Genomic DNA, 57,671 nt, shown 5'->3' with positions numbered 1-57,671 from the left:
TCCCTCCATAGACAAGCTATGGATAGCAATCTCTCCGGGAAAAGATTCCGGACAATCCAGCCGAGGCGGGATTTCGCTATCGCTCAACAATCTATCTCTAACTAACGTAAGAGCTTGTAAGTAATCCAGCGTAGCTGGAAAGAGCCTGACTATAATTCGCCAGAGGCGAAAAGGGCTTGCTATAACTTATTAGTAATTAAGAAGTAATTCATTGTAATCTGCTTGAGTTTTACCTAAGAAAAATATATTGACAATAGCAATACTCTGCTTATAATTTCAAACAATGGTATTATTGTATTTCTTGTTATTGCAAATCCCTAAAAGTTCATCTATAGTGGGGCAGGTGGAATCTCCTGCGGCAAAGTATTATTTGTATGTTGGCGAAGAAGGAGATTTACAGCTTAAGGTCTCGATATGGGGAGAAATAGGTATGCCCGGACTCTATTCTATAACGGAAGATGTAGATATGGCAACTTTGATATCGTTAGCGGGGGGCCCGACGAAAAATGCGAACTTATCAAATATAAAAATAATGCGTTCTTTCCCGCGTCCCGAAGTAATAAATGTGAATATGAAGGGATACTTTAAGACAGGGAACAGGGCAAAAATACCATTTCTAAAACCGGGGGATATGGTTAAAGTAGATGGAACTCCATGGTATAAAGTTCAGGAAGTAGCTAAATTTATAACCGAAGCGACAATAACGATAGGTGTATATTACCAACTGTACAATTTACTAAAAAACAAGTAACCTGCTATCCCAAAGTAACGGGTAGACATATAAACAAATGCATTCAGAAATAGATTTAAGGAAATATTTAAGGGTATTTTTACGACAGAAGTGGGTATTTATTGGGGTTTTTCTGGGAATAGTTGCACTTACATATGTGAAAACAATAATAACTACAAAGATATATGTAGGTACAACGAAGGTATTAATAAAAAGGACATCAACACTACTTGGAGAAAGTCAAATTCTTGAAGAAGCATTTGGAATAGATACAAACTGTGAGATATTGCGGTCTCGTGGGTTTATGGAAAAAGTAGCTTTCGCAATGAGAGACCAAAAACTGGATTTTGCTTTTCTTAAGGGAAATACAGCCCCGGATATTTTGCTTCAAAGAACTATGGTTACACCGCTGAGGGAATCTGATATAATCCAGATAGTCGTGCATTCGTTTACTCCGGCAGAAGTGGCAGGTATGGCGAATAATATTGCGGAGACATTTAAGAATTATTCCGTAGAAATAGCAAGAGCAAAAATAACAGAAACAAGAAAGTTTATAGAAGCAGAAATGCCGGCAGCAGTACAAAAATTAAAGGACGCGGAAGATAGTCTGAGAATATTTAAAGAAAACGAAAAACTTGTATCAATTTCAGCCGGCGGGTCAGTTTTGCAAGAGCAAGTTCTTAAATTAAAAGACAAAAATTCAGAATTAGTTGCGGAAATAGAAACAAGGAAAAAAGAATTAGTATATACGGAGGAAAAGTTAAAAGAGGAAAATGATAAGTTGGCAAGTTATATAATAAAAGTAGATAACCCATCTATAACAAGTCTAAGAAGTCAATTGGTGAGATTGGAAAGCGAATATTCTTCTTATGTATTAGCCGGGTTAGAAAAAGGAAATCCTAAACTAAAATCTTTGGAAACGAAGTTAGACGAATTAAAAAGTGCATTAGTGAATAAAGTACAAACGCGTTCAGAAGAAGAGATTTTAATGATTGACCCGCTTTTATATCCGCAGGAATTGTCAAAAAAGATATTGGATATAAGGTCAAACATTTTTATTTTGGAGGCCGAAAAAGAAGCATTGGATGAGAGAATCAATAAAGTAGGAGATGATGTAAAAAAATTCCCAAGTAAGGAATATGAAATTGCAGCACTTGAAAGAATATATAAATTTAATGGAGCGATATATGAAAAATTAGTTGATAGATACGAAGAAGCTAAATTAGCGGAAGTAGGGGAAATAGGAAATGTAGTAATAGTAGAATATGCTACCCCGCCGGTAATACCTGAAACACCAAATCCCAAAATGAATATGTTGCTGGGATTGATATTTGGATTTGGACTTGCGGTAGCCGGGTTATTTGTGAAGGAATATTTGGACCCTTCAATAAAAGAGATAGAAGATGTAGAGAGAGCAAAAATACCAATAATAGGCGCGGTGCCGTTTTCCTCAAGTCCAATAGTGAAAGATTCTATATCTCCGCTTGCAGAAGCATATAATAAACTAAGAGTAAATTTGAAGTTTTCAAAGGCTGGAACGAAATTAAGAAGCGTAGTAATTTCAAGTTGTAATGCCGGTGAAGGTAAATCAACGGTAAGTTCAAATATAGGTATAATATATGCAAAAATGGATGTAAAAACTATAATAATAGAAGCAGATTTGAGAAAACCAAGCTTGCATAAAATTTTTAAAATACATTCCAAAATAGGGTTATCAAATTATTTGGTGAGTGAAGTAGAAGAGAAGGAAATAATACAAAGTACACACGAAGAAAATTTAAGTATAATACCTGCGGGACATATACCACCAAATCCCGGCGAATTAATAGATTCGGAGAGGATGAGAACGTTAGTTTCCGGCTTAAAAGAGAGGTATGATATTGTTATAATAGACTCGCCGCCATTGGTTAGTTGCGCAGATGGGTTCTTGTTGGGAACAATAGCAGATGGAGTCATAGTGGTTATAGAATTAGGAAAAACTCAAAGAGCCGCATTGTCACAAATGGTATCGTCTTTCAAGTCAACGGGAGCGTCGTTTTTAGGTGTAATTCCTAATAGAGTAAGGCAATCAGTGTATTATAGATACCCGTATTATTATAAATATTACACGGCAAAGAGCTAATAGAATGAATGAAAGCAAGCAAAATATATGGAACATCCCGCCCCGGCGGAGATAGTTTGTTAATTAAAAAAATTTCCCGGATAATAATAATTCTAATAATTTTTGTAACTTATCCCTGTAGAGGAGAATTTAATAGTGAATCACATTTAATAGATATACCTACGGCATATTTAGGATTGGCAACTTTTAGTGCCGGAATAAATATGTCGTTTACTACCTCGAAAGACCCATACCCACAGGATTATAATAGTTATTTAAGATTGCAAGTGTTTGACAGAGTACAACTGGGGTTATCAATATATACGGCACAATTACAGGTATTGGATATAGAAGGAAAGATATTAAACGAGGGGCCATATTTGCCTGCAATAGGCATAGGGAGCACGTATTTAACTCCAAATAAATTTGCAAGTCCGGTAAGTATAGGCCCGGGTATTGGCTGGAAAGACGATCAAACGTATGAACAGAGGAACAGTGAAAAATTCTCATGGTTTACGGTATTAACGAAAGATTTCGGCCCATACGGGGTTTATACTTTAGGAATAGGCCGGGGCGACTTCGTAGGATATGGCTCACGGTCATATATGTTTAATTCGGATTTATATTCTGATACAAAAAATAACAATGCAATAGGTATATTTTGGGGAGGAGAAGTATTGCTAAGCGAACCTGTATTTGGAGTAATGGATTTCGACGGAAGAGATTTTAACGTAGGAATAAAATTGAAATCGGAGTTCTGGCAAATGGGTTTTGCGGTAGCAAAGTTAGAACACAGACTGAAAGGTGCACCCAATTTATATCCAAGATTTGCTTGCGGCGGGAGTGTAAATTCTTTATTAGCGCGACATATATTAAGACCTGATATGGGGACTTTAACCGTGACGGTAAATAATGCAGGAACCGGAGCGCCTGTATATGCAGTAGTGTCGTTTCCCGGCAAAACGGTAGCGTCATTACACACATCTCGAGAAACGGGAAGCTGTACAATATATTTACAGCCCGGAACATATTGGGTAAGAGTTGGAGCATTAGGAAGTTTGTGGACAGAGCGTAGAGTATATGTAGATAAAGGAACAACAACGGTAGCTTATTTTAATATCAGACCGCTGGTATCATTCTAATCATTAAACAGATAGAAAGGGAAATATGTATAATTTTAGAGAGATAGAGAAAAAGTGGCAGGAAATTTGGGAAGACAAAACAAATTCCCTTCATAATCAAGCCCCAAAACCGAAGTATTATGTTCTTGAAATGTTTGCGTATCCTTCGGGCGACCTTCATATGGGTCATTTTAGAAATTATGTATTGGGAGATACAATTGCCAGATATAGAAGAATGCAGGGATATGAAGTTTTACATCCATTTGGATGGGATGCCTTTGGTTTACCAGCCGAAGAAGCTGCCATAAAAAAACACTTGGCTCCTCGTGACTGGACAATGAATAATATAAAGCAATCGAAAGAAACTATCAATCTTATGGGAATATCCTACGATTGGGATAAAGAAGTTTGTACTTGTGAGCCGGATTATTATAGATGGACACAATGGATTTTTATAAAATTATATGAAAAAGGGCTTGCCTATAGAAAAGCATCGTATGTTAATTGGTGCCCACAATGCCAGACAACTCTCGCAAACGAACAGGTGATCAATGGTTTGTGCTGGAGATGTAAAAAAGAAGTAACTAAAAAAGAATTGACCCAGTGGTTTTTTAAAATTACCGAATATGCCGAAAGATTACTTAAGGGAATAGATACACTGTCACAATGGTCCGAAGAAGTAAGAACGTTACAAAGATACTGGATAGGTAAAAGCGAGGGATTAGAAATAGATTTCCAATGGCAAAATGAAAAAATTCCGGTTTTCACTACAAGACCGGACACAATTTATGGAGTAACATTTTTAGCGGCTGCCCCGGAATCTGAACTGGCAAAAAAATTGGCTAAAACTAAAGAATTACAGAGTTATATAGAAAATTCATTAAAAACGTCCGAAATCGAACGTGCCCAGAAAACCAAATCGGGCGTGTTTACCGGGGAATATGGAATCAATCCTTTAACCGGAGAAAAAATACCGATATGGATTGCGGATTATATACTCGGTGGTTATGGAACAGGACTGATAATGGGGGTTCCTGCTCACGATGAAAGAGATTATGAGTTTGCAATCTCAAAATCATTACCAATAAAAAATGTAATAAAACCAATTGAAGCTACGGAAGACAAGTTGTTTACCGGTGAAGGAATTATGATAAATTCCGATATATTTGACGGGATGAATTCAAAAGAAGGAATTACATGTATAGTTAAATTAGCTGAAGAAAAAGGTATAGGAAGAAGGAAAACAAATTATAAAATAAAAGACTGGTTAGTATCAAGACAGCGGTACTGGGGCGCTCCCATACCGGTGATTCATTGTGAAAAATGCGGAATAATTCCTGTCCCGGAAAAAGATTTACCTGTATTGCTTCCGGAGTGTATGGATTTTACACCAAAAGGAAAATCACCGTTAGCCAGTGTGCCAGAATTTGTAAATACAAAATGCCCGGTTTGTAATGGGAATGCTTTAAGAGATACGGATACGATGGATACTTTTGTTGATTCATCCTGGTATTGGGCAAGATATATAGATTCGAGAAATGAGAAAGAAGCATTTAATAAAGAATTGGTAAAAGAATGGTTGCCGATAGATGAGTATATAGGCGGAATAGAACACGCCTGCGGACACTTGATATTTTTCAGGTTTATGAATAAAGTTCTTTATGATTTGGGTTATGTGCCTTTTGACGAACCCTGTAAAAGGATGTTTACACAGGGTATGATAACGGATGAAAAAGGAATGGTAATGTCAAAATCCAAAGGCAATGCAGTAGCAGTAAGACCATTTGTAGAAGATTGGGGCGCAGATGCCGGCAGAGTAACCATATTGTTTTTAGGTCCGCCCAATCAAAGCGCTGCGTGGAGTATGGAAGGAGTTAAAGGAGTAAGCAGATTTCTGGAAAGAATATATAAATTGGTAGAAGAAAAAATTCCGTTGGCAAACGATATCCCGGAAAACGAAACTCCATTGTACCGTAGAATAAACTTCTCCATCAAAAAAGTAGGCGAAGACATAGAAAATTATGGACATAATACGGCTGTTTCGGAACTTATGACGCTTGTTAATGAATTATACAAAAACAAAGAAGACAAATGGTTGCCCTATGGAATAAAAATTTTAATACAACTCTTATCGCCTTTTGCTCCACATTTGAGTGAAGAATTGTGGCAAAAAATCGGAAATTCGGAGTCAGTATTCAAATCAAAATGGCCCGCTTACAAAGAAATAAAAGAAGAAATGGTAAACATAATAGTAGAAATAAATGGTAAAGTAAGGGAAAACGTAAAGATGAAACGTGATATAAGTAACGAAGAAGCAGAAAAAGAAATAAGAAACATAATAAAGATACAGGAATTATTAAAAGATAAGAATATAATTAAAGTAATATGGGTGCCGAATAAACTAATAAACTTTGTAGTTAAATAACTGCCGGAAGGCAAGTAATGATATTTGAAATAAATAGCAAAGAAGAATTAAAAAAGGAAATACCTTCAAACACCAGAAGAGTAAAGATAAATTTTGAAGTGTCAACTCCCAGGGAAATGGTGGAAATCGTCTCGAAATACAAAGATACTGCGGACGTATGGGTGCGGACAAGTATGTTCAAAAGACTGTTGGTTGACAACTGGCTCATATTCAAAAAACAAAGAAAGGGAACCTACAAGTTAAAAAGAACATTAGATGTATGTATAGCAGCAATAGTTTTGATATTGGTATCGCCATTATTATTAATAGTAAGCATAATAGTAAAATTCAGCGCAAGTACTTCTCGGGAACCTGTATTTTTCAGACAAAATAGGATTAGTAATAATGGGAGACCATTTCTATTCTATAAATTCAGGACAATGGAACATTCTAACAACGATGAGATTCATTATGAATATATGAAAAAATCCATACAGGGAAAAGCGCACGGCAAAGTTTATAAATTAGTAAACGATCCGCGCGTGACCAAAATCGGTAAATGGTTAAGAAGATTATCCATAGACGAAATTCCTCAATTCATAAATGTATTGAAGGGAGATATGAGCATAATAGGCCCACGCCCACCAATCCTTTACGAAGTCGAATTATATGAAGATTGGCAAAAAGTTAGGTTGCAGGCAAAACCTGGGATGACAGGATTATGGCAGGTTGCAGGAAGAAGCCTCCTGTCTTTTAATGAGATGGTTGTGCTGGATTTCTTTTATGCGTTAAACCAGTCACTTAAATTGGATTTGTATATACTTTTTCATACAATCCCGGCAGTGCTTTTCTTGAAAGGAGCGTATTAAAATGAGTGTAAAAATTGGCAAAGGCGTAAGAATATACCCGAAAGTCAAAATAGGAAAAAACAGTATAATCGGGGATTTTGTTATACTTGGAATCAAAGGAAGAGATAGTATTGATTCCTACAAACTTGATATAGGTGAAAATGCAACCATAAGGGCTTTTACGGTAATATATACGGGAAATAAAATAGGTAATGACTTTCAAACGGGACAGGGCGCAAGCATTCGCGAAAATAATGTAATAAAAGATAACGTAAGCATAGGAACTAATGCAGTTTTAGAATATGAAAACTTCGTAGATTCAGGCTCAAGGATACACTCCAATTGTTTCCTTGAGATGACAACCATAGGAAAAAACGTGTTCGTCGGTCCAGGGGTGGTTTTCCTTGATGACCCTCATCCGATGAAATGCCCAAGATACAAGGAATGCAAAGGCGGAGCAAAAGTAGAAGATTTCGCAAAAATCGGTGGCAGGAGTGTTTTACTGCCGGGTGTTATCGTAGGAAAACATTCATTGATTGGTGCAGGAAGTTGCGTTACGAGAAACATACCTGAGAATAGAGTTGCCGTGGGATATCCCGCGCAAGTAGTAAAAAAAATAAGTGACCTGCAATGTTATATAGGTGCGTTTGATCATCCTTATGAGTGGGAACCGTATGTTTAAAGAGTAATAGCGTTACTGTAATTACTTTTCCCTCCCAAATCCAGCAATACAAAACCTTTCCCCTTTTTTCCTTTTAAATATTGACAAACATACAGAACTATATATTATAAATGGAAATGGGTAATTATATATATATATAATACTATGGGGAGATAAAATGTTAAATGTTGCAGTGATTGGTTGTGGCTACTGGGGAAAAAATATCATAAGGGACTTATACGATAACGCTATGTGTAATCTAAAATATTGTTGCGATACCGATAAAGCAAAACTTGATTTATTAAGCTCTAAAAGCCCGGCAATAAAGCCGATTATGGATAGCGAGGAAATATTTAAGGATAAAAGCATAGACGCCGTTTTTATTATTACGCCTGTCGGCTCTCATTATGCTTTAGCTAAAAGGGCTTTAGAATGTGGAAAAGCGGTTTTTGTCGAAAAACCTTTTGTTGATAAACTTGAGAAAGCAGTCGAACTTACAGAGCTTGCGGAAAAAAATAAATTGGTTCTTATGATAGGACATATCTTTGAATACGCCCCTGCTGTGATAAAAATAAAAGAACTGATAAAAACAAACCAGCTTGGCAAAATTTATTATATTTCTTCTACAAGAGTAAACCTTGGCATTCATCGTAAAGATGAGTCCGTAATCTGGGATTTGGCTGCGCATGATCTATCAACAATATTTAACTGGCTGGACGAAGAACCTCTCTCCGTACAGGGCATAGGGAAAAGTTCAATAATAGAAAATAAACCGGACGTTGCTTTTATAAATCTCAGGTTCCCGTCGGATATCCTTGTTAATATACAAATATCCTGGCTTGCGCCTATAAAAATGCGGAATACCGTAATCGTTGGTTCCGAAAAAATGGTCGTCTTTGACGATACAAGCGTAATTGAAAAAGTTAAAGTTTTTGATAAAGGAATAGATAAACTGGAACATTCAAGCTTTGGAGAGTTCCAACTCTCATATAGAACAGGAGAAATTGCAGTCCCGGTCATATCAAATGCAGAACCTCTTAAAGAAGAAATAAAGCATTTTATTGATTGTGTCAAAAATAAAAAAGAACCAAAAACAAATGGCAAATCAGCAACCCGTGTAGTTAAATATCTGGAAATGATAGAAAAATCAGTTAATGAGGGAGGCAAAGTTTATGTTAATTCTGTTCATCATTAATGCAGGATGCCTTGTAAGTATGCCCAATTCCTATATCCCGGAAAAAAGTACCTACGAAGTAAGCATGACAGTCACTCCGGAAAATGCTTTCATTGCCCAGATTAGCGGAGTATTACTCGAGAATTTTTCCATAGGAACGTCTTACGGCGGGAGTGGAATTATCGGGCATGGAACTCCTACATATCATAAAGCCCCGGGTGTTCAGATAAAAATGGGAATGCAAAAACAACCAATATCGGCGGCTATTGGATTTGATTCCGAAAAATATTATGATGAACCCGTATGGTTATATGGCGTTATAGGGGGAAGCTTGATGGGAAGAATTATTCCCTGTATAGGAGTAAATTATTATAAACATCTAAACTTTTTTTGCGGAGTGGAAGCCGGGCTGTCAAATCTGGCGAGTGTTGCAGGAGAATGGCTCATCAGTAAAGGTGATACTAATAAATATGTTTCAACCGTTAATCTTGGTTTGAGATTAAAAGTTGAAGATAAAGTAACGTTTGAGATTTTCTTCAAAGATATATCAAATAAAGAAATAGGTGCGTCAAGAGGAGTTAGATTCTCCTACTCGGCATTTATATAACTCATTGTTTTTCGAGGTAATATTTTTGTATATTTTTACAAGCTCTTTGGTGATAACCATTAGAGCTTGTTATCCCGCTTCGGCGGGGGATTTTTAATATTTCCAGCAAAGCTGGATAAGTTGGTCTAATCCCGCCAGGGCGGGAAAGTCCAACTAATAATATTTGATTTGGTTAAGGGGGGTATATGAATATTTTATTCTTGAGTTATGCCTTTTTAATAGGGCAAGTTAATTTGGATGTAGCGAGATTTGTTACTCCGGATAATCAGAAAGGTCTTAGAAAAACAAGATGCGAAATATATATCGGATTCCCTTATAATATTCTTTTTTACCGGACAGCGGATAGACTTTCTACCGACAATACAGCTAAATTAAATGCTAAGTTTAAAATAAAAGTAACCGTAAAAACAGATTCAGGTAAAGTAGTTGCAAATGAAGAATGGGAAAAAGTTTCGTTTATTGAGTCACTTGCGAAAGCCTCTTCACATAATGCTAATATTTTAGAACAATTAGAAATTTTGCTTGACCCGGGTAATTATAAAATAGAAACAGCCGTTGTTCAGGATTCTTCTCTGCCTGGTGATAAAGCCGGCAAATGGGAAACTGCCCGCGAAATAGAAATAAGAAAACCCGATACAACCTTGTCCCTTTCGGATATTCAACTCTCAAGCAGTATTGATACTTTTTCATCCGATAGCAGATTTGTGAAAAATGGACTCAATGTTATCCCTTTGCCCCGGAGAATAATTGGCGCTCCTTACAAGAGTCTATATAGTTATGTTGAAATATATAACCTTACCCCAAAAAATAATTACGAAATCAAATATTCTATCCTGAATGATTCCGGAGTATTGGTTGCGGAAATGTCTCCCAAATCTCTTACAGCCGAAATACCCAATCTTACGGAAATAGAATGTATAAATATCGAAAAAATAACTTCAGGAAATTATATACTTATGATGGAGGTCAACCAAAATAATAAAAAAATTGTCCGAAGAAAAGCTTTTATTGTAAGACAACAACCTGAACAACTAAAAGAACAACCTGTTGCGGTTAATGATGATATGGAATATCTGAACTTTATAAATTATATTGCAACTCCTGAGGAATTGGCAACTTATAACAAATTATCAAATACGGGAAAACAAAAATTTGTAATTGAGTTCTGGAAAAAACGCAGTAAAGAAGAAAGACTTGGTTTTATAGAAAGAGTAAAATATGCGGATAAAAATTATAGTTCCTGGAACGAAAAAGGTAGATACTCTGATATGGGAAGAATTTTGATAAAATATGGAAAACAGGACGACCAGGAACGTTTCCCGCCGGATGCGACCTATCACAGTATAGAAAAGTGGAGTTATTATTCAAACGGGGGAATGGTTTTTATTTTCGTAGATATAAGAGATATTGGCAGGTATGAACTTTTTTATTCAAGCATAAAAGAAGTTAACAGTAAACCTACTTATAGACAGTATATACCGGAAGAATTGTTAGAATAGATTTCTTGCTATGTTCGTATAACATTGGAAAAGATTTGAAGAAGTAGGGGGACCTAATTACTATCTGTTCTGTACGTCCTCAGCGGCCCTGCCTGCCGTTCTGTTTGTCAGGTTTGCGGTGAATATTTCTGTTTCCTCTTTTCAACTCTCTCTGTGTTCTCTGTTTTTTTAGTTGGACTTTGCGATCCGCCTGAGGCGGAAGCATTAGACCAACTTATCCAGCTCAGCTGGGCTCTGTGTCTTATATGTTTTTAATCTGTTTTCCCCTGATACCTTTTTTCCTCTGTGCTCGGAGTTTACCCCGTTCTGGCGGGGTGGTTAATCTTTCTATACTTTTTTATTTATCTTTTGACATTTAGGTTTTTTAGCGTATAGTCTTTTCCTAATATTTAATAAATATTTGATTTTTATCCAGCTCTGCTGGAAAATTGGTACCGGGGGGGAAAAATGAAATTTGTAAAATGCTTGATGACGGCAGGAGTCATATTCGGAAGTTCCTATTTATTCGCATCTTCTACGGTGCAGGAAGAAGCATCCCAGTGGTTTGGTATGTATCTCAAAGACCAGAAAGTCGGGTATACTCAAATCGAAACTCAGCCTATTGCGGATGGATATAAAATCTCGGAGTTGACTTACATAGAACTTGATATGATGGGCACCAAAAGAAACCTCAAATCTATTTCTCAATACGAAGTGAACAAAGATTTTGAACTCAAAAACTTTACTTTTAATCTTGAAACCGAAGCACAAAAAATGTTAATTAGAGGCGAAATTAAACAGAATAACTTCAACCTCTCCATTAATACCGGCGGCAAAATAGAGACAAAAACTATCCCAATAACTTCTCCCATTTTCCCTGTTTCAGTCCTACCGATGATTGCAAATAAATTTACTCGCACGTCTCAAAAACTACAAGTGTTTGACCCATCAATACAATCTGTCAGTACCGCGGATTGTGAATTGGTAGAAACAAAAGGTGACTCAATAAATGTCAAAGTTATGATGTTGAACTCTCCATCTACTATGTGGGTAAACAAAAAAGGAGAAATGTTATCCCAGAATCAGCCAATGGGCATTACCGTTAAAAAAGAATCAAAAGAAAAAGCAATAAAAATTGGTAAAGTGTCTCCTGAAATCTTAACCCTGTATAAGGTTCCTACAAATATTGAAATCAAAAATGCAAGAGATATTTCCTTGTTGAAAATGCTTGTTAACGTTAAGGTCGTTGTAAACGAACAGCAAAGATGGTTCGGCGATACTTTATTAATTGAAACGAGAGGTCCCACAAGCGGAGGACCTTTTGAATTGTCAAACAGAAGACCCGATTCCGTTAATAAGTATCTTAAACCAACAACTTTTATTCAAAGCAAAGATAAAAGGATAATCAAACAGGCAAAAGAAATTGTCGGATTTACCAAAACCCCCTGGAAAAAAGTCGTAAAACTTACCAATTGGGTATCCGAAAATGTCAAGGATATGCCAACCGTTACCATCCCGTCTGCGCTGGATGTTCTCAACACAATGGAAGGCGATTGTGGAGAACATTCCATATTATTTGCCGCGCTTGCAAGAGCCAGCAAAATACCCACTGACGTCGTAGTAGGCATTGTATATACGCAAGACGGATTTTATTATCACGCCTGGAATAAAGTATGGGTTGGAAGATGGGTTGAAGTTGATCCAACCTTCAACCAGCCGATTGCAGATGCAGCGCATATTATTCTTGCGGAAGGTGGATTGGAAGAACAGGCAAAAATTATGGAACTCGTGGATAAAATCAAAATCCAAATCCTCGAATATAAATAATCTTCCTCACAAGGAACAATAAGAAATTAGGACGCAGATTAGCGCAGATAAACAGGATATCATTCAAGCCTACAACAGATAAAGAGTTTGTAAAAAATAAATATAAAGAATTAACTGCGACAATCAATTCTGTCGCAAAATTGCGAAACGTTAATATCAAAAGTATGAAAGCAGATAAATATGTAAGATTAGGAAAACTGACAGCAATAATTTCATTTTTGCTTGGGACAGCTATTTTGGGACTGTATTGTCTGACCTTTTCCCTAGTATTTCCTACCATTGGTTGTCTTTTTATAGATTTTGTTGGACTGATAAATGTTGGAATTTTAATTGCACTTGTAATTAAGGCAACAAAAGACAGCGATAATAAAAGAAAATTATACAAGACTTGTGGGTTTATGTTGCTTAACATACCTGTTATGCTATTTTATTGTTGGATTGGGTCGGTTCTACTAGACACAATGAGGATAACTTTTATCAACTCAACACAGACAGAATTGACGGACATTAAAATAATAGCGTGTGAACCGAAACATATTGACAAGTTAAAACTGGGGCAAAGTAAAACGGTTTGGATTCATATAACATGTGATTGTTCAATAAACATAGAATATATACTAAATGGTCAACGAAAAGAAGAAAATTTGGGGTATGCAAGCAGTGGCATGGGATGCAAAATGAAATACAATATTGGCGGACAAAACGAAGAAAAACTTTAGTGGCAATAAGAAAAGAAATAACGAAAAAAACAGACAGAGCTACTAGTTAACATCTTTCCCCATCTTTTTTCCCAAATGTTAATCCGTGGCTATAATTTTTCTTGTTTTTTAACTATCTTTTTATCTCGTGAAAATCGTGTGCAATCTCGTGGTTGCAATTTGTCTTTATTATTTATTTTTTGACATTTCTGTTTCTGTCCTCTAAAGTATCTTTATGTCATACAAAACTCTTTTTAAATTCTCCCCTCTCTTCTTCCTTTACATCCTTTTAGTTCTGGTATTCTCCCAAAATACTTCTCATGGAGACGAAAGTCGTTATCTGATGTTCGCCACCAATTTATTAAACGGTTATTATTCTCCTCGTTCGGACATAAACTTATGGAATGGTCCCGGCTATCCTATTCTTCTTATTCCGTTTCTTGGATTCCACATACCTTTGATTTTTGCCAAACTGCTTAATGCCCTGTTTTTATTCTTATCCGTAATTTATTTTTATCGCACATTATTATTTTTCACGAACAACCGTTTTGGTGTGTGCTTTGCTTATTTATTTGGACTATATTTTCCTTTTTTCAGCAACCTCTATCTCTTGAACACAGAAATCTTTTCGGTATTTTTAATCTGCGGTTTTATGTTTCATTTCATCGGCTATGCAAAAGGCGCCTCCGGGAAAAGAAGCAACTTTTTAGCCTCGTTTTTGTATTTAGGGTATTTAGCGCTTACGAAAGTATTTTTTGGTTGGGTTCTTGTTATTTGTCTGTTCGTTTCTTTATTATTAAGTTTATTCCGCCGCCGTTTTCTAAAGTTATCTGCTCCGGTATATACGGCAGCAATTATTATATGTATCCCTTATTTAATTTACACACATTCGTTAACGGGCAAGTTTTTCTACTGGGGAAATTCAGGCGGGCAGTCTTTATACTGGATGTCCACTCTTGACAAAGAAGAATTTGGCGACTGGTTTGGCACGGAATGGGCAATTACTCAACCCGGCTTTGAAAGTCATAAGGATTTTCTGAGTAAAACTATGAAACTGTCTGCCCTTCAACAGGATACTGAATTCCGCAAACAGGCAATAAAGAATATAAAATCAAACCCTAAAAAATATGTGATAAACTGGAGCGCAAACGTAGGACGTATGTTATTCTCTTATCCCTATAGTTACACGAAGCAAAAACTCTCTACTTATTTTTACGCAATCCCGAATATGTTTTTATTAATTGTCTTTTTGCTCTGCCTTTGCCCTGCTTTTCTCTGCCGCAAATTAATTCCTTTTGAGGTGTATAACTTTTTAATATTCGGCGCAGTTACATTTTTCGGCAGTTCACTCTTAAGCGCTTACCCGCGTCAATTGTTCCCGGTAGTCCCAATAATATTGTTGTTCGTCGCTTATACAATAACGAACATTTTAAAAATCTCTCTGCGTTGCAAACAATAGTTTCAAATCTTCTCCTATGTTTTTATTTATTAACTGAAAACCTAATCCCGCAAAGAGAAATAATTAAAAAAACGTCGAATTCATTAATATCTTGACATTTGTAAGGATAAAAATAAGTTATAGTGATAGGTTTTATAGGAGGTAAAATGAATGCAGTTTTAAAAAAGGCGCTTAGTAATGCAGACGTGGATTATGCTGAAATACATTTGGAAGAACGCGAAGTTACAGAGGTATTTTATCGTGGTAAAGAACTTGAGTCTATTGGTACCCGCAAAGAATATGGCGGGAATGTTCGTGCGTATCATAAAGGCGGATGGGGGTTTGTGTCGTTTAACCAGCTTGCCAATCTTGACGATTATGTTAAATCGGCCTGTAATCATGCGAAGTTAACATCATCCGGAGAGAGTAAATTAAATTTCACTCCTAAAGTTAAAGATAGTATCTCTTTGAAACTAAAAAATGATCCTCGCAATGTTCCATTGGAAGAAAAAGAAATTTTAGCAAGAAATTATAATTCTATCATTATGTCGTCTCCACTAATTCAGTCTACAAGCGTTGTTTATCGTGATACTTATTCAAACCGAACTTTTGTTAATACTCTTGGCTCCGATATTAAAGAAGAACAACTTTATTGCGGAATATTGCTTGGAGCTCTTGCGAAAGACGGAACAAACGTGCAGAGCGCTTCTCACTCCGTCAGCAAAACAACGGGTTACGATACAGTTGTTGGTCTTGAAAAAGAAGCAGAAAGAATAACTAAAGAAGCTTGCGATTTGTTAAAAGCAGAAAAAGTAAATGCCGGGGTTTATACCGTAGTTGCGGATCCACACCTTGCCGGTGTATTCTGTCACGAAGCTTTCGGGCATTTGTCCGAAGCAGATCACGCTTATGGAAATCCCCAGTTAATGGAAGTTATGAAACTTGGAAAAAGATTCGGAAGGGACGAATTATCCATAATAGATGACGGTAGTTTCCCGGGGCAACAAGGTTCTTATAAATATGATGACGAAGGAACGCCTTCCCAAAAAACTTATTTAATAAAAGATGGTATATTATCAGGAAGACTTCATTCCGTTGAAACGGCAGGAAAATTAAACGAACCCGTTACGGGAAATGCCCGCGCAATTACATATAGATTTAAACCGATTGTAAGAATGTCCTGCACCTGCATAGAACCACGAGACAAAACTTTTGAAGAAATGATAAGCGAAATAGATAACGGAATTTATGCAAAAGAATCGTTAGGCGGAATGACCCAACTCGAGATGTTTACTTTCTCCGCGGCAAAAGCTTATTTGATTAAAAATGGAAAAATAGGTCCAATGGTAAGAGACGTCATGCTTTCGGGAAATATATTTAAAACATTACAGGATATAGATGCAATTGGAAACGATATGAAAGTGTTTGGTTCTCTTGGCGGATGCGGGAAAGATGGTCAGGGGCCTTTACCGGTCTCTATGGGAAGCCCGCATATAAGAATTAAAAATGTTGTCATAGGAGGTAAATAATGAAAAAATCAAAAATCAAAAATCAAAAATCTAAAACCTCCGTATCAACGGGAGAAAGTATATCCCGAGGAAGTTGGACGATAGAAAAGTTGTTGGAAAAAGCTGCAAAAGTTACTGATGCGGCAGAAATCTTCTCCACGGAAATGAAAACCGAACAGGTGGATTTCAAGTTTGATAAGTTACATTTGATGGATGAAAAAAATATCCAGGGATTGGGATTGCGAATAATAAAAGATGGTAAAATCGGATTTGCTTCCTGCACGAATCCCTTAGATTATGAAAAAACTCTTGATAATGCCATAGCGAGTTCTAAGTTCGGGCAACAAGCAAAACTTGCTTTCCCAAATAAGAAAAGTCCGAAAAAAGTTAAAACCGTTAGCGAAGAAGTAATAAAATTTAACATATCTTCGGGTGTGGATATGGTAAAAGAGGGTATAGAACTGATAAAACAACGTAATAGCGAAATTAAATGCGATGCGGGTTTATCAAAAGTTGTTTCTACAGTAAGAATTCTAAATTCTTCCGGGCTTGATGACAGTTATTCTCAAACGGGTTTTTCTTACGGTATATCAGGACTTATTATTATAGATAATAGTTTTTTAGATGTGTGGGAAACGGAAAGTAGCTGTAAGTTGAAGGCATCGACGAAAAAGTTTGCGGATAATATAATCAAAAGGGTTGAACTTGCTCGTAAAGTGGCAACTATGCCTACAAAAAAAATGAATGTTATATTTATGCCGAGGGCAATTCCTACTTTGATATCCTCTATAATGATAGGCGTAAACGGGAAACAGATTCAGAAAAAAACTTCTCCCATCACAAGTAAATTAGGAGAGAAAATACTTGACGAAAAGCTCTCGATAACTGATGACGGCACCCTGGATTTTTGTACCAGCAGCGCACCTTTTGATGATGAAGGAATGCCTATTACGGCTAAACATATAATAGAAAAAGGCGTATTGAAAACCTTTTTGTTTGATTTGCAAACAGCCGGAATTTTGAATGTTACTCCTACGGGTAACGCTAGCCGTGGATATAATAGTTTGCCTTCACCTTCCCAAACGAATATCGTTATAGCTCCCGGAACATGGGCTTTACAAGATATGATAAAAGATATGAAGGAAGGATTGATTCTGTATGATACAATTGGTGGCGGACAGAGTAATATGTTAGCCGGAGATTTTTCTTTTAATGTTGGATTTGGATACAAAGTTGAAAATGGAGAAATCGTGGGAAGGGTTAAGGATACAATGCTTTCCGGTAACGTATACGAAGCTTTTAATAATATCATAGGTCTGGAGAATTCTACAGAGGAAGTTTATGGCAGTATGCATATACCGGCTTTCTATTTTAAGGGAATGAGCGTAACAAGTAAAAATTAAAATTTGTAACATATTAGTTTTTATAAAGTAAAACAAAATAGGGGGAGAGATGTTGTGTTTAATGTTTTTATTGATGGCAAGCGGAGATACTACCGATATTTTTGGGCTTAGCAGTAAGTTATGGATGAATACTCCATCGCTAAGTTCCGTAAGTCTGGGATACAGCAATCCTATGCTTTCCAGTGGTTTAACAGGCGCGTTATGTAACCCTGCAGGGCTTTGGGATATTAAGGGAACTGAAGTTTCAGGAGTTTTTGCTATCGGAACTTCATCTAAACTTGAATGGGCGCCGGTAATACCGGCAGGAGGGGGGGAAGGGGATGAGGATACTGTTCAAAAATATATCAGAATTCCTTCTCTTGAGGTATCTTTTGCTTCACCAATGGGAATAAACTTAATAGGTGTCGGTATGAAAAAAGGACGTGTTGCATTTGGGCTTGGATTTATGGATGGATTCGGAATGGGATTAAACGTTCAGGGGACACGTGGTAAAATGACGTATCCGTATAGCGATACTATTATGGATACTTTAACGCACGAAAATGTATCTGAAATTCCTGACAGTATAGAAATCCCTGTGACATGGAATCTAAATAGTTCTTTTACTGCGACCCTTGCTGCAGATGCAAATTTTGGTTATTATGAACGTAATTTATTTATAGGAATGGCAACGGGATTTGGTCCCTTGAAATTAGGGTTCGGGGTGGCTTATAGACCTATTAGCGGTAAACTTATGTATAATGCCGGGTTAGGCATAAGTGCCCCATGTACGTTGACTTGTACACCACAATTTACTACCAGCGAATGGACTATAGATGTTAGCGGGAATAGTACTCTGAATCAGGATTTATTTAGTGGAAACGGAGAGGTTTCTTTAAGCGGAAAAGAATTTTCATATATTACGGGGTTGCAATTTAAGTTCTTGTTTTTTAATATAGGGGCATCGGTTTCTGTAATCCCGGCAACAGTTTTAAAAATAGATGGTAGTTCTGCTTCGATGAACGTAAATCATAGTCCTAAAATAGATTCTATTTATTATAATACGGATGATATTATTGTCAATACTACGGATAGCACCATTTCGGGAACAGTAGGCATTAGACTTTCAAAGATGCAGGATACTACTCAATCGGATAGTATAAAAGAAACTTACAGAATACCTGCGCAGACATCTATTACTTTAGGTTCTTATACTAAGCTTGGACCTATTACTCTCAGCAGTTCAATTGGAGTTGCTTTGGCGTCTTCTTCGGATGGCGTTCCAATCGGAGGAGGGTGGGGAAGTCTTGGCTTTGAATCAAGAATAGGTTTTCCTTTGAGAGTTAGCTTAAATGGAAAAGTATATGCGCTTGAAGCAACTTCTGATTCAGGAGATGCTTTCCGTTTCCCTAAAGGTGGAATATCTACAACTCTTGATGTAGGAACGACGGTTAACATTAAGAAAACGTCTGTGAGTTTTGGCTTAAGAACTAATCCTATAACCATAGCAGGATTTTTTGCCAATTTATTCCCGGCGCCAGGAAGTGGTGGGGATGATGATAATGGGGACGGTTCTGGAGACGAGGATAAAAAGGGTATGAAAGAAGCAGCGAAAGAAAAGGGATATAGTTTCCCGGGATTCTTTAACGCTATAACACCTGTAATTGGTTTCTCTCGACAGTTCTAATTAGAATATAATAAATGAGTAAAGTTTATTTTATAAGTTAGAGTTTGCGACGAAGAAGCATTACTCTAACTTATCCCGCGTTAGCGGGAAATTTTATATGAGTAAAGTTTATTTTATAGATTTTAAAGCTTCGGTTAAGTGTAATATCCTTGAGAAGCTTGTTAAATTGTTTGTTACTGCGGGATTCAATGATTTGCTTGTTCCCGGTGAACTTGTTGCCTGTAAATTGCATTTTGGAGAATACGGTAATACGAATTTCATAAACCCTGTTTTTGTAAAAAAACTTGTTGAAACAATAAAAAAAAGCAAGGCTATTCCTTTCCTTACGGATACGGGTACGCTTTATGCAGGAAGACGCATGCTTGCCCCGACACATATTGAACAGGCTTTATGGGATGGGTTTGGAGGAGCGCCGATTATTATTGCAGATGGGTTAAGAGGGGAGAGTTATGTATCCGTAAAAAGCGAAGGCGCGCACTTTAAGGATTTAAAGATTGCAAGTGGAATTTATTATGCGGATAAGATGATTGTTATATCGCATTTCAAAGGACACTTTGGTACCGGATTCGGAGGAGCTCTGAAAAATCTTGGTATGGGATGCGCCGCAAAACAAGGCAAATTAGAACAACACTCGGGAAAGCCGCCCGTTGTAAATAAAAAATGTACGGGCTGTGGATTATGTATAAAATGGTGTCCTACACAAGCAATTACCGCCATAGCGGGATGTTCCATAGAACTTGATGGAATGGCGAAAATTATACCTCAAAAATGTATTATGTGCACTTCCTGTATTTCGGTTTGTCCTTCTCGAGCTATAGATATAGACTGGGGCGAAGCAACTTCAAGACTTCAGGAAGCAATGGCAGAATATGCAAAAGGGGCGGTTTATGGTAAAAAAGGAGTAGGTTATATTAATTTCTTGATAAACATAGCTCCGTTCTGTGATTGCTGGCCTGCAACCGAGGCTTTTGTAACGCCGGATATAGGAATCCTTGCATCGTTTGACCCTGTAAGTATAGATCGCGCTTCTTATGATATGGTGGAAAAAGCGTCTAATGGGAAGTTTGGTAAATTATGGCATCAAATCAAGCCTGAAATTCAATTGGATTATGCAGAGAAAATCGGACTTGGAACACAAAAATATGAAATAGTAGAAGTGGAATAATTTTAAAAAATGAAAATACTTCTTACAAACGATGATGGATTTAATGCTAAAGGTATAAGAGGTTTATACGAAGCAATTAAAACAACTTATACCGTAACTATTGTTGCGCCTGGCGTAGAAGCAAATGCTACTTCCCGTTCATTGACATTGAAAAGGCCGCTAAAAATAAAAAGATTTGCTTCTGACATAATAGCCGTTTATGGGACACCCACGGATTGCGTTATTTTAGGGGTTCACGAGTTACTTGATTTTAAACCTGACATTGTGATTTCAGGTATAAATAGTTGCGCAAATCTTGGTGAAGATGCGGGATATTCCGGAACGGTTGGCGCTGCAATTGAAGGAGCAATGTCCGGGATACCATCAATCGCACTATCCTTTTTCAATGAAGATGATAAAGGAAGTGTGGATTTTGATGCGGCAGTGGATTTTGTTCATAAAGCTGTAAAATCCTTAGAAAAAGGACAATGGAATAATCCATGTATGGTTCTGAATGTTAATATACCGTATCTACCAAAAGGTATAAGAATAACAAGATTGGGCAGAAGGAATTACGAAGATATTGTATCCAAACATAGAAATTGTTATCTAATCGGGGGAACAAGAAAAGATTTTATTGAAAATGAAACCGATATAGAGGCTTGCAAGGAAGGTTATATCTCAGTAACCCCATTGCTTTTGGATTTGACTAATTATGACGCAATCAATTTACTCAAAAACGTATTTTAGTGATATGCGCAGTAAGATGTTGGAAGAACAAATTGTTGCGAGAGGCGTGGCAGATGAAAAAGTTCTTTGCGCTGTGAATAAAGTAGAAAGACATAAGTTTGTCCCGGAATCATTGCGAGAAGATGCATACAAGGATTATCCCTTGCCTATAGAAAAGGGACAAACAATATCCCAACCCTATATGGTAGCAATTATGACGGAAGAGCTTATGCTTGAATCTTCCGATCGTGTGCTTGAAATCGGAACGGGTTCCGCTTATCAAACGGCAATACTAGCAGAGATTGCAAAAGAAGTTTATTCTGTTGAGAGAGTACAATCGCTTGCTAATGATGCGGTGGTAAGGTTGAAAGAAATGGGATACAATAATATATTAGTAAAAACGGGAGACGGAAGCAGAGGTTGGAAAGAATATTCACCTTTTGATAAGATACTTGTAACCGCAGGAACAAATCATATCCCTGATTCTTTATTTGAGCAATTAAAAGAAGGTGGGAAAATTGTAATCCCGGTTGGAGATAAATATACACAGGAATTGACCGTAGTAACAAAAGTAAATGGTAAAATGCAGGAGAGAAAATTATTTGAGTGCGTATTCGTTCCGTTGATTGAAGACGAAGAGTGGTTAAAAAAATAAACTTGCAAAAACAGATTTTTGCCTTAATAATATTGTTGATTTTTTAAGAAGCCCTTTCCGCCTTGTGCGGATTAGGGATTCTTATCCAGCTATGCTGGAGATTTGAAATACGGGGAGTAGCGCAGCCCGGTTCAGCGCGCATGGTTCGGGACCATGAGGTCGGTGGTTCAAATCCACTCTCCCCGACCACTTTTAGGAAAAAAGATTAAATAAAAAAAGGGGGAAAGATGAAACGTTCCTTTTGTAGCGTCTTGATAATAGTATTGTTGCTACCTATCAGTTTATTTGGTCTAAATAAAACAAATTCTAAAGTGAAAATAGTTCAGCCGACTAAAGAGAAATTAGTTCAATTGCCTGCTTCAAAATCCGGTATTCCGACGGAAATTAATTACCAGGGATGGGTTTGTACTGCAACGGATACGACAGGATTAACAGGAAAATATAATATGATATTTAGATTGTATGATACTCCAACTGGTCTTACTCCATTGTGGAGTGAAGCGCAAGACAGTGTCATAATAAATAAAGGCGTATTTAGTGTTTTGTTGGGTAGCGTAACGACTATTCCCGATACTATTTTTAATGGAACGTATCTTTATCTTGAAACACAGGTTGAAAGCGAAGTTTTATCCCCGAGAAAAAAGATAGTAAGTGTTGGATATGCTATAAAATCAAAGAATGCAGATAATTCCATAAATGCAGATACGGCTAATTATGCGCGTAATGCAAATGTAGATTATGTAGATTCTTCTGGACATAGCCTTTATACGGATTCAACGGCTAAATCGGTATATAGTTGGGATTCTGACAAATTAGATGGTAAACATAGTACAGATTTTTTATCCTCAACAGGAGACACAAAAACAGGAAATTACCTAATAAATGGAGTTTTAACAATTGATAGCACAACAGATACGGGACACATAGTAATAAGGGACTTTGGAACTGGGGGTGGTGCAGGGACAATAGCTCCGAATATTAATAGTTATCTTTTTAGGGCAGATGGGGCAATAAACCTTGGTGTAAATTCTAACTTTAATTTAGCAAGTCAATTATGGAGTAGGGACGATATTACAAAGAGAGCAAGCTTGTTGGAACTCGGCAGTGCCGGAATTTCAATGTATGTTGCAAATTCAGGAACAAATCCAATTAACTGGACAAAGGGATTTCAAATGCAAAAAGAATCTGAAACTGTCATGTATAATAGACTTTATCTCCCTACAATATTTAGGAATGCTCAAGATGACGTAAGTTCAAACAGTAGAATAACTTTAACTGCTCAAGCTACAAGCGGAACAAACACAACTTTTGGTATTGGTAAAATTGTTTATATTCCAGATACAGCAAATAAAAGAGGTTCCATTGCATTTTATAGTTATGATGGTGGGACAGATTATAATGAAGTAATGAGAATAGATAGTTCAAAAAAAGTAGGTATTTTAGATAGTATCCCTTCGAAAACATTAAGTGTAAAAGGGCAAGGAAAATTTACTGATACACTATGGGGGAAGAACATTGTTGATTCTGGCAATATATTTACTTCAGGAAATGCAACAGCAGATACATTTATAGGACATCATAAAGGATTGACAGATAGTTCAAAAAATTCTACTTATGCAGACACAGCGAAATTTGCTATGCCTATAAGAATAGATTTTCGGCCAACCGGTGCAACCTCCTTTACGGATGTCTTTAACCTTGGAGGGTTGCTTTTACAAGCCAGATGTATTTACAGTATGGGGTATGACTTAGAGGTAAATGTAAGGACAACGGTAAATAATTCCACCGTCCACTTTACATATACTTTCGGTTCTTCTTTATGGGGCGGCACTACCCAGGAAGGAGTGCAAGACGAAGATTTTGACACTGCGGATACTCTTAGCCTTTTAAATGTAGGGGCAGCAGGTTATTACGATGTACAGGGAATGCTTGTTTACAGTTCTCCTACGGGTGCGAATATTACAATAATCTTTCAGGCACATGACGAGAGAGGAGGAACATATCCACTTGGCGGAACGGTAAAATGCTTGTTTACGGGGACGGCTTTCTATTCTCCTGCACCATAAAGAAATTAAGAGAATTAAGGAAAAGTAAACTGTTAAAACTTTACTTCTGAAGGTAAAACTAATCGGACTTTGTTCTATCTTCTTTGTATTTATCAACTACGCTTTTGTCCCATAACTTTATGCCTGCAATGTGAGCGGCACGAACAAGAGCATGTGTAGATATGGGAGAAGTTAGCATCAAAATGATACAGCAGAGCAAACACTTTATGACAAATACGGATTGATGGGACATAAAACATATTCCGATGAGTATTCCGCAAGTGCCAAGTGTTACCCCTTTAGTTGCAGCCTGGAGACGATTATAAACATCGGGCAACCTTACTATACCTAGCGAGCCACAAAAATCAAAAAATAACCCGATAACAATTATTACGATTCCAATAGTTATCATATTTATATTTTCACTCCTCTCAAGCTAGAAGCCTGAGCTACACTCCTAAAAGCTTATTCCGACCATAGTATTTAAGTTCCATTGGGAATATGTCCATTCAGTCGTAATTGCCCCACTGTTACTAGTGGCTTCAGACACTAAATAATAGTCAAGAAGCATTCCCAAATTAACTGCTACCTTCGGTAAAATTCCGATTTTAATTCCTGTGCCGATAGTTAACCCAAAATTAGGAACCATATTACCGGTAATAGTTATTGTTTCACCCAATATTGTTGTTGCAACGTTATGTGTATTCAGTCCAATAAATGGACCCAGTCCAATCCACGGTAAAATAATGGGAATTCCCTTGGTATAATATTTACCAAGGCCTGAGAATTTTATTGAATTTACAGTATAAGTAGTAGTGATATCTCCCGCAATTTCCTTAAAATTTTCCGTGTAAAACCCTGCACCTATTTCAACCCCTAACGGTAATAACGGAATCCCAATATCGCAAAATAACTCTCCCCCAAATCCTTTTGGATGTTCCATTTCCGAAGTGCTACTGTAATCTTTACTTGTACTAATCCCTCCAGTTTTAATTGTACATATTTTTGCTTTAAGTCCTCCATACGTATATGCACCTTTTATCCCAAAACTTCCTCCCGCGTATGTATTTACCGTAAAACTTACAATGGCAACCAACATAACAAAATATTTTTTCATTATTTTTTTAATAATACCAACTGCCCATCCAATATTTTATACTGCTAAGTATAAGTTTGAAAATAAGCCCTACTATTGATATCCAGAAGATTACGGCTATTAAACCTACGATTCCACATACTAGTCCTGCCGTTGCCATCCCGGTACCAACAATTTTTCCCTCACTGTGTTTAATTTCATTGCGTGCTACGATACTAAATATGATGGCAAGTACTCCAAGAATAAAGCCAACAAAGGGTAAAATAATGCTTAATATTCCGCATACCATTGAAGTAATGGCTTTGCCGGAAGTCTTATGTTCTATCATTTATATTTTTCTCCTGAAACACCTTTCTAACAAGCCTACTAGTCCAAGTATAATTAATATCATAGGCCATATGATGCTCCAGCTCGGAGTTTGAATTATACCAAGATTGCGCAATAAAAATATTACTCCGATTGTTAGTATAATTAATGCTCCACTTATTCCGCCACCATTACAATTAATCATTTTTATTTTCCTATTTATCTAACTTTTTGTTTTCAAGATATTTTGCCAGAACAACAGTCCCGATGAAATTTAAAAGCGCAAGAACAAGAGAAATATCAAGCAAGAATGGACGATTTGTATAATAAGCAATTAAACTGCAATAACCAACAAGTATAATAGTAAGAAAATCTATTCCCATTATTCTATCCGCGAGCGTAGGTCCCCGGGCTATTCGGTATAAACACATAAATGCAAATATTATAAGCGGGATAGAAAAATATAAAGGTATGTCTATCATTTTATTCAAATATATGTTTTAATATTTTTTCAAAAGCAGAAGCTATTATTTTAGTTGCTTCTATTTCTTTTTCAGTGCTGACATAAATCCAGTGAATATAAAGCTCGTCCCCGAAAATGTCTACCGTCATTGTTCCGGGGGTCATTGTTATTGAGTTCGCAAGCATAACTTTTGCCATATCTGTTTTAAGATTTGTTCGTATTTTAACAATCCCGGGTTTAATTAACATTTTCGGTCTTAATACTCTTTTGGCGACATCAATATTTGCGACTATACAATAATATATCCAGATAGGTATATAATAAAGCATCCATCCTATTCTGACAGGAGAAAAGATTTTAATTCCTAAAAATTTATCCCCAAAAAATAAAGAGACAAACAAAGAAATGACCACACCCATAGTAAGTTCCTGCCAACCAAAATTCCATGTTAAAAGCACCCAAACTATAAAACAAATTATGGCAAAATATATTTTACGCATATTATTTTAATAAATGATTGGCATAAATAGTTCCCTGATGAACTACCTGTGCCGCGTCTTTTAATATAGGATGGAAATATAATAATCCACCAACAAAACAAATAATTGCTAACATAATCATTGAAAAAGCCATTGAAAAAGGAGCTTCTTTTACAAACTCTAATCCTTCTTTTAATTTACCCCAGAAAACTGAACGTTCTATTTTTAAGTAGTAAGCAAGAGTTACTACGGCTATACAAATGGCAAGTAATGCCAAACCTGTGTGATTTGATTGTGCAAGTCCTATGATTATAAGTAATTTGCTCCAGAATCCGTTAAACGGAGGCATTCCTACAATGGATAATGCGCCTGTAAGAAAACTCCCATGAGTGATCGGCATCTTTTCGGAAATTCCGCCAAGTTCATTCAGTTTGCGCGTTTTTGTAGCAAACTCGACAGAACCGGCGTCCATAAATAATAAACTCTTAAATACTCCGTGATTAACAAGGTGGAAAAGCCCACCGGTAATACCAATGAAATTGCCCGAAGCTATACCAAGAATTATATATCCTACCTGAGAGATTGAAGAATACGCTAACATCCGCTTGAAATCAATTTGCGGTAATGCCAATAATGCTCCTGCAACCATAGAAATAGCTCCAAGCGTGAGGAGAACATTTTGTATGACAAAAGTTATCCCGAGAACTGAATACAATACTCGTGTAAGAGCATATATGCCAAGCACTTTTATCAATACTCCCGACAACATTGATGATATCGGTGCGGGTGCTGATGGGTGCGCATCCGGAAGCCATGCGTGAAATGGAACAATTGCTGCTTTTACTCCAAATCCGAATATAAATAAAACAGAAACAAATCTTACCATACTATTTGCACTGCCTAAAGAATCACCGTTAATCCTGAAAGCAATGTCAGCCATATTTAATGACCCGCCCCAGGCATACAATAAAATTATGGCAAAAAGTATGAAAGTAGATGCTATTTCCCCGATGACCATATATTTAAAACTTGCTTCAAGCTCTTCGTGTTGGATTCCAAAACTTACAAGCGCATAGGAAGAAATAGATGCTATTTCAATAAAAACAAATAAGTTAAATAAGTCTCCTGTTATGATTATTCCGTTCATCCCGACTAACATTAAAAGAAATAGTATGTAATAATAAGGTTTCGAGGTATATCGATTCATATAAGAAATAGAATAAATAGCCGCAAAAAGACTTACAGTATTGACAAGTATTAACATAAGAACGGATAAACTGTCTACGACGAAAACTATACCGAAGGGTGGAATCCATCCACCGATTTTATACACCAGCGCATTATTCCCGGCAACCTGTGAAACGAATAATACGGAAAGACAGGTAAGGGCGAATATGCAAACATTTGTAAGAGTATCTGCAACGCTGTTGTGAAGTTTGTATAAGATACCAATTAGAAACGCCGTAAAAAGAGGAATTACTACGAATAAGCAAATTAAATTACTCATTTATTTTCAAAAATTAACCTTTTAATCTTTTTAATTCTGTCAGGTCTAAAGTTCCGTATCTCTTATATACACGGATTACTATCGCAAGAAGTACTGCTGTCGTAGCAAGGCCGATTACTATTGCAGTAAGAACAAGCGCTTGCGGGATAGGGTCAACAAATAAAGTTTTATCGTCCGGGGTAAGCATTATAGGCGGTAGCCCATTCCAGCGATAACCAACCATTACTATAAATAAGTTAACCCCGTATTCTATCAAACAGAAACCTATGACAATTTTTAAGAGATTCTTCTTGGTCAATACGGCATATAAACCAATTCCTATAAGAATAATACAAAAAACATAAGGTAACATAAACTATTTCTCCTTACTAAATTAAAATAATAATTATCTCTATGCTTATATTAATATAGTCTCTATGTCAACTGAATTTTTTGAAAAAATCAGGTAATGAATAAAATAAGAACTTGATTTTAAATTGGAATATAGAAGGAACAGTTAAAAACTCTCATTCTCTTTAGTTTGGATATAATACAATAGTTGTTTTAAGCGGCTCGTCTTTTGAATAATATGAATCAATGAATAGGGTTTTATAAGGATTTGCATAATAAAAGAGCCCTCTAATCTCCAGAGGGCTCTTTATATCTTATTTGTTAATTTATTAATCTATTTTAACATTACGAACTTGCCTTTTTGTTCAACGCCGTCTCCACGCACATTGTAAAAATACATCCCTGCGCTTACTTTCTTTCCGTTTGTATCTTTTCCATCCCATACCAATGTATTCATTCCCTTTCCGGTTAAAGTCTTTACAGTTCTTCCGCTTAAATCATAAATGTCTACAGTTAAATTGGATACTTTATTGTTAAGGGCAAACTTTATTTCCTTAATCCCGGGATTGGGGGATACCTTTATTCCTGACGATTTATATGTTTTCCCGTCTTCTATCCCCTGCGGACAAACTGCATACCATTTACAAGGAATTCCGTTTACTATGGACCATAACCTATAATATCCTTGTGTACTTGCAATTACCGGGTGAACTTTTGTATGCATAGTATCCCAGCTCGAACTCATTGGCATAGTTAGTATTTCTCCGCCGCCATTTCCCTGCCAGTTTCCTCCTCCTACTCTTACTAACGATATAATTGGGTGGTCGTTTGATGCAACGTGACAATGATTGCCGCCGTCTGCCTGAGATATTCCCCTGAATAATGAGCCCGTTATATTCATTGAGTCGCTTATTGCCGTTACGGATGGATAATTTGTTATTACTGATTGCCAGCTTGACGAGTATCCTAATCCTATGTCAAATCTTTCTATGGCATTCAAATAACCTGCATTTTTCCCACCTATTGAAAGTATATACGGTTTGTCTATAGGTATAAGAACGGATGCCTGATACGCTTTTGTGTTGGCGAGTGCGCCGGGTACTGTTTTCCACGCATGCAATCCTGTTGTAGGGCTGCACACTGCAGGATCCCAGATTTCACACGATGAAAAATAACTTGTTCCATTCGTTCCGCCGGATACCAATATTAATCCTGAATATAATATGCTCGTATTATGTGCGTAACGGGCTACGGTTAAAGGCGTTTCTGCCGTCCAAGTATTCGTTGTCGGGTCATATATTTCACAACTGCTTAATGCCGTTCCGCCTGCTCCCATTCCTCCCGCTACAAGTACTTTTCCCGATTGTAATAACGTTGCCGTGTTTAAACTTCTTGCAGTCGCCATTGATGCTGCCGGCACTGTTGTCCAATCTGTTCCATTCCAGATTTCACAGGTAGCTGTTGGATTTCCTGCGGATGTTTCTCCCCCTATTACCATTATATTTCCATTAAGTAATAATACTGCGCTGTGTCTTGCTCTTGTCGTTGTCATTGTTCCTGCCGATGACCATGTTCCGGCCCCGGTGTTATACACTTCGCAACTGTTTAAATAACCTGCTCCTTCTCCGCCTGTTACTAATACTCTTCCGTCTCCCAATAATGTTGCGCTGTGGTCAAACCTTGCAGCGCTCATTGCTCCGGCAGTATAAGCCCATGTTCCCGTTGCCATGCTATAAATTTCAGAAGTATTAATTGCGGCACCATTTCTACCGCCTGCAACAAGAACTTGTTGCAATGCGGGAGCAAGCAAGTTTGCCGTATGGTGACTTCTTGCGGCATTGAGAGAGCCCGTGGGGGAAACACTATTGAGACTACTATAATTATATAACTCACAAGAACTTAATGCTCCTGATCCATTTTCTCCACCTATTATAAGGACGTTTGTTGAACAATTAGTCGTATGTAATATTGGAAGCATTGATATTGCGGCGTAGCATCGCGCGGTACCAAGTGTACTACTCATTGTTTGCCAATAGCCATTTGTAGGGTCATATACCTCGGGAATACGACCTCCAACAGAGTCATCAAATGAACCGATGGTAATGACTTTACCCGATGGTAAAATTGCCGATGAATTATGTTGCCTATAATATTTCATAGTATCAGTAACGCTCCATGTTTGAGTGGCAGGATCATAGAGTTCGCAGTAGTATCCTATAGTAAACCCTTCTCCACCTATTGCCAAAACTTTACCTTCAGGTAATAATGCTAAAGTTGCCACATCTCTTTTTGGCCATGTTAATCCCCCCGTAGTATAAGTCCAGGTATTTGCTTGCCAGTCGTAAAGTTCGGATTTGTCGCTTGTCCCTGCTCCACCCAGCATTAATACTTTTGGTGCAGCATCAGGCGCAACAAGCGGAAGTAGGACGCCCGTATTTTTATATCGCGCAACGTTCATATTGGCTACTTGTGTCCATGTTTGTGTACTGTGGTTATAGCGGTCGCATCTTAATCCTGAACCCGACATACCTTGTCCACTTAACAGCACATCCCCCGATGGCAGTAATGTTTGTGTAGCGTTTTTGTGGTTTATCCCACAAGCCGGCAATGCAGTTTTAGCTTCAGTAGCATAATTATAAAGCATAGTTTGAGGAGGGTTATAAAATCCAAGCACATCTCCATTATAAAGTAAAGTATAGCAATGAGTATTCGTCCAACCATAATCCGTTATTGTATCCCAGTCATTAGTTCTTGGTCTGTAATGCCACCAACCTCCGGTAGTAGTGTATAATACCCTTCCATCATAAAGCAAAATTCCCATATCGTGTCCGCCGGGGCTGGATTTAGGTAATGCTTGTGGCGCAGACCACGTCCCGGTAGCAGGGTTAAAAATTTCATAATTGTCATCTGCCGGAGTATACCCTCCTAATACTATTATCCTGCCGTCTGTGAGTAATGCAATGTTATGAGCTTTTCGTATGTTTACCATACTTCCTGTCTCACTCCATTCGTGATGTGCGTATAATGTGCTATTAAACAACAAAACAACAACTAACAATTTAATGTATTTATACATTCTCCCCCCTTACTTTATTTTTTGTCTCAAAATTAGTTAATAATACCTTATCACCTAATTGACCAATAACAATAATAAATAATTATGTATTATATGTATTGAATTCTATTTTTTGTCAATCACTTTTTTTTCATAATATTACAATAATGTATACGTAATAAAAAAGCCCTCCGAAAATCTCCAAAGGGCTTTGGTTTGTTTGTATTCGTTAATCTTTAAATCTCTTTCCCTTCCCTCACAATCAGATCAACTGGATTAAAGCCTAACCAATAAGGTATTTCCTGCCACGAATCAACGTTAAGCAATAACATATCTGCCGACTTCCCGACTTCAATGCTTCCAACCTTATCTCCAATTCCCAACGCATAAGCGGAATTTATCGTGCTTGCCGTCAATGCCTGGGCAGGGGTCAGTTTTAACAATATACACGAAAGCGACATAATTATTGGCATTGCAAGCACCGGCGAACTACCCGGATTAAAGTCGCTCCCCAGTGCAATGGGGATTCCCATATCTATAAACTTTTTCGCAGGCGTCCTATGTTCAAGATATAAACAAGCTCCCGGCAATAATGTTGCAATCGTGCCATTTTTTTTCATTAATTTAAGCCCTTTATCGCTCGGATAAACTATATGGTCTGCCGAAACTGCTCCCAATTCTCCTGCAAGCTCACTTCCGCCGCAGGAAGACAATTCATCAGCGTGAATTTTTAAGCCAAAACCTGTCTTTTTCGCAGACATAAGGATCTTTTTTGATTCTTCTTTTGTGAATACTCCTTTTTCACAAAAGACATCGCAAAACTTTGCGTAATCTTTTACTTCAGGCATCATCTTTATCAATTCGTCTATATATTTATTCCTGTCTTTATCTCTTGGTATCTCGTGTGCTCCTAAAAAAGTTGAAATAATTTTAACCGGATGTTTTTGAGATAGTTTTTTAATCACTCTCAGTATTTTCATTTCTTCTTTATAATTCAGTCCATAGCCCGACTTGATTTCAATTGTTGTTGTCCCCCATTTTAATGCATAATCCAATCTTTTCATACCGGTTTCAAACAAATCTTTTTCGCTTGCATTTCTGGTCATTCCAACGGTATTAAATATTCCTCCGCCCGATGCGGCTATTTCTTTATACGATTTCCCGTTCAGTCTTTGTTCAAATTCCATAGCTCTGTTCCCGCCAAATATAAGATGAGTATGTGAATCTACGAACCCGGGGATAATGACTTTTCCTTCTGCATCTATTGTTTTTTTTGCGTTCAATGGCTTTCCGATATTTGATATTTTTCCATCTTTTACCGAGATGCTTACGTTTTTAAGAATATTTAATTCTTCTATTTTCTTACCAGCTGCGGGTTTTTTGTGTCCGCTTAAAGTTACTACTTCTCTTGCATTTACAATTGTCAAATCTTCCATTTTAACTCCTATTTTTTAGTCCGTAATTATTCCGGTAAAATATTTAACCGGAATTTTTTCAAAATAAAAATTCTTAACTTCTATTCCTTTAATATCCCATATTTCTTTTGGATTTTTGGCAGTTTCGTTTAGTGAAATATTTGAAAATTTATTTTTCCCGCATATTACATAACATGGAATTTTGTATTCCCTTGCAAGTAAGGATATTGCGAGCGTTCCGATTTTATTTATTACATACTTTGTTGAAAAACTATCCGCTCCTACCAAAACAATATCAGTATCTTTTATGAATTTGGATATTCCTGCATCCGTTATAAATTTTATTTTCAACCCTGCTTTTTTCAACATTATTGCCGTATTCTTACCTTCATTGACAGGTCTTGATTCCGGGACAAAAACAGTAAATCCAGTTCGCTTAAGATGAGTTAAAACTTCAATCACTGTGCTGCTATGACTGTAAGTTAGTACAACGTTTTTTCCTTTCATTACTTTTGTTACATTTTTAATGAGTATGTTCCAATCAATATCGGATGTAATAATCATTTTTTTAATTTTTTCATTTCTAATTTTAGTATCTTTTGAAGTTTTGACAATTTGTATGATTGTATCAACAGTATTTATAATCGGTGCCATTTCAGGTTTTGCGGACTGGAGTCTTTTAAGAAAATTTAATAATATTTCATTGGAATTTGGAGTGGAGATAAAACTTAATATAGCTTTGCGAGCAAGCTCTTCCAAGTCATTGGCACCTGAAGTATTGTCGTTTTTTATTTTTTCTAGTAGTTGATTGCTGTTGGAGAAGCTTTTTAAAACAGTTGTCATAATTTTTACTTCATTGTTTCTTTACTTTTAAACTTCCGATTAATTGAAAATTCTTCTAATGAAATTTCTGATTTCCCTTCACAAATAATTTCTGCAGTGCCTTTACCGATCGCAGGTCCAAACATAAATCCGTGTCCGCACCCCCCTGCTACAACCCAGAATCCTTTTATTCCCGTCTCTCCTACGATAGGGCTTCCATCAGGCGTTATTTCATACCAACCTGCCCAACTTCGAACAACTTTTAAATCTTTTAGTGCAGGAATTAATTTTAATATCCGATTTGAAAATTCCGGCAAGAATTCTGAAGACGAGCTTCTTTCAAAACCCTTTGCGGGGTCTTCCGGAGTATAACATCCTATAATTTGTCCCGTGTGGTTAAATTGCTGAAAATAACAACTCGGGGAATAACAAACTATCATTGGGGCAAACAATTTTTTTGTCGGCTCCGTAATTAATGCCTCGTGTCTCTCGGCTTCTATCGGTAATTCTACGCCCACAAGCTGTGCGATTTCTTTTGCCCACGGACCTGCAGTATTAATGATTGTCGGCGCCGAAAATTTATCTCCGGTATTTGTAATAACGGAATCCACAATATTGTTATTAATGTTAATTTTTACTACTTTTGTATTTGACAGAACTACTCCTCCGGTTTTTTCTATTCCATCAAGATAAAACTTTAACACCTGAAAAGGGTTTGCCTGCCCATCCTTATTGCAGTACGCTCCTCCGATAAAATCAAACTCGTTCAACATCGGCACGATTTTTAATGCTTCTTCTTTTTCAATGTATTTAACGGGCAGTCCGCATTCCTGTTGTGTTTTTATTATACTAAGGTATTGAGTTTTCTCTTTTTCCGAGCAGGCTAAAAATAAATATCCTCCCTGATGCCAATCTATGCCGGAAACATATCCATCTCCGGTGGAAATGTCCTGCATTTGTTTAAATATTTCCACGCTTCTCATCATTATTTTTATACTCCCGGGAGTTGAAAACTGTTGTCGTATTCCACCGATACATCTACCGGTTGAACCTGCTCCGGGATAATCTTTTTCGATTAATAATGTTTTCTTTCCCCGTTTTCCGAGTTCATAAGTCACTGCGCAGCCCAATATTCCACCGCCGATTATTATGCAGTCAAAAGTTTTCATATATTTTTTCGTAGGTTAACAACTATATAATGTCTTGTCAACAGGTTTCGTTTTTATCGTAACATATGTGTATATTGTTGTTTGTGATATTGCGTTAGGTATAGAAAAAGGTTTTATTCTGTGCGTCTACCTTTGGAATTCTAATTTATTTCCTTTGGTTTAAGTATTTTTATCGATTTAGAATATTTGCTTTAAGAAAATAAATTTTTGTCTTTTGAAGAAATTTAATTTATATTCTTTTGTAAACTTTGCAATATTTTAGTTTGCCCGGGACGAATTTTTAAGAAAGGTATTTAATTGCTTTTAATGTACTTTGCAAAAGAAGAAGGGCGGTCACCTTACGGCGAACGCCCTTGAAAAGTTACATCCAACTTCAATACTATTTCTTACAACCTTTTTTTGCCTTCTTAGCTACCTTTTTCTTAGCTACCTTTTTAACTGCTTTCTTTTTTGCCGCCATTGTTTTCACCCCCTTTTATGGTTAAATAATTTTCAGACTCATACTACATTTTGTTTTTTTATATCTCTTATCACAATATATAGTATAAGTTGCATTTATATTTTTCTTTGTCAAGTATTTTTTTTATTTTTTTTTATTTTTTTGACAAAGGATATATTTGAGTTAAAAGTTTTTAACAATGAAATACAATGAAAGAATACCGAAAAACTTTGATAATGAAAGGAATGCGGATGCAATGAAAAATTCCGATAACATTAAAAAAATAATTTTACAAATATGTAGTAATGTAATAAATTTTTATAATAAACTAAAAAATGATATAGTATTTTAAATTCTATTACAAATTATTTATTAAAAAATAAAATATAATTTTGATGGAGGTGTAATTATGAAAAGCAAGCGTCTTCAGCTTTATGGCGATGTTTGTCATGTTATTCGTTTGGAAAAAAACGATGAAATAATAAACTCATTAAAACAGTTTGCCATAAAAAATAAATTTAACAGGGGTGCATTTTTTTATGGACTCGGTGTCGGGAAAGACCTTGAATTGGGATATTTCGATGCACATAAAAAAACTTATATCAAAAAATTATTTAAAGGGGAATATGAGTTTTCAAGTTTTTCAGGGAATATTTCAAAATTTGAAAAAGATACAATAATTCATTGTCATGTAACTATTACGGATAATAATTTTAATGCTTATGGAGGACATTTGTTTAGCGGTATTGTTCCTGCGACCTGTGAAATCATAGTGTTCCCTTTGCTTCCTTCCGGGTTTTCTTCCCTGCAGCGTAAAAAAGATGAAGAAACGGGTTTGAATTTACTTGATATATAAAAATTTGTATTTTAATCTTGACTTCTTTAACGCGTAGGGTTATAAACAACACATTGAAAGGAGGTAAAAAATGGTTCTAAAAGGAAGAGTATGGAAATTCGGTGATAACATATCTACGGATCTTATATGTCCGGGTAGATATTTTCATCTGCGTTCAAACTTGCCGGAACTTGCTACACATGTTCTTGAAGACGCAGATCCGACATTTCCACAGAAAGTTCAGAAAGGAGATTTTGTTGTAGGGGGCAAAAATTTTGGACTTGGCAGTTCACGTGAACATGCGCCAACGATTATTAAACTTGCCGGCGTTTCGGTTGTTCTTGCAAAATCGTTCGCAAGAATATTTTTCAGAAACTCAATAAACGTGGGACTCCCGGTAATTGAATGTGATACGGATAAATTTAATGATGGGGACGAACTTGAAATTGATCTCGGAAAAGGTATAGTTAAAGATATAACAACCGGTTACGAAGTTAAAGTTCCGGAACTCCCAAAAGGGATGTTGAATATCCTGAACGATGGCGGATTGGTAGAGCATATCAAAAAACACGGAGACTTTCAATTAACCTAAAGGAGATAAATGTCACAAGGAATAATTATTACATTGATAATATGTGGCACAATTCTTTTGCTCGGTTTGGGTGGTATGGTTATTGCTTTTTACGCTATAAGTAAAGGAATGTCCTCTTTTGGCAAAATGATGACAGGAGAGTGTTGGGGGAATAAAGAAAAACACCACAACAAAAAAGAAAATAATATTTCCGAATAAACGGGATAAGTTAGACTAAGTTCCTTGTGGAACAAAGTCTAACTAACCGAATAAAATAATACATATTTTTAGGAGGAGGGATGGATATGGAACACATAAAAAAAGCAAATGAGCATTTCAGCAAACTCATTGAATCACAATCGAAACGTGTTGAGAAAATGAAAAAGACACCGGAATGGATTGACTATTCTAAAATCAAACCCATAATAATCGGAACTCTTGGCGGAGACGGAATCGGGCCTTATATAACAGCAGAATCCCAGAGGGTACTTGAATTCATATTAAAAGACGAAATTAAAAATGGTAAAGTACAAATGAAAACAATTGAAGGGCTTACTATTGAAAACAGAGTAAAAGTTATGAAACCGATACCTGACGATGTCCTTGAAGAAATTAAAAAATGTCACGTAACATTAAAAGGGCCTACCACAACTCCTAAAAAAGGTGATCCATGGCCTAATATTGAAAGCGCTAATGTTGCGGTGAGAAAGGAACTCGATTTGTTTGCTAACGTAAGACCCGTAAGAGTTCCAAAAGAAGGTATAGATTGGATGTTCTTCCGCGAAAACACTGAAGGCGCATATGCGCTTGGAAGTCAGGGAATTGATATTGATGATGATATTGCTATTGATTTTACCGTTGCTACGACACAGGGAAGCGAAAGGATTATAAGGATGGCTTTTGAATATACAAAAAGCCATAATATCAATCGCATAACTGCCGTAACTAAAGCAAACGTAATAAAAACTACGGATGGTAAATTCCTTAAAGCTTTCTACGAAATAGCGAAAGAATACCCCGGCGTAAACGCGGATGATTGGTTCATTGATATAACTACTGCTAAATTGATTGACCCGAAACGACGCAAAGAATTTAAAGTATTCGTATTACCAAATCTTTATGGCGATATTCTTACCGATGAAGCTGCTGAATTTCAGGGTGGAGTTGGAACGGCAGGAAGCGCAAACATAGGAAAACGATACGGTATGTTTGAAGCAATTCACGGAAGCGCGCCGAGAATGGTAGAAGAAGGCAGAGCGCAATACGCAGACCCCTGCAGTATGATAAGAGCTTGCGCGTTATTGCTAGATAACATCGGATATAAAAAAGAAGCGCATAAACTTGAACTCGCAATGGATATCTGCGGACAATACGAGAAAAAAATGACTATTACAGGAAGGAATACCGGCGCTACAAGTAAAGCATTCACAGATTATATAATGGAAACTATGGCATTACCGGATCTTGAGAAAAAGTGGCAGAGCTATCAGTAATTTAAAATAGAAATATTTCGTTTTTTGTAGGGAACGGTTATAAAAAATCGTTCCCTACAACATTTATGGAGATACTTCCTTTTCTGAAAAGCATTGCTTTTGAAAGAATCGGTGGTTCCGTTGAAGAGAAAAAAGCTTCTTCCATAATAATAAAAAAATTAAATTCCTTCGGCGCGCATCCTTATATAGAAAAATTTAAAATCCTGAGTTTCAAACCGGGAACTGCACGATTAACCGCAACAAAACCTTATGCAAAAACATATAAAGCGTATCCCGTAGGATTAACAGGTTCAGCAAAGATAAAGGGAAATCTTAAATACGTAGAATTAGGAGCAGAAAAAAGTTTAAACAATATAAAAAATAAAATTATTCTTATCAAAGGAAGATTTGATTACAAAAACTACAAATCTCTTGTTGAAAAAAAGGCAAAAGGGTTTATATGTATTGACCCGCCTGAAAAAAAACTCTCTTATTTTTCTATAGAAGAGAATTTTATCAAGCAATCAGGAAGACTCCCCGGCATAAATATTGATTTCAAATCGGGGTTGGAACTTCTCCGGAAACAAGCAAAGGAAGTAATTATTGAATCCTCACAAGAAGAATACGAAACGACTTCGAATAACGTAATCTCTGAAATAAAAGGTTTTCGTCTGCCCAAAGAAGTGATTGTTATTTGTGCGCATTACGATAGTGTTGCTACTTCTAAGGGTGTTATGGATAATGGAACCGGCAGTGCTACGATATTGGCTCTCAGCGAATATTTTATTAAAAATCCCGTTCATCGTACACTAAGATTTATATGGTTTGGCAGTGAAGAGCTTGGGCTCAGGGGAAGTATGGACTACACAACCAGACATAAAGATGAACTAAAAGAAATAAAAATAGTAGTAAATATTGATATGAGTGGGGATATTCTTGGAAAAAATGTTATTATCGTAACAGGAAATAATAATATTGAGAAATTCTTCAAGAAGAGTGTGATAACAAAAAACTCTGTTTTTGAAATTCGTCAAAGCATACATTCAAGCGATAGTTTGCCGTTTGCAAAAAATGGAATTCCGACAGTAGGTTTATCCAGATATGGGGGAGGGACATTCTATATTCATACATCCGAAGATAACATAGAGTTTGTAAATGAAGAATCTCTCCAAATAATTAAGAATGCTTCTCAAGACTTTATAAAATTTATAGCTAATGCAAAGAAATTCCCTTTTAAGAAGGAAATTCCCGGGGACCTGAAGAAAAAAATAAAAGAGTATTATTTAAATAGAAGGGGAATGAAATAATTTTATCAAACAAAAAAAAGGGTAGGTTGTTTCCAACCTACCCTTTTTTTTAATCAACGCTATTAAATCCAGCCTCTTAACTTCATAGCTTTTTCAACGCTGTCTATAGCTACCATATAAGCTGCATTTCTCATATAAGTCTTTTTATCTTTCGACATTTTCAAGACTTTCTGGAATGCAACCGTCATTTTATCGTCTAACTTTTCGTTTACTTCTTTCTCGGTCCAGTAGAAGTTCATATTGTTTTGTACTCCTTCGAAATATGAACAAACTACTCCACCTGCGTTACATAAGAAATCAGGGATAAGCAATATCTTGGGGTTTTTCCTTATTACCGCATCTGCTTCTGGAGTTGTTGGTCCATTTGCACCTTCGGCTATAATCCTGACTTTGGAACTTATTTTCTTTACCGTTTCTCCCGTGATTATTCCTTCTAATGCTGCCGGGATAAGGACTTCCACATCTTTTGACAACCATGCGTCTGCAGATTCTATTTTATATCCTTTAGCCATTGCCTTTTTATTGTCTATGGCTCCATACTGGTCGGTAATTGATTGCAAGAAAACGGGATCAATCCCGCTGTCTTTACTTACGGTATAAGATTTTTTATCGTGTCTATTCCAGTATGATACGCAAACAACTTTACCACCAAGCTTTATGAAATTTATTGCCGCGTATTGAGATACATTTCCAAATCCCATAATAGATGCTTTACAATTTTTTGCCTGAAGTTTTAATTCTTTAAGGGCTTCACGGACGGTAACAATAACGCCGAATCCGGTTGCTGCCGTTCTTCCGAGCGAGCCGCCGCCGCCTAATGGTTTTCCGGTAACTACGCCGGGATAAGATTTTCCTGTTAATCTTGAAAATTCATCCATCATCCAGCCCATCATTTGAGGTGTTGTGCCTATATCAGGAGCGGGAACGTCCATTAAGGGCCCAATATTTTTCCACATTTGATTTATCCAGCCACGGCATAATCTTTCTTTTTCTCCGTCCGAAAGACTTGCAGGTTCAACGACGATTCCACCTTTTCCTCCACCCAATGGAATGTCGGACACTGCGCATTTCCACGTCATCCAGGTAGCAAGAGCTTTTACGGTATCAACAGTTTCGTTTGCCGCAAAACGAAGTCCACCTTTATTTGGTCCTCTTGCATCATTGTGCTGAACTCTGAAACCTCTGAACACTCTAATAGAACCATCGTCCATTTTTATAGGTATATTAAAATGGAATTCTCTTAACGGTTCTCTCATTATCGCACGAGCAGACTTGCTAAGCTTAAGCTGGTCTGCAACTTCATCAAACTGCCTTTGCGCCATCTCAAAAGCATTCATATTTCCCCCTTTTCTCTAATAAATAAGCCACTTTCCCTCATATTTATATTAGCAGAGTTCATAATATGTTATTTTTATATTGTCAACTTTTCTCTTAATTTTATTATAGTAGATGATAAACTCTTTTCGTTTTTGCCTTTAATGTAGCTAGCTTTAGCAACTTTACTATTCATTTTTTATACAAATCTTTCAATGTTTTGATTTCTACGTGTTTTGTATAATTTTATTGAATATTAATGTTCCTTTTTGTAAAATTACCAATTTCCGGTTTGCAAACATTCATGAATTGTTCTAGCCGCAATTCTGCCGGCGCCCATTGCCGCTATTACGGTCGCTGCGCCGGTCGCTATGTCACCACCGGCAAATATCCTTTTTCGTGATGTTTTTCCGGTATTTTTATCCGTTACCAGGTTTCCATTTTTGCCGATTTCAAGTCCGGGCGTTGTTATCCCAATTAAAGGATTTGGTGAGTTTCCTATTGCCACAACTATAACATCTACTTTACTTTTAAAATTTGAATTTTCCATAGGGACAGGTCTACGTCTCCCGGAAGCATCCGGCTCACCAAGTTCCATTTTTATACATTCCATTTCATAAACAACGCCATTGTCGTTGCCATAATAATTAACCGGTAAAGTAAGGTAATGAAATTCTACGCCTTCTTCTTCGGCATTTTCTATTTCTTCAAGACGGGCCGGCATTTCGGTTTTCGAGCGTCTATAAACTATCATAGACCTTTCAGCTCCTAATCTCAAGGCAACGCGAGCACAATCCATTGCCACGTTCCCGCCGCCTACGACGGCTACGTTTTTCCCCAGAACTATTGGAGTATCATATTCAGGAAATTTATATGCATTCATTAAGTTTGCACGTGTTAAATACTCGTTTGCAGAGTATACACCATTATAGTTTTCTCCGGGAACATTCATAAACCATGGCAATCCCGCTCCAGTGCCTATAAAAATAGCTTCGTATTCCCGCAGCAATTCATCTACGGTTTTAATATTCCCAATTACATTATCTAATAACATTTTCACACCCAAGCTTCCGACATAATCAATTTCACGTTTTACAATTCTTTTAGGCAATCTGAATTCAGGTATTCCGTACATCAGAACTCCCCCAAATTCGTGCAAGGCTTCAAAAACAGTAACGTCATGCCCGACTTTAGCCAAATCACTTGCAACGGTTAAACCTGCCGGTCCACTGCCAACAACGGCTACTTTCTTTCCGGTAGAAGGAAGAATATGAGGCATTTCTATTTCTGCCTGCCCGGCTTCCCAGTCTGCCGCAAATCTTTCTAACCTACCAATAGCTATGGGAGCCCCGGGTTTATTAAGCACACATAATTTTTCGCATTGTTCTTCTTGAGGACACACTCTACCACATACTGCCGGCAGAGAATTTTTCTCTTTCAATACTCTTATTGCGGATTTGAAATCTCCGTCTGCAATGAATCTTATAAAACCGGGAATATTTATTTCCACAGGACAGCCATTAACGCAGGGAGAGTTCTTGCATTGCAGACATCTCTTTGCTTCAGCCAATGCAAGTTCGGCAGTGTATCCCAAAGCTACTTCGTTAATATTTTTCACCCTGGCTTCGGACGCCTGCTTAGGCATATCCATGCGATTTAAATTTAGCTTTGCCATAAATTCTTTTTTATAATCTCATTGCTCCAAATACTTAGTTTTTTATTTACTCTTTAAGGATAAAATTCACATTCCCATTCTTGTAATGAACGCATTTCTTCTTTTAAATACATAGAACGCCGTATAAACAAAAGGTCCCAATCTACTTGATGCGCATCAAATTCCGGGCCATCAACACATGCAAATTTAGTCTCTCCGCCCACGGATACACGGCAAGCTCCGCACATACCTGTTCCATCAACCATTATCGGGTCAAGCGCAACTATTGTTTTTATTCCGGAAGCACGGGTAACATCCGCGCAAAGCTTCATCATAAAAGTGCAACCAATAACTATGATGCGGTCAATTTTATTAGTTCCCATCGGAGCTGGATACGAACCTTTAAGTGCTTCGTCCAAGAGTTTCTTATCTTTTATAAACTTATCCAGGAATTCTGCAATATGTCCGGAATAACCTGACGAGCCATCACGAGTCACGGTGAAAAGCGAGTCTGAGACTGTTCTTATTCTGTCTTCCCAATAAAGTAATCGCTTATTCCGCGCCTCTATAATTGATATAACTTTATTGCCTTTAGCTTTTAATGCCCGTGCAATCGGCGATATAGCACCTATCCCGTAGCATCCGCCCACACAGATTACAGTGCCAAAGTTTTCGATTTCAGTTGGTTTCCCCAATGGACCTACAAAATTGAGCACGGAATCTGATTCTTTCAGCGCGCTTAACTTGCAGGTTGAAGTTCCCAATGTCACAAAAACAACGGATACTGTTCCCTTATCTGCATCCCAATCCGTTATTGTAAAAGGAATCCGTTCTCCTTTTTCATCCACCCTTACCATAACAAATTGGCCGGCTTTAATTTTCGCAGCTATTTCAGGAGAATACAAAGTTAATGAAAAGATGTTTGGCGCCAACTCATGTTTTTCTATTATTTTATACATTTGATTTTTTTATTTCCACATCATAAAGCTTTAATGGGGTCTTTGTTACCTGATCAAATGGAGGCACAAAAGGCAAATCAGCAAAGCTCCATTTTAGGAATGCTGTTCCAACAGGTAACTCATTATTGATTCTACTGTCAGTAATTATGGTACCTTCTTGAAATTTAATTTCAACGTCATCGTTCTCGCAAATATTCCGAGATTCCATATCGGAATGATTTAACTCAAGCACTTTTTCGCGTTTAAGGAATCTTATACCTTTAACTTTTTCAGCTAAAGCGCCGCCCCTGTAATTATCCGAGCCGTAGCCGAGAATTAGTTTAATAAGTTGCGGGTTTGTTTTATCATTTTTGATCATTGCTTTGTAATTATTGATATGCAAATCGTTTTTACTTTGCTTGTTTGAAACTACAGACTGCAGTTCGTTCATTATTTCTTCCGCCCTTCCAAAGTCAAATCCTTTAGCTCCAAGTTTCTGCGCTAATTCGCAAAGAATCCACCAATCAGGCTTTGAATCACCTATTGGTTCAATAGCTTTATTTATATACCTCGTATGTCCCATAATGTCAATAAAACTTCCATTTGTTTCTGCAAAACTTGCGGAAGGCAGGACAACATCGGCAAACTCCATCGCAACTGTGGGGAATATATCCTGTACGATTAAGAAAACATCGGGGTTGAGGTGGGCAATCTGAGTTTTGATTGGCACATTTTGCATAAGATAAAGGACTTTAATTTTTCCATTAGAGATATTCTGAAGAGTTTCTATAAGCGTTAATCCGGGAATAGTGTTTAATGTACAGTTCCATACGGATTCGCATTGTTTTCTTGCAGATTCATTTGATATTGACTGGTATCCTGGCAAGTAATCCGGCAATGTTCCTGCAAAAAGTGCGCCCTGAACATTATTTTCCGGCCCCAAAGAAATAACTTTGGAATTGGTAAGCGTTGATAGTTTTTCAATAACCATTATTGTATTTGCGGATGTTATTCCCGGACCATACATAATAACCATCGGGCTATTTGCAGCAAATATGCGGGCTGCGCTTTCCAATTCTTTTTCATCTACGCCTGTGATTCTTTTGATTTCCGAAGGCATAAAAGCGTCAAGAGATAGCCTTATTTCTTCGGTATAAGCTCCATTATTAAACAATTCTTTATCAATGAGAAGTTTCATAATGCCCTGCAATAAAACATCCTCTGTTCCGGGATATGGAGTTATTTTCACGTTTGCCAGTTTTGAAAATCCTTTAAAAATTGAATCAATCAAAACAAAAGGAACTCCCTTCTTTAATAATTTTTTAATTTCAAGAGCCATTACAGGATGCGAATAACCAACATCAGCGCCTACAACTAAAACACATTTAGCATCCATAGAGACATCAATATTGGGGAACAGCATTCCGGAAAGCCTTGCAGTGTTATCTATATTATTACTCCGCATCACCGTTCTGCAAAATTTTTGAAGAATATAATTATCTTCAGTAGAACAATTTGCTGAGCCTACGGCAGCAAAATTCTCTCCCTGACAATTTTTAATGTTTTCGGCAACAAAGTCTAAGGCTTCACCCCAGCTAACCTTTGTTAGTTTGCCATCCTTCTTAACCATTGGGCTTGTAATCCTATCGGGATGATGAACTATATTTCTAATGGTAAATCTTCCCCTTACGCACAATTGTTGTTCCTTATAAGGTAATGCACCAATTATTTTATCCCCTTTAATCTGCAAGTCAATCTGACAACCTGAAGCACAATATGGACAAGTAGTAGTACAGGTGTTTTCAGAAACTCCTTCCCATTTATTTCCTCGTTCAGACAGTGCGCCTGTTGGACAAATATCAACACAGGCACCACAGAATTGGCATTCAGTTTGATAAAGGGGTTGCTCAAATGCAGTTCCGATTGTTGTTTTAGGTCCGCGATAAATGAAACTAATCGCCCCAACACCACGAACATCATTACAAACATTCACGCAACGACCGCAAAGAACGCATAAATTGTAATCCCGATCAAAAAATGGAGAATTCCGGATAACCGCAACTTCTTTATAATTAGAAGCAAGAGGTAATTCTTTTAACCCAACATATTCAACTACTTTTTCCAGTTCGCAATTCTTGTATTTGGGACAAAATTTACAGCCGGTAGTAACGGGAAGTTTTCTTGTGCAAGACTGGGATGAAGCACAGTTGTCTTTTTCCTTACAAAGAAGACAGGCGCTCGGATGTTCTGTCAATATAAGTTCCAGAATATTTTGCCTAAGTTCCTGAACTTTAGGTGTATTAGTATGAACTACCATTCCTTCCTTTACGGTAGTGTTACAGGCAGTTGGATACCCTGATATACCATCTACTTCAACTATACATAATCTGCAACCCCCATAAGGACTAAGCTCTTTATGCCAACAAAGCGTTGGAATCGGGACTCTATGAAACTTGCACGCCTCTAACACGGTCCAATTTTCTTCCACTTTTACTTCTGTCCCATTTAATTTTATATTAATCATTTTTTTTCTCTATTGATTTTTTCCCGTCTTCTGTCTCTAAATCACATCTCAAACAACGACGCGCCTCTTTTATTATGACATCTTTTGTAAATCCTAAAGATACTTCCTTAAAATTATTATTTCTATCTTTAACCGACAACAAAGGCATTGCAGGTCGTTTCGCTTCTGTTATTTCCGTTTCGCTTAATTCTACCGGCTTAGGATAAATTGATGGCCTTGTTACTTTATATTCTCCCGTTAAACTTTCTCCTCTAAGGTATTTGTCTATAGATTTTGCCGCTCTCTTGCCTGCGCTAATTGCTTCCACTACGGTAGCAGGCCCGGTAACCACATCTCCACCTGCAAATATACCATCTCTGCTTGTAATGAGAACTTCTTTATCCGCTATAACGTTACTCCATTCACCAATATGAATATTATCTTTCTTATTTATATAAGAGGTATCCGGTTGCTCGCTTATTGCAGTCAATAATGTATCCAACTCCATTTTGAATTGTGACCCTTTTATCTTAACGGGTCTTCGTCTTCCACTGTTGTCTATGTCTCCTAATTCCATCTTAATACAACTAATGCCCGCCAATTTCCCCTTTTGGGTTATTACTCGCGTAGGCGCCGTTAAATATTTAATTTCTATTCCTTCTTCTATTGCGCTTTCTATTTCTTCCTTAAATGCAGGCATCTCTGCGATTGTTCTCCTGTAAATAATTGTTACTTTTTCGGTATCGGGTAAACGATTTGCCACTCGTGCCGCATCTATAGCCGAATTACCTCCACCAATTACACCTATTCTTTTCCCTGTCTTAATTTTCTTGCCTGAATTTATGGATTTCAAAAATTCTAATGAATCAATAACTCCTTCGGCATCTTCCCCGGGAATCCTAAGTTTTATACTCTTATGGGAACCGGTAGCAATAAATATTGCTTTATACCCTTGCGCTAATAACCCATCTATTGTTATATCTTTTCCAAGCTTAACATTTGTTTGGATTTCAACACCCGCCGATTTGATCGCTTCTATATCAAATTCAAAAACCTTACGAGGCAGACGATACTCGGGAATAACGCTCGTAAGCATACCGCCGGCTATGGGAAGCGCCTCATAAATTGTCACGTCATACCCTTCAAGCCTAAGGTAGTACCCACAACTTAATCCTGTAGGCCCGGCCCCGATAATGGCAACCTTCTGAGATTTATTTTTCTTTAAAGATATTTTTGGCTTCAACCCCGATTTCATAGCATAATCAGTAACAAAACGTTTTATTCCACGGATAGCTATCGGTTCGCCTCCATCGCCTGCTTTACATTTTACTTCACAAGGGTGATGGCAAACACGACCACACACACTCGGCAAAGGGTTATCTTTGTGGATTATATCAAATGCCTCTTTTATTTTACCTTGAGCGACTAATGCTATATAAGCTGGCGCCTCAGTGTCTATAGGACAAGTATGTTGACAAGGTGAAGATATTATTTCTTTGCATACCAATGCTTCGCACCGCTTATTTTTTATATGATTTATATATTCTTCCCTAAAATATTTTAATGTGCTTAATGCCGGGTTCGGTGCCGTTTGTCCTAACCCGCAAAGAGCTGTTGATTTAATTGTATGCGCTAATTCCTCAAGCTTGTCAATATCTTCCATTGTCCCCATACCCGTTTTTATCTTATCTAAAATTTTCAACATCTCTTTTATTCCTACGCGGCAAGGAACACACTTACCGCAAGATTCGGCTTGGGTAAAATCCAAAAAATAATGCGCTATATCTACCATACAATTATTTTCATCCATAACAATCATACCGCCAGACCCCATAATCGAGCCTGCTTCCTTGAGCGATTCGTAATCTATAGGAAGGGTTAGGCAAGATTCCGGCAAACACCCGCCGGACGGTCCCCCTGTTTGAATTCCCTTAAAAGCCTTATCGTCTAAAATTCCGCCCCCTATGTCATACACAATTTCTTTTAGTGTCATTCCCATCGGGACTTCTATAAGACCGGTGCGTTTCATCTTTCCGGCTAATGCAAAAGTTTTAGTTCCTTTGCTGGTTTTTGTCCCATACTTTGAATAATTCTCCGCACCTTTAAGAATAACGTAAGGTATAGTGCCAAGAGTCTCTACGTTGTTAATCACCGTGGGTTTATTATACAAGCCGGATACTGCAGGATAAGGCGGACGCGCACGAGGCATACCTCTTTTGCCTTCAAGAGAAGCAATCAAAGCTGTTTCTTCGCCGCAAACAAAAGCTCCTGCACCCTCCTTTATGTTTATATCAAAATTGAATCCTGAGCCTAAAATATTTTCCCCTATAAGATTATATTCTTGCATTTGCTTTAATCCTATTTTAAGTCTTTCAATGGCCAGAGGATATTCCGCACGAATGTATACATATCCCATATTAGCTCCGATCGCATAACCTGCAATCAAGATGCCTTCTAAAACCGAATGTGGGTCGCTCTCCCACAATGCTCGATTCATAAAAGCGCCCGGATCACCTTCGTCTGCATTACATATAATGTATTTCTCTTTAGAAATTTGTTTTCTACAAATATTCCACTTGTTGGCAGTAAGAAAACCTGACCCTCCTCTACCCCGCAAGCCAGCGCTTTTAACTTCCGCAATAACATCATCAGGCGACATTTTTAACGCTTTAGACAACGCTGAATAGCCATCATTGGCAATATAATGATTTATGTTTTCAGGGTCGATAAACCCACATTTACGCAACACAATACGAACTTGAGATTTAAGCATAGGGTGTTCAAAAAACAGAGGAATGCCGGGTATATTTTTTTCACCAATACTTCCAATGGCAAATTCCGGGCACGGGTCATCATTTACAAGATAGTTTTTAATAAGCGTGGCAACGATTTCTGGCGTAACTCTACCGTAAGAAATGCGAGATTGACCGGGTTTAATTATATCAACCAATGGCTCAAGATAACACAATCCGATGCACCCCACTTGCATAACTATAGCATCTATTCCATTTGATTGTAGTTCTTGTTTGATATTGTCTATCAACGATAATGCCCCTGCAGCTCTTCCACACGTGCCGGCGCCGACCAATATTACAGGTTTCTTGCTGTTAGCAAAGATATCCCATTCCATTGTAGCGGTTTGACGAATTTTTTCAAAATCCATTATTAAAAGGTCCTAAGCTCTTATTTTTCCGTCTTTAGGTTTTTTAAAAAGTTTGTTGCTTTAGTAGAAGTCATTTTAGTTTGAACGGTTTTATCCACAACTACAACGGGAGATAACGCGCAACATCCGACGCAAGCAACTCTCTCTAATTCAAAGTTATAATCTTTAGTCTTTTCGCCTATTTTGATATTTAATTCCTGCTCAAATGTCTCTAAAATTTTAGCGCCTCCTCGAACGTAGCATGCCGTCCCTAAACATACTGTTATATTATGTTTAGCGGGACGGGTAAACCTAAATTGAGTATAAAAAGTAGCAACTCCAAAAACTTCTGCTTCAGATACGCCTAAATATTTAGCTATATCTGAAACAAGAGACTTAGAAATGTAGCCATATTTGTTCTGAACTTTCTGAAGAATAGCAATTAATCCAGACCTCTTTTTACTACATTGAGTTAAAAAATCCGTTGCAGATTGTTCCATAAAATAAGCCGTAAACTAACATTGTATATTTGAATGTCAAGGAAAAAACGGAAGTTTATTCTAATACCAACTTGTTTCCCAGATGTCTGTTTGTAGAAACTTGATTTATCAAATCCTTTTTTCTTTGTTTGGGGGTTACTCCTGACTTATAATTTAATTGACAAATAAGCTAAATAATTTAGAATATCTTGTGCTTGAACTTAATATAGGATTCTACAACAAGTCAAGTAGAGTGACATTTTAACCGGGAGGGAAAATGCAGATACTATTAATAGTTACTTTGTTGATAAATGCAAATTTTCAGGCAGTAAAACCACCTTCAAAAGATGCAGACATAAAACATTCTCTGTTATTTAGTTCCCCTGACTCTCAAGTTTTAAGCTTGAGTGGCAGTAGCAAACAATTTCCATTCCGGGAAGAACAAGTATCATTTGACACTAAAGGGAAGTTAATGACATTGACCGCACAGGACGCAAAGAGAATAGGTGTTTTTCAGGATATAAAAGGATTGGTAAAAATGGAAGTTTATAAAATATCCCCTGTTTCCTATAGTTTAGAAATACTTCACAAAGAAGACTCAAGACTTTTAAGAACACGGGAAACTATTAACGAGGAAGAATTTAAGGTTTTGCAATTAAGAATAGATAATTTATTTTTGTCGCATCCCAAATTGGATAGAAGCGGTTGGGGACTCTTTGCGCTTACCTCGCTTCAATCATCAACAACCGAATGGGCTCCTTTGATGGCTCAACTTGTTGTGAATGATACAACGCCAAGTGATACAATGCCGAGCGATACAATTCAACAAATGAACACTGTTGCAGCAGCCGTCCAATTATTTACTTCGGCAGCGGGATTCTTTATTCCTCTTGCTCTGACAATTAACAAACCTGTTACTCTTGGCCAGGCCGGTTTTTCCTGGTCATGGACTCACCAGGGGTATGGAGTAGGGCTTCTTTTGGCAGATATAACAAGATTTTCGGGCTCGACGGATTATTCTAAAATCTATAAGGCAAGCGCACTTGCGGGTGGAATCTTAGGAGATTTTGTAGGTTACTCATTTGCGGGGAGAAAAAAAATAAATGAGGGCAGAGGCGCGATGATGGCGGAAATGGGATACTGGGGTAGTATCTATGGCGCACTTATCCCATATCTTGTAATCCCGGGCAGGTATGAAGATTGGGAACATCTCGGTTGGGAAAAGAGAACATTGGAAGCATTTACACTTTGTGGTTTGGTATATGGTGAACATTGGTGGTACAACAAAGGAAAAGATGTATATACTTATGGGGATTGGCTCGGATTTACAACGTTTGCAGGGTTATCCACGGCAACGAGTATGAATGTCTCTTCTTATCTCTGGGGGGGATTGGATTCGGGAATGACTGCTACAAAGCAGAAATTATATGCCGGCACGGCAGGCGCAATTAACCTTTTGGGATTATGGAAAGGTTTGCAGCTTTTTAAAACATCGGACCTTACACTGGTAGATGGTGTTGCTTTAACAGGTGGCACTCTGGCGGGAAGTCTTGTCGGCGCAGGTGTTATTATGTTGGCTGACTCAGCAATAGAAGATGGAAAAATTAAATTTTCAATAGGACTTGCCGGAGGATGGGCAGGGTATCTTATTACAAATAATCTCATAAGCCGCGGGCAGGGAGAACACTCATTGGGACTTAACTTGCAACTGCAACCCCAAAACCTACTAAACTTATTGATAAGCAAAAACGAAAATATGCCGTTTAGCGGGTCTCTAATTAGTGTTAAATTTTAAAGACATAAACCGGTAAGTTCAAAATCGACCCAAAAACAACCTTCTTGCAGTGTCTTCTTACTTATTAAAAACATAGCCTTATTATACAATTAAATAATTTGACAAAACGGCTATTTTAATTTATTTTTAACAATTATGCTTATGCGGGAAAGAATTATATCAACTATTGAAAAATACGGGCTTATCAGACACGGGGATAAGGTTTTAATTGCCGTATCCGGAGGCGCAGATTCCGTATTCCTTTTATGGACGTTAAAAAACTTGCAAAAGAAATATTCTCTTGACCTCCATATAGCTCACCTGAACCACGGACTTCGTAAAAAAGCAGACAAAGAAACGGAATTCGTTAAATCGCTTGCGCGAAATTATAAAATCCCAATTACAACGGGAAAAATAGATATAAAAGCATATGCGAAGAAAAACAAATTAACTTTAGAAGAGGCAGGTCGTGAAGCAAGATATGCATTCCTGAAGAAAGTAGTTTCAAAAATTGGCGCAACTAAAATTGCTACAGGACATACAATGACGGATGAAGTTGAGACTTTTTTTATGAGACTTACAAGAGGAACCGGACGCAAAGGTTTGTCTTTAATTCCTCCGATTAGAGATAACATTATAAGGCCGCTGATTGAAATTGAACACGGTGAAATAATCAGTTTCCTGAAAAAGGAAGAGATAAAGTACGAAACGGATTATTCAAATTATAATTGTAAATATACCCGTAACTTCGTAAGACATAATATTGTTAAGCATTTGTCACCAACTTTTGGGAAAAAAATAATTCAGTTCAGAGAAATTATGGAACGGGAAGAAAAAGTTCTCGAAAAACTTACGGAGGAATCACTCGATAAAATGGTGATCAAAAAAAACGGCACGATGCTCCACGGAATAAAATTAAACCTGACCGCTTTTTTAAACGAAGATGTTGCAATAAAAAGAAGAATAATTCGCAAATTAACGGAAAAATTAAGCTCGACAGTCCCTAATTTTGAAGAAACGGAAAATATAATTAGTTATATAACAAAAGCCAAACCCGGCAATGTTTTCATATCTCATGATATTCAGATTACAAAGTCCTGCGCCTCAATAAACTTTGTAAATAAAAAAACTTCTCTGCATCTAATGGAATCCGTCTCAGGCGGAGCGAGGAGCAATCTATCAGAGATGATATTACCTATCCCGGGAGAAATAAAAGTTGGCAAATACAAAATTTGTACTAAAATGAAAGAACATAATTCCCATAACGCAAAAAGCGGGGGGAAGTGCAAACAGTTAACTTTTGATGATAAACATAAAGTGTATTTTGATTTTGATAAACTTAACTTGCCATTATTTATAAGAGCAAGGGAGGCAGGCGATAAGTTTTTAGGGGCAGGATACAGTAAAAGTTTAAAAAAAGTTTTTATTGATGATAGAATTCCGGCAGAAGAAAGAATGGAAATTCCTTTATTGATAGACAAACTTGGTATTTTATGGATTATAGGTAAAAGAAGAGCGTATAGGGCATTTATAGAAAACAATACAAGAAAAATCCTTGAAGTAACCCAGCAAAGCTGGGTAAGAAGCTCTAATTCCAAAAGGGGGCTAAGAGTTTCTAAAGGTAAAGGCAATGGATGAAAATGAATAATAAAAATGGAACATCCCGCCACGGCGGTGATCATAAAAATTCAAATAAAAAACTTCCTCAAAAGCCATTTGTTGGAGGAATATTTATCTGGATATTGTTTATCTTAGGGCTTATTATCATGCTTTCTCAATTCGGAGCTACGAAAACAATAGAAATACCGTATTCGCAATTTCGTTCGCAAGTGGATTCGAATAATATAGCCAATATAGTAGTTATTGCGGATAGGGAGATTCAAGGAGAATTCAAAACTCCAATCAAACAGAACAATATAGAGTCACGATATTTTAAAACCCTTATGCCCTTTGCGGATGAAACTACGATATCTGAACTCATAATGCAGGGAGTTAAGGTAGATGCTCGTGCATTTTCTAATGTATTTTCCAGGTTTGGCCCGACCCTTTTTTTTCTTGTAATTTTGATTGTTTTTTGGTTTTTTATGTTTAGAAATATGGGAAAAGTGCCTAAAGATGCAATGAGTTTTGGACAAAGTAAAGCAAGAAGGGTAGATAACAAAGGGGACAAAATAACTTTTGAAGATGTAGCAGGTGTAGAGGAAGCCAAAAACGAATTACGGGAAATTGTCGAATTCTTAAAATTCCCGAAAAAATTTGAACGTCTTGGAGCCAAAATTCCAAAAGGCGCTTTACTTCTCGGAGCTCCCGGGACCGGAAAAACCTTACTTGCCCGTGCTACCGCAGGAGAAGCCGGCGTGCCTTTTTTCTCTATGTCAGGTTCGGACTTCGTTGAGTTGTTTGTAGGGATTGGAGCTTCAAGAGTCAGGGATTTATTCAATAAAGGAAAGAAAAGCGCACCTTGTATTATATTTATAGATGAACTTGATGCCGTCGGAAGATACCGTGGAGCGGGAATCGGCGGCGGACACGATGAAAGAGAACAAACCTTAAACGCACTGCTCGTAGAAATGGATGGCTTTGAGGCAAACAAAGGGATTATTGTAATGGCGGCAACAAATCGCCCGGACATACTTGACCCTGCTCTTCTAAGACCGGGAAGATTTGACAGGCAAATCGTAGTAGATAGACCGGATATACTTGGCAGGGAAATGATTTTTAAAGTCCATGTAAAGAAAATTCCTATGTCGGATGATGTTGACTTGAAAATATTGGCTCGCGGAACTCCCGGATTTTCAGGCGCAGATATTGCCAATACGGTTAACGAGTCGGCGCTTCTTGCAGCTAAAAAAGGTAAAGATAAGGTAGAGATGGAAGACTTCGAAGAAGCGAAAGATAAAGTTCTTATGGGAGTAGAAAGAAAGAGCCTTGTCTTGTCGGAAAATGAGCGTAAAAATACGGCTTATCATGAAGCAGGACACGTAATTGTGGCAAAATTTATGCCGGGAGCCGACCCCATACACAAAGTTACTATTATACCGAGAGGCATGGCACTCGGACTTACACAACAGTTATCCGTTGATGAACGGAAAAATTATTCCAGGGAATATTGCTTTACCCAACTCGCAGTTTTATGTGGCGGCAGGGCAGCCGAAGTCAGTGCTATTAACACCGAAACAACGGGAGCAAGAAATGACATTGAACAGGCTACCGAACTTGCCCATAAAATGGTTTGTAGATGGGGGATGAGCGATGTACTTGGGCCTATAGCTTTTGGTAAAAAGAATGAAGAAATATTCCTCGGAAGGGAGATTTCACAACACAGGGATTTCTCCGAAGAAACGGCAAAAAGCATAGATAAAGAAATTAGTAAGTTTGTCAGGATTGGCGAAACCAAAGCGAAAAATATAATTAAAGAACATATGAACGGTTTGCATAGTCTTGCAAAGAAATTATTGGAAAGAGAAGTTCTTACGGGGGATGAAATAGATGAAGTATTGGGGTTGGGAGAAAAGCCTAAACCGGTGAAACCCGTAAATAAACAAATATCGAAAATAACTAAAGGACTAAAGTCTAAGAGTAAGAAACTCTAAGGACTAACTTCTAATTAAAAATGGGATTTATTAAATTTAGGGCTGTAAATGCATTAGAAATTATAATACTTTCCGCTTTTATTTATTATTTCTTTTCTTTTATTAAAGGAACGAAAGCGCTTCAAATGATGTTTGGAGTGGTAAGTCTATTTGTCCTTGCCGTTGTATCCGATTTTCTTAAATTTGAAACACTTTCATTTATATTTAAGGGGTTAGGGACTGCATGGATAATACTTTTAGTGTTATTGTTCCAGCCTGAACTTAGAAATGCGCTTGCAAGACTTGGTGCAAGATTCGGAAAGGCGTTTACACAAGGAATAAGAATGCCTATTGATGAACTTGCAAAAACGGTATTTGCGCTATCGGAAAAAAAAGAAGGCGCCATAATCGTAATAGAAAGGGAAGTCTCGCTTAAGGATTATATTGATACAGGGCAATTGATGGAATCAAGGTTATCCAGCGAAATTATACTTACTGTTTTTACTCCTCTTTCTCCTTTACACGATGGGGCCGTTATTGTAAGAGGAAATACATTGGTCGCTGCTGCCTGTATTTTGCCTGTTTCCGAAAAATCATTGGTTGCTGAAATCGGAACGCGTCATAGAGCTGCGCTCGGTTTGTCCGAAGAAACTGATGCAGTATGTATCATAGTGTCCGAAGAAACCGGACAGATAAGTATTGCGGTAAAAGGAGAATTAATTACGAATATACCTAAAACAAAAGTAAAACAAGAACTATATAAACAAGCTGTATAAAAAAAGGAGCGTTTGAAATGAGTAAAAAAGAATATATGTGGGGATTTATTATCTCCACTTTAGCCGTATTTGGAATTTATCTTTATACCGTTCAGCCTTCTTTATCTTTCTGGGATTGCGGAGAATTTATTGCCTGTGGTTATTCTCTGGGAGTCCCGCATCCTCCGGGCTCACCATTGTATACCCTGCTTAATAAAATATTATGCTTTATCCCGTTTGGAAAAGAAATTGCATTCAGGGTAAATATGGGGTCGGTAATAAGCGGAGCCATTACCGCAGGTTTGTTATGGGTAATAGCCGCGAAAATACTTGTAAAAATGAAAACTCCTCAAACCAAAATGGAACATTTTATCATATCATTAAGCGCCGGTGTAGGAGCTATGCTCGGGTCTTTGGCATATACTTGCTGGTGGGGCGCAGTGGAAGCGGAAGTTTATAGAATGGCTTCTTTGATGGTTATGCTATGTGTGTTCTGGATATTAAGATGGCAGGATGAAATTCAGACTTCAGATAATAAAAGATTTTTATTTTTGATTACCTATATATTTGCGCTTTCCGTTGGAATACAACTAATGCCAATGCTTACTGCGCCTGCAATATTCTTATTCATATTGTTGAATAAAAAAGATTTGGATAGTTTAAGATTTATAGCAATAACAATGCCGTTTCTTGCCCTTTTTATGGGAATGTCGCTTGTTCTCGTTGGGATAATAGGAGTAGCAGTAATAATTTTCCTGGTAGTAACTTATCGTAAAGAAATGTTTGATGGAAAATTTATCGGGCTTGTAGTGGTCGGTTTTTTATTGGGAATAGGTAGCTATTCCTATCTTATGATAAGAGCGCATCATAATCCGTATATTAATGAAGCTGCTCCTACGGATATTCCGAAATTATGGGATGTTTTTTCAAGAACGCAGTATGGCCCTGCAAAACTTGGCGTAAGCACGATACTTAAAAGAGAAACAGAAACTCCGGAAAATAAATATAATATGGTACAGGCATTTGTATACCAGATCAAATTTTTTACGGATTATCTTACATGGCAGTGGGTCCCGTATCCAAGACAATCAAGATGGGAAGGAGAAATAGCTTCCAATTTCACTAAACTATCCAGCTTGTTTTTTAATATCATTTTTATAGGAATCGGATTGTTTGGTATGTGGACGCATTATAGGAAAGAAAAGCGTACATTCTGGTTGATGTTTACTTTGCTGCTTACGTTGACTTTCATCCTTACTTTTTATATGAATTTTAAGTTTTCGCCTTCCGACACTAATCCTCTACATAAACCCGCAGAAGTAAGAGAACGACATTATTTCTATGACTCGGCATTTACTTTGTTCGGCTGGTACATTGGTATTGGAGTATGGGGGGTAATAACGCTATTAAGAAATAAATGGTACCAGAGAATTATGTCTCCTGTTCTTGGGCTACTCGTTTTAGTTCCTATTTTTGGTAATTTCAACTCACATATAAACAGACGCGGGAACTGGATTCCTGACGATTATGCATATAATATGCTTAGTTCTTGTGATGATGGTGCCGTAATATTTACAAATGGAGATAATGATACATTCCCATTGTGGTTTGCGCAGACAGTAAAAAAGATTAAACCTAAATTAATGGTAGCGAACCTGTCTTTACTTAATACGGATTGGTATATAAAACAACTGAGAAGCTGGGGTGCGCCTATTTCTTTTACGGATTATGAGGCTGAAAATCTTATTCCTTTCCCTGTCATTAAAAATGGGGAACCCGTAAAAGATAAAACTTTATTCGTAAAAGATTTGGCAGTAAGAGATATGCTTGCCACTAATAGCGGATTCAAGTTTGAACCTAAGATTTTTATGCCCATTAAAAGAACGGCATTGCCTAAAAAGTATAGAGAAAAAATCCCGGCAGATATGGAACTCATTCGCCCGGATTATTATGTAAAACGCATTCCAAGAGAATACTGGGTCAGGTTGCCCGAAGAATATTTCTTGCCTGCAGAAGATTTTGCCAATATAGTTATGA

49 protein-coding genes and 1 tRNA gene (1 of these 50 running past the window's edge) are annotated in these 57,671 nt (G+C 37.2%); 32 read left to right on the top strand and 18 right to left on the bottom strand.

Annotated features, from left to right (window positions below):
• The 21 genes from WC614_07995 to WC614_07895 all read left to right on the top strand — a co-directional run.
• A protein-coding gene (locus WC614_07995; GenBank protein ID MFA5032945.1) for a hypothetical protein crosses the window boundary here: on the top strand, positions 1–124 show its end. 164 nt of this gene lie to the left of the window's left edge; the window shows 124 of its 288 coding nt (coding positions 165–288); its start codon lies off the left edge, out of view; it ends in the stop codon at positions 122–124.
• 159 nt (positions 125–283) lie between these two features.
• Positions 284–751: an SLBB domain-containing protein gene (locus WC614_07990; protein ID MFA5032944.1), complete on the top strand. Its 468-nt coding sequence runs from the start codon at positions 284–286 to the stop codon at positions 749–751.
• A 37-nt stretch (positions 752–788) separates the two neighbouring features.
• The gene (locus WC614_07985; protein ID MFA5032943.1) at positions 789–2,852 is read left to right on the top strand and encodes a polysaccharide biosynthesis tyrosine autokinase; all 2,064 of its coding nucleotides are present in this window, start codon (positions 789–791) and stop codon (positions 2,850–2,852) included.
• Between the two features lie 8 nt (positions 2,853–2,860).
• On the top strand, positions 2,861–3,973 hold the full coding sequence (locus WC614_07980) for a carboxypeptidase-like regulatory domain-containing protein (GenBank protein ID MFA5032942.1): 1,113 nt from the start codon (positions 2,861–2,863) through the stop codon (positions 3,971–3,973).
• Between the two features lie 25 nt (positions 3,974–3,998).
• Positions 3,999–6,377 (top strand): leucine--tRNA ligase, encoded by a 2,379-nt coding sequence (gene leuS / locus WC614_07975; GenBank protein ID MFA5032941.1) that lies wholly within the window; start codon positions 3,999–4,001, stop codon positions 6,375–6,377.
• 17 nt (positions 6,378–6,394) lie between these two features.
• On the top strand, positions 6,395–7,225 hold the full coding sequence (locus tag WC614_07970) for a sugar transferase (protein MFA5032940.1): 831 nt from the start codon (positions 6,395–6,397) through the stop codon (positions 7,223–7,225).
• A 1-nt stretch (position 7,226) separates the two neighbouring features.
• Positions 7,227–7,886, top strand: coding sequence for a DapH/DapD/GlmU-related protein (locus WC614_07965; protein MFA5032939.1), 660 nt, complete (start codon positions 7,227–7,229; stop codon positions 7,884–7,886).
• 157 nt (positions 7,887–8,043) lie between these two features.
• A complete protein-coding gene (locus tag WC614_07960) occupies positions 8,044–9,060 on the top strand; it encodes a Gfo/Idh/MocA family oxidoreductase (protein ID MFA5032938.1) in 1,017 nt (338 codons plus the stop codon).
• A complete protein-coding gene (locus WC614_07955) occupies positions 9,038–9,646 on the top strand; it encodes a hypothetical protein (protein MFA5032937.1) in 609 nt (202 codons plus the stop codon). The genes WC614_07960 and WC614_07955 overlap by 23 nt, the downstream gene beginning before the upstream one ends.
• Before the next feature lie 185 nt (positions 9,647–9,831).
• Positions 9,832–11,145, top strand: a complete 1,314-nt coding sequence (locus WC614_07950) for a GWxTD domain-containing protein (GenBank protein ID MFA5032936.1) — start codon at positions 9,832–9,834, stop codon at positions 11,143–11,145.
• 447 nt (positions 11,146–11,592) lie between these two features.
• A complete protein-coding gene (locus WC614_07945) occupies positions 11,593–12,951 on the top strand; it encodes a transglutaminase-like domain-containing protein (GenBank protein ID MFA5032935.1) in 1,359 nt (452 codons plus the stop codon).
• Positions 12,952–13,115: 164 nt separating this feature from the next.
• A complete protein-coding gene (locus WC614_07940; protein MFA5032934.1) occupies positions 13,116–13,670 on the top strand; it encodes a hypothetical protein in 555 nt (184 codons plus the stop codon).
• 214 nt (positions 13,671–13,884) lie between these two features.
• Positions 13,885–15,108 carry a hypothetical protein gene (locus WC614_07935; GenBank protein MFA5032933.1) on the top strand — a complete coding sequence of 408 codons (1,224 nt, stop codon included), beginning with the start codon at positions 13,885–13,887 and terminating at the stop codon, positions 15,106–15,108.
• A 146-nt stretch (positions 15,109–15,254) separates the two neighbouring features.
• The gene (locus tag WC614_07930) at positions 15,255–16,616 is read left to right on the top strand and encodes a TldD/PmbA family protein (GenBank protein MFA5032932.1); all 1,362 of its coding nucleotides are present in this window, start codon (positions 15,255–15,257) and stop codon (positions 16,614–16,616) included.
• Entirely contained in the window at positions 16,616–17,998 is a 1,383-nt protein-coding gene (locus tag WC614_07925) for a TldD/PmbA family protein (GenBank protein MFA5032931.1), read from the top strand. Before WC614_07930 ends, WC614_07925 begins: the two co-directional genes overlap by 1 nt.
• A 49-nt stretch (positions 17,999–18,047) precedes the next feature.
• Positions 18,048–19,664: a hypothetical protein gene (locus WC614_07920; GenBank protein ID MFA5032930.1), complete on the top strand. Its 1,617-nt coding sequence runs from the start codon at positions 18,048–18,050 to the stop codon at positions 19,662–19,664.
• Between the two features lie 97 nt (positions 19,665–19,761).
• Positions 19,762–20,829 (top strand): DUF362 domain-containing protein, encoded by a 1,068-nt coding sequence (locus tag WC614_07915; protein MFA5032929.1) that lies wholly within the window; start codon positions 19,762–19,764, stop codon positions 20,827–20,829.
• Positions 20,830–20,838: 9 nt separating this feature from the next.
• Complete coding sequence (surE, locus tag WC614_07910) at positions 20,839–21,558, top strand: 5'/3'-nucleotidase SurE (GenBank protein MFA5032928.1); 720 nt, start codon at positions 20,839–20,841, stop codon at positions 21,556–21,558.
• Entirely contained in the window at positions 21,524–22,192 is a 669-nt protein-coding gene (locus tag WC614_07905; GenBank protein MFA5032927.1) for a protein-L-isoaspartate(D-aspartate) O-methyltransferase, read from the top strand. The genes surE and WC614_07905 overlap by 35 nt, the downstream gene beginning before the upstream one ends.
• Before the next feature lie 110 nt (positions 22,193–22,302).
• Positions 22,303–22,381: transfer RNA gene (locus WC614_07900), tRNA-Pro, on the top strand.
• 38 nt (positions 22,382–22,419) lie between these two features.
• Complete coding sequence (locus WC614_07895) at positions 22,420–24,258, top strand: hypothetical protein (GenBank protein MFA5032926.1); 1,839 nt, start codon at positions 22,420–22,422, stop codon at positions 24,256–24,258.
• 58 nt (positions 24,259–24,316) lie between these two features.
• On the opposite strand, the gene mnhG is transcribed toward WC614_07895, so the two are convergent.
• From mnhG to WC614_07835, 12 genes are all read right to left on the bottom strand, one after another.
• Positions 24,317–24,649, bottom strand: a complete 333-nt coding sequence (gene mnhG, locus WC614_07890; protein ID MFA5032925.1) for a monovalent cation/H(+) antiporter subunit G — start codon at positions 24,647–24,649, stop codon at positions 24,317–24,319.
• A 45-nt stretch (positions 24,650–24,694) separates the two neighbouring features.
• Positions 24,695–25,354 carry a hypothetical protein gene (locus tag WC614_07885; GenBank protein MFA5032924.1) on the bottom strand — a complete coding sequence of 220 codons (660 nt, stop codon included), beginning with the start codon at positions 25,352–25,354 and terminating at the stop codon, positions 24,695–24,697.
• 7 nt (positions 25,355–25,361) lie between these two features.
• Positions 25,362–25,661 (bottom strand): DUF4190 domain-containing protein, encoded by a 300-nt coding sequence (locus WC614_07880; protein ID MFA5032923.1) that lies wholly within the window; start codon positions 25,659–25,661, stop codon positions 25,362–25,364.
• Entirely contained in the window at positions 25,662–25,844 is a 183-nt protein-coding gene (locus WC614_07875; protein MFA5032922.1) for a DUF5668 domain-containing protein, read from the bottom strand. It lies immediately after the preceding gene.
• Positions 25,845–25,854: 10 nt separating this feature from the next.
• The gene (locus tag WC614_07870) at positions 25,855–26,121 is read right to left on the bottom strand and encodes a cation:proton antiporter (protein ID MFA5032921.1); all 267 of its coding nucleotides are present in this window, start codon (positions 26,119–26,121) and stop codon (positions 25,855–25,857) included.
• Between the two features lies 1 nt (position 26,122).
• Positions 26,123–26,602 carry a Na+/H+ antiporter subunit E gene (locus WC614_07865; protein ID MFA5032920.1) on the bottom strand — a complete coding sequence of 160 codons (480 nt, stop codon included), beginning with the start codon at positions 26,600–26,602 and terminating at the stop codon, positions 26,123–26,125.
• Between the two features lies 1 nt (position 26,603).
• Positions 26,604–28,088 carry a proton-conducting transporter membrane subunit gene (locus tag WC614_07860; GenBank protein MFA5032919.1) on the bottom strand — a complete coding sequence of 495 codons (1,485 nt, stop codon included), beginning with the start codon at positions 28,086–28,088 and terminating at the stop codon, positions 26,604–26,606.
• A gap of 13 nt (positions 28,089–28,101) precedes the next feature.
• Positions 28,102–28,440 carry a cation:proton antiporter subunit C gene (locus WC614_07855; protein MFA5032918.1) on the bottom strand — a complete coding sequence of 113 codons (339 nt, stop codon included), beginning with the start codon at positions 28,438–28,440 and terminating at the stop codon, positions 28,102–28,104.
• Positions 28,441–28,752: 312 nt separating this feature from the next.
• Entirely contained in the window at positions 28,753–31,494 is a 2,742-nt protein-coding gene (locus WC614_07850; protein ID MFA5032917.1) for a kelch repeat-containing protein, read from the bottom strand.
• Between the two features lie 215 nt (positions 31,495–31,709).
• The gene (gene hutI, locus WC614_07845) at positions 31,710–32,909 is read right to left on the bottom strand and encodes an imidazolonepropionase (protein ID MFA5032916.1); all 1,200 of its coding nucleotides are present in this window, start codon (positions 32,907–32,909) and stop codon (positions 31,710–31,712) included.
• A gap of 15 nt (positions 32,910–32,924) precedes the next feature.
• A complete protein-coding gene (locus WC614_07840) occupies positions 32,925–33,731 on the bottom strand; it encodes a hypothetical protein (GenBank protein ID MFA5032915.1) in 807 nt (268 codons plus the stop codon).
• A 5-nt stretch (positions 33,732–33,736) separates the two neighbouring features.
• Positions 33,737–34,879, bottom strand: coding sequence for an FAD-dependent oxidoreductase (locus WC614_07835; GenBank protein ID MFA5032914.1), 1,143 nt, complete (start codon positions 34,877–34,879; stop codon positions 33,737–33,739).
• 638 nt (positions 34,880–35,517) lie between these two features.
• Here WC614_07835 and WC614_07830 point away from each other — a divergent pair.
• The 6 genes from WC614_07830 (at position 35,518) to WC614_07805 (ending at position 39,503) form a co-directional block, all read left to right on the top strand.
• Positions 35,518–35,670 (top strand): hypothetical protein, encoded by a 153-nt coding sequence (locus WC614_07830; protein MFA5032913.1) that lies wholly within the window; start codon positions 35,518–35,520, stop codon positions 35,668–35,670.
• Positions 35,671–35,727: 57 nt separating this feature from the next.
• A complete protein-coding gene (locus WC614_07825; GenBank protein ID MFA5032912.1) occupies positions 35,728–36,174 on the top strand; it encodes a PPC domain-containing DNA-binding protein in 447 nt (148 codons plus the stop codon).
• Positions 36,175–36,244: 70 nt separating this feature from the next.
• Complete coding sequence (locus WC614_07820) at positions 36,245–36,745, top strand: 3-isopropylmalate dehydratase small subunit (GenBank protein ID MFA5032911.1); 501 nt, start codon at positions 36,245–36,247, stop codon at positions 36,743–36,745.
• A 9-nt stretch (positions 36,746–36,754) separates the two neighbouring features.
• Positions 36,755–36,943: a hypothetical protein gene (locus tag WC614_07815; GenBank protein ID MFA5032910.1), complete on the top strand. Its 189-nt coding sequence runs from the start codon at positions 36,755–36,757 to the stop codon at positions 36,941–36,943.
• 80 nt (positions 36,944–37,023) lie between these two features.
• A complete protein-coding gene (locus WC614_07810) occupies positions 37,024–38,217 on the top strand; it encodes an isocitrate/isopropylmalate family dehydrogenase (GenBank protein MFA5032909.1) in 1,194 nt (397 codons plus the stop codon).
• Positions 38,218–38,282: 65 nt separating this feature from the next.
• Positions 38,283–39,503: a M28 family metallopeptidase gene (locus tag WC614_07805; protein MFA5032908.1), complete on the top strand. Its 1,221-nt coding sequence runs from the start codon at positions 38,283–38,285 to the stop codon at positions 39,501–39,503.
• A 62-nt stretch (positions 39,504–39,565) separates the two neighbouring features.
• On the opposite strand, the gene WC614_07800 is transcribed toward WC614_07805, so the two are convergent.
• From WC614_07800 to WC614_07775, 6 genes are all read right to left on the bottom strand, one after another.
• Positions 39,566–40,840, bottom strand: a complete 1,275-nt coding sequence (locus tag WC614_07800) for a Glu/Leu/Phe/Val dehydrogenase (protein ID MFA5032907.1) — start codon at positions 40,838–40,840, stop codon at positions 39,566–39,568.
• Between the two features lie 254 nt (positions 40,841–41,094).
• Positions 41,095–42,492 (bottom strand): NADPH-dependent glutamate synthase, encoded by a 1,398-nt coding sequence (gltA, locus tag WC614_07795; GenBank protein ID MFA5032906.1) that lies wholly within the window; start codon positions 42,490–42,492, stop codon positions 41,095–41,097.
• Between the two features lie 53 nt (positions 42,493–42,545).
• Complete coding sequence (locus tag WC614_07790; GenBank protein ID MFA5032905.1) at positions 42,546–43,430, bottom strand: sulfide/dihydroorotate dehydrogenase-like FAD/NAD-binding protein; 885 nt, start codon at positions 43,428–43,430, stop codon at positions 42,546–42,548.
• A complete protein-coding gene (locus tag WC614_07785; protein ID MFA5032904.1) occupies positions 43,423–45,933 on the bottom strand; it encodes a molybdopterin-dependent oxidoreductase in 2,511 nt (836 codons plus the stop codon). Before WC614_07785 ends, WC614_07790 begins: the two co-directional genes overlap by 8 nt.
• Complete coding sequence (locus WC614_07780) at positions 45,926–49,075, bottom strand: NADH-ubiquinone oxidoreductase-F iron-sulfur binding region domain-containing protein (protein ID MFA5032903.1); 3,150 nt, start codon at positions 49,073–49,075, stop codon at positions 45,926–45,928. Before WC614_07780 ends, WC614_07785 begins: the two co-directional genes overlap by 8 nt.
• A gap of 20 nt (positions 49,076–49,095) precedes the next feature.
• Positions 49,096–49,554 (bottom strand): NAD(P)H-dependent oxidoreductase subunit E, encoded by a 459-nt coding sequence (locus WC614_07775; GenBank protein ID MFA5032902.1) that lies wholly within the window; start codon positions 49,552–49,554, stop codon positions 49,096–49,098.
• Positions 49,555–49,810: 256 nt separating this feature from the next.
• On the opposite strand from WC614_07775, the gene WC614_07770 reads away from it, so the two are divergent.
• From WC614_07770 to WC614_07750, 5 genes are all read left to right on the top strand, one after another.
• Entirely contained in the window at positions 49,811–51,328 is a 1,518-nt protein-coding gene (locus WC614_07770; protein MFA5032901.1) for a hypothetical protein, read from the top strand.
• Positions 51,329–51,463: 135 nt separating this feature from the next.
• Complete coding sequence (gene tilS, locus WC614_07765) at positions 51,464–52,945, top strand: tRNA lysidine(34) synthetase TilS (protein MFA5032900.1); 1,482 nt, start codon at positions 51,464–51,466, stop codon at positions 52,943–52,945.
• A 2-nt stretch (positions 52,946–52,947) separates the two neighbouring features.
• Positions 52,948–54,900, top strand: coding sequence for an ATP-dependent zinc metalloprotease FtsH (gene ftsH, locus WC614_07760; GenBank protein ID MFA5032899.1), 1,953 nt, complete (start codon positions 52,948–52,950; stop codon positions 54,898–54,900).
• A 20-nt stretch (positions 54,901–54,920) separates the two neighbouring features.
• Positions 54,921–55,655, top strand: coding sequence for a diadenylate cyclase CdaA (gene cdaA / locus WC614_07755; protein MFA5032898.1), 735 nt, complete (start codon positions 54,921–54,923; stop codon positions 55,653–55,655).
• A 17-nt stretch (positions 55,656–55,672) separates the two neighbouring features.
• On the top strand, positions 55,673–57,671 hold a 1,999-nt coding region (locus tag WC614_07750), incomplete at its 3' end, for a DUF2723 domain-containing protein (GenBank protein ID MFA5032897.1).

The organism is bacterium (assembly GCA_041649255.1).
GTDB lineage: Bacteria > Hydrothermota > UBA3073 > JACQXS01 > JAQTXJ01 > JAQTXJ01.
This window is presented reverse-complemented; position numbering and strand designations above follow the sequence as displayed.

Coding starts and splice junctions, on each gene's coding strand:
- WC614_07880 (MFA5032923.1), bottom strand. CDS start 25,661: ATGATAGAACATAAGACTTCCGGCAAAGCCATTACTTCAATGGTATGC.
- WC614_07875 (MFA5032922.1), bottom strand. CDS start 25,844: ATGATTAATTGTAATGGTGGCGGAATAAGTGGAGCATTAATTATACTA.
- WC614_07865 (MFA5032920.1), bottom strand. CDS start 26,602: ATGCGTAAAATATATTTTGCCATAATTTGTTTTATAGTTTGGGTGCTT.
- WC614_07960 (MFA5032938.1), top strand. CDS start 8,044: ATGTTAAATGTTGCAGTGATTGGTTGTGGCTACTGGGGAAAAAATATC.
- WC614_07965 (MFA5032939.1), top strand. CDS start 7,227: ATGAGTGTAAAAATTGGCAAAGGCGTAAGAATATACCCGAAAGTCAAA.
- WC614_07810 (MFA5032909.1), top strand. CDS start 37,024: ATGGATATGGAACACATAAAAAAAGCAAATGAGCATTTCAGCAAACTC.
- WC614_07895 (MFA5032926.1), top strand. CDS start 22,420: ATGAAACGTTCCTTTTGTAGCGTCTTGATAATAGTATTGTTGCTACCT.
- WC614_07860 (MFA5032919.1), bottom strand. CDS start 28,088: ATGAGTAATTTAATTTGCTTATTCGTAGTAATTCCTCTTTTTACGGCG.
- WC614_07980 (MFA5032942.1), top strand. CDS start 2,861: ATGAAAGCAAGCAAAATATATGGAACATCCCGCCCCGGCGGAGATAGT.
- WC614_07945 (MFA5032935.1), top strand. CDS start 11,593: ATGAAATTTGTAAAATGCTTGATGACGGCAGGAGTCATATTCGGAAGT.
- WC614_07840 (MFA5032915.1), bottom strand. CDS start 33,731: ATGACAACTGTTTTAAAAAGCTTCTCCAACAGCAATCAACTACTAGAA.
- cdaA (MFA5032898.1), top strand. CDS start 54,921: ATGGGATTTATTAAATTTAGGGCTGTAAATGCATTAGAAATTATAATA.
- leuS (MFA5032941.1), top strand. CDS start 3,999: ATGTATAATTTTAGAGAGATAGAGAAAAAGTGGCAGGAAATTTGGGAA.
- WC614_07905 (MFA5032927.1), top strand. CDS start 21,524: ATGACGCAATCAATTTACTCAAAAACGTATTTTAGTGATATGCGCAGT.
- WC614_07870 (MFA5032921.1), bottom strand. CDS start 26,121: ATGATAGACATACCTTTATATTTTTCTATCCCGCTTATAATATTTGCA.
- WC614_07855 (MFA5032918.1), bottom strand. CDS start 28,440: ATGTTACCTTATGTTTTTTGTATTATTCTTATAGGAATTGGTTTATAT.
- WC614_07990 (MFA5032944.1), top strand. CDS start 284: ATGGTATTATTGTATTTCTTGTTATTGCAAATCCCTAAAAGTTCATCT.
- WC614_07935 (MFA5032933.1), top strand. CDS start 13,885: ATGTCATACAAAACTCTTTTTAAATTCTCCCCTCTCTTCTTCCTTTAC.
- hutI (MFA5032916.1), bottom strand. CDS start 32,909: ATGGAAGATTTGACAATTGTAAATGCAAGAGAAGTAGTAACTTTAAGC.
- WC614_07790 (MFA5032905.1), bottom strand. CDS start 43,430: ATGTATAAAATAATAGAAAAACATGAGTTGGCGCCAAACATCTTTTCA.
- WC614_07930 (MFA5032932.1), top strand. CDS start 15,255: ATGAATGCAGTTTTAAAAAAGGCGCTTAGTAATGCAGACGTGGATTAT.
- WC614_07775 (MFA5032902.1), bottom strand. CDS start 49,554: ATGGAACAATCTGCAACGGATTTTTTAACTCAATGTAGTAAAAAGAGG.
- WC614_07955 (MFA5032937.1), top strand. CDS start 9,038: ATGTTAATTCTGTTCATCATTAATGCAGGATGCCTTGTAAGTATGCCC.
- WC614_07920 (MFA5032930.1), top strand. CDS start 18,048: ATGTTGTGTTTAATGTTTTTATTGATGGCAAGCGGAGATACTACCGAT.
- WC614_07815 (MFA5032910.1), top strand. CDS start 36,755: ATGTCACAAGGAATAATTATTACATTGATAATATGTGGCACAATTCTT.
- WC614_07835 (MFA5032914.1), bottom strand. CDS start 34,879: ATGAAAACTTTTGACTGCATAATAATCGGCGGTGGAATATTGGGCTGC.
- WC614_07780 (MFA5032903.1), bottom strand. CDS start 49,075: ATGGATTTTGAAAAAATTCGTCAAACCGCTACAATGGAATGGGATATC.
- WC614_07985 (MFA5032943.1), top strand. CDS start 789: ATGCATTCAGAAATAGATTTAAGGAAATATTTAAGGGTATTTTTACGA.
- WC614_07785 (MFA5032904.1), bottom strand. CDS start 45,933: ATGATTAATATAAAATTAAATGGGACAGAAGTAAAAGTGGAAGAAAAT.
- surE (MFA5032928.1), top strand. CDS start 20,839: ATGAAAATACTTCTTACAAACGATGATGGATTTAATGCTAAAGGTATA.
- WC614_07940 (MFA5032934.1), top strand. CDS start 13,116: ATGAAAGCAGATAAATATGTAAGATTAGGAAAACTGACAGCAATAATT.
- WC614_07925 (MFA5032931.1), top strand. CDS start 16,616: ATGAAAAAATCAAAAATCAAAAATCAAAAATCTAAAACCTCCGTATCA.
- WC614_07825 (MFA5032912.1), top strand. CDS start 35,728: ATGAAAAGCAAGCGTCTTCAGCTTTATGGCGATGTTTGTCATGTTATT.
- WC614_07885 (MFA5032924.1), bottom strand. CDS start 25,354: ATGAAAAAATATTTTGTTATGTTGGTTGCCATTGTAAGTTTTACGGTA.
- WC614_07915 (MFA5032929.1), top strand. CDS start 19,762: ATGAGTAAAGTTTATTTTATAGATTTTAAAGCTTCGGTTAAGTGTAAT.
- WC614_07830 (MFA5032913.1), top strand. CDS start 35,518: ATGAAATACAATGAAAGAATACCGAAAAACTTTGATAATGAAAGGAAT.
- mnhG (MFA5032925.1), bottom strand. CDS start 24,649: ATGATAACTATTGGAATCGTAATAATTGTTATCGGGTTATTTTTTGAT.
- WC614_07800 (MFA5032907.1), bottom strand. CDS start 40,840: ATGAATGCTTTTGAGATGGCGCAAAGGCAGTTTGATGAAGTTGCAGAC.
- WC614_07820 (MFA5032911.1), top strand. CDS start 36,245: ATGGTTCTAAAAGGAAGAGTATGGAAATTCGGTGATAACATATCTACG.
- ftsH (MFA5032899.1), top strand. CDS start 52,948: ATGAATAATAAAAATGGAACATCCCGCCACGGCGGTGATCATAAAAAT.
- WC614_07950 (MFA5032936.1), top strand. CDS start 9,832: ATGAATATTTTATTCTTGAGTTATGCCTTTTTAATAGGGCAAGTTAAT.
- WC614_07770 (MFA5032901.1), top strand. CDS start 49,811: ATGCAGATACTATTAATAGTTACTTTGTTGATAAATGCAAATTTTCAG.
- WC614_07850 (MFA5032917.1), bottom strand. CDS start 31,494: ATGTATAAATACATTAAATTGTTAGTTGTTGTTTTGTTGTTTAATAGC.
- gltA (MFA5032906.1), bottom strand. CDS start 42,492: ATGGCAAAGCTAAATTTAAATCGCATGGATATGCCTAAGCAGGCGTCC.
- WC614_07970 (MFA5032940.1), top strand. CDS start 6,395: ATGATATTTGAAATAAATAGCAAAGAAGAATTAAAAAAGGAAATACCT.
- tilS (MFA5032900.1), top strand. CDS start 51,464: ATGCTTATGCGGGAAAGAATTATATCAACTATTGAAAAATACGGGCTT.
- WC614_07805 (MFA5032908.1), top strand. CDS start 38,283: ATGGAGATACTTCCTTTTCTGAAAAGCATTGCTTTTGAAAGAATCGGT.